General features: G+C 67.5%; 54 protein-coding genes and 1 pseudogene (1 of these 55 cut by a window edge). 26 read left to right on the forward strand and 29 right to left on the reverse strand.

Annotated features, from left to right (window positions below):
• The 3 genes from AC3A6P_RS10360 to AC3A6P_RS10370 form a co-directional block, all read left to right on the forward strand.
• A protein-coding gene (locus AC3A6P_RS10360; protein ID WP_487691349.1) for a GntR family transcriptional regulator crosses the window boundary here: on the forward strand, window positions 1–37 show its final stretch. The gene continues 671 nt to the left of window position 1, outside the view; only the last 37 of its 708 coding nucleotides appear in the window; its start codon lies beyond the left edge, outside the window; its stop codon occupies window positions 35–37.
• Window positions 38–112: 75 nt separating this feature from the next.
• Window positions 113–817 carry an AzlC family ABC transporter permease gene (locus AC3A6P_RS10365; protein WP_487691351.1) on the forward strand — a complete coding sequence of 235 codons (705 nt, stop codon included), beginning with the start codon at window positions 113–115 and terminating at the stop codon, window positions 815–817.
• Window positions 814–1,140, forward strand: coding sequence for an AzlD domain-containing protein (locus AC3A6P_RS10370; protein WP_487691353.1), 327 nt, complete (start codon window positions 814–816; stop codon window positions 1,138–1,140). The genes AC3A6P_RS10365 and AC3A6P_RS10370 overlap by 4 nt, the downstream gene beginning before the upstream one ends.
• On the opposite strand, the gene AC3A6P_RS10375 is transcribed toward AC3A6P_RS10370, so the two are convergent.
• Window positions 1,113–1,664, reverse strand: coding sequence for a histidine phosphatase family protein (locus AC3A6P_RS10375; protein ID WP_487691355.1), 552 nt, complete (start codon window positions 1,662–1,664; stop codon window positions 1,113–1,115). The genes AC3A6P_RS10370 and AC3A6P_RS10375 overlap by 28 nt on opposite strands.
• Before the next feature lie 6 nt (window positions 1,665–1,670).
• Window positions 1,671–2,528, reverse strand: a complete 858-nt coding sequence (locus AC3A6P_RS10380) for a 3-hydroxybutyryl-CoA dehydrogenase (protein ID WP_487691357.1) — start codon at window positions 2,526–2,528, stop codon at window positions 1,671–1,673.
• A 219-nt stretch (window positions 2,529–2,747) separates the two neighbouring features.
• On the opposite strand from AC3A6P_RS10380, the gene AC3A6P_RS10385 reads away from it, so the two are divergent.
• Window positions 2,748–4,001 (forward strand): alpha-hydroxy acid oxidase, encoded by a 1,254-nt coding sequence (locus AC3A6P_RS10385; RefSeq protein ID WP_487691358.1) that lies wholly within the window; start codon window positions 2,748–2,750, stop codon window positions 3,999–4,001.
• A gap of 4 nt (window positions 4,002–4,005) precedes the next feature.
• Here AC3A6P_RS10385 and AC3A6P_RS10390 read toward each other — a convergent pair whose 3' ends face one another.
• Window positions 4,006–4,803: an SDR family oxidoreductase gene (locus AC3A6P_RS10390; RefSeq protein ID WP_487691360.1), complete on the reverse strand. Its 798-nt coding sequence runs from the start codon at window positions 4,801–4,803 to the stop codon at window positions 4,006–4,008.
• A gap of 111 nt (window positions 4,804–4,914) precedes the next feature.
• Window positions 4,915–6,471, reverse strand: coding sequence for an L-piperidine-6-carboxylate dehydrogenase (amaB, locus tag AC3A6P_RS10395; protein WP_487691362.1), 1,557 nt, complete (start codon window positions 6,469–6,471; stop codon window positions 4,915–4,917).
• 233 nt (window positions 6,472–6,704) lie between these two features.
• On the opposite strand from amaB, the gene AC3A6P_RS10400 reads away from it, so the two are divergent.
• Both AC3A6P_RS10400 and lat read left to right on the forward strand, forming a co-directional pair.
• Window positions 6,705–7,163, forward strand: coding sequence for an Lrp/AsnC family transcriptional regulator (locus AC3A6P_RS10400; RefSeq protein WP_487691364.1), 459 nt, complete (start codon window positions 6,705–6,707; stop codon window positions 7,161–7,163).
• A gap of 173 nt (window positions 7,164–7,336) precedes the next feature.
• Window positions 7,337–8,665, forward strand: a complete 1,329-nt coding sequence (gene lat, locus AC3A6P_RS10405) for an L-lysine 6-transaminase (RefSeq protein WP_487691366.1) — start codon at window positions 7,337–7,339, stop codon at window positions 8,663–8,665.
• On the opposite strand, the gene AC3A6P_RS10410 is transcribed toward lat, so the two are convergent.
• Entirely contained in the window at window positions 8,658–9,203 is a 546-nt protein-coding gene (locus AC3A6P_RS10410) for a restriction endonuclease (RefSeq protein ID WP_487691367.1), read from the reverse strand. The genes lat and AC3A6P_RS10410 overlap by 8 nt on opposite strands.
• Window positions 9,204–9,257: 54 nt before the next feature.
• Between AC3A6P_RS10410 and AC3A6P_RS10415 the strand changes: the two genes are divergently transcribed.
• Complete coding sequence (locus AC3A6P_RS10415) at window positions 9,258–9,881, forward strand: TIGR03085 family metal-binding protein (protein WP_487691369.1); 624 nt, start codon at window positions 9,258–9,260, stop codon at window positions 9,879–9,881.
• 207 nt (window positions 9,882–10,088) lie between these two features.
• Here AC3A6P_RS10415 and AC3A6P_RS10420 read toward each other — a convergent pair whose 3' ends face one another.
• Window positions 10,089–12,818, reverse strand: coding sequence for a molybdopterin-dependent oxidoreductase (locus AC3A6P_RS10420; protein ID WP_487691370.1), 2,730 nt, complete (start codon window positions 12,816–12,818; stop codon window positions 10,089–10,091).
• The gene (locus tag AC3A6P_RS10425; protein ID WP_487691372.1) at window positions 12,815–13,648 is read right to left on the reverse strand and encodes an FAD binding domain-containing protein; all 834 of its coding nucleotides are present in this window, start codon (window positions 13,646–13,648) and stop codon (window positions 12,815–12,817) included. The genes AC3A6P_RS10420 and AC3A6P_RS10425 overlap by 4 nt, the downstream gene beginning before the upstream one ends.
• A 180-nt stretch (window positions 13,649–13,828) precedes the next feature.
• Here AC3A6P_RS10425 and AC3A6P_RS10430 point away from each other — a divergent pair, with 180 nt between their 5' ends.
• Window positions 13,829–14,236 (forward strand): hypothetical protein, encoded by a 408-nt coding sequence (locus AC3A6P_RS10430; RefSeq protein WP_487691374.1) that lies wholly within the window; start codon window positions 13,829–13,831, stop codon window positions 14,234–14,236.
• 191 nt (window positions 14,237–14,427) lie between these two features.
• Here the strand turns inward: AC3A6P_RS10430 and mbp1 are convergent, their stop codons facing one another.
• The 6 genes and pseudogenes from mbp1 to AC3A6P_RS10460 all read right to left on the reverse strand — a co-directional run bounded on the left by mbp1 (window position 14,428) and on the right by AC3A6P_RS10460 (window position 18,131).
• On the reverse strand, window positions 14,428–14,667 hold the full coding sequence (gene mbp1 / locus AC3A6P_RS10435; protein WP_487691376.1) for a microaggregate-binding protein 1: 240 nt from the start codon (window positions 14,665–14,667) through the stop codon (window positions 14,428–14,430).
• A gap of 15 nt (window positions 14,668–14,682) precedes the next feature.
• Window positions 14,683–14,940 (reverse strand): DUF7218 family protein, encoded by a 258-nt coding sequence (locus AC3A6P_RS10440; RefSeq protein WP_487691378.1) that lies wholly within the window; start codon window positions 14,938–14,940, stop codon window positions 14,683–14,685.
• A 473-nt stretch (window positions 14,941–15,413) separates the two neighbouring features.
• Window positions 15,414–16,408: pseudogene (locus AC3A6P_RS10445) on the reverse strand (NRAMP family divalent metal transporter); the annotation flags it as partial.
• Window positions 16,408–16,869: a hypothetical protein gene (locus AC3A6P_RS10450; RefSeq protein WP_487691380.1), complete on the reverse strand. Its 462-nt coding sequence runs from the start codon at window positions 16,867–16,869 to the stop codon at window positions 16,408–16,410. The gene AC3A6P_RS10450 and the pseudogene AC3A6P_RS10445, both read right to left, overlap by 1 nt.
• The gene (locus AC3A6P_RS10455; RefSeq protein ID WP_487691382.1) at window positions 16,869–17,075 is read right to left on the reverse strand and encodes a hypothetical protein; all 207 of its coding nucleotides are present in this window, start codon (window positions 17,073–17,075) and stop codon (window positions 16,869–16,871) included. The genes AC3A6P_RS10450 and AC3A6P_RS10455 overlap by 1 nt, the downstream gene beginning before the upstream one ends.
• Window positions 17,076–17,114: 39 nt before the next feature.
• Entirely contained in the window at window positions 17,115–18,131 is a 1,017-nt protein-coding gene (locus AC3A6P_RS10460) for a DNA topoisomerase IB (RefSeq protein WP_487691384.1), read from the reverse strand.
• Window positions 18,132–18,441: 310 nt separating this feature from the next.
• On the opposite strand from AC3A6P_RS10460, the gene AC3A6P_RS10465 reads away from it, so the two are divergent.
• Window positions 18,442–18,876, forward strand: coding sequence for an ATP-binding protein (locus AC3A6P_RS10465; RefSeq protein ID WP_487691386.1), 435 nt, complete (start codon window positions 18,442–18,444; stop codon window positions 18,874–18,876).
• 77 nt (window positions 18,877–18,953) lie between these two features.
• Window positions 18,954–19,676 carry an RNA polymerase sigma factor SigF gene (locus AC3A6P_RS10470; RefSeq protein WP_487691388.1) on the forward strand — a complete coding sequence of 241 codons (723 nt, stop codon included), beginning with the start codon at window positions 18,954–18,956 and terminating at the stop codon, window positions 19,674–19,676.
• Here the strand turns inward: AC3A6P_RS10470 and AC3A6P_RS10475 are convergent.
• The 5 genes from AC3A6P_RS10475 to AC3A6P_RS10495 form a co-directional block, all read right to left on the reverse strand.
• A complete protein-coding gene (locus AC3A6P_RS10475) occupies window positions 19,626–20,066 on the reverse strand; it encodes an STAS domain-containing protein (protein WP_487691390.1) in 441 nt (146 codons plus the stop codon). The two genes, AC3A6P_RS10470 and AC3A6P_RS10475, sit on opposite strands and share 51 nt — an antisense overlap.
• 206 nt (window positions 20,067–20,272) lie before the next feature.
• Window positions 20,273–21,454, reverse strand: a complete 1,182-nt coding sequence (gene hpxO / locus AC3A6P_RS10480) for an FAD-dependent urate hydroxylase HpxO (protein ID WP_487691392.1) — start codon at window positions 21,452–21,454, stop codon at window positions 20,273–20,275.
• Between the two features lie 11 nt (window positions 21,455–21,465).
• Window positions 21,466–21,789, reverse strand: coding sequence for a hydroxyisourate hydrolase (gene uraH, locus AC3A6P_RS10485; protein ID WP_487691394.1), 324 nt, complete (start codon window positions 21,787–21,789; stop codon window positions 21,466–21,468).
• 5 nt (window positions 21,790–21,794) lie between these two features.
• Window positions 21,795–22,298: a 2-oxo-4-hydroxy-4-carboxy-5-ureidoimidazoline decarboxylase gene (gene uraD, locus AC3A6P_RS10490; protein ID WP_487691395.1), complete on the reverse strand. Its 504-nt coding sequence runs from the start codon at window positions 22,296–22,298 to the stop codon at window positions 21,795–21,797.
• Entirely contained in the window at window positions 22,299–24,215 is a 1,917-nt protein-coding gene (locus AC3A6P_RS10495; protein ID WP_487691397.1) for a solute carrier family 23 protein, read from the reverse strand. It lies immediately after the preceding gene.
• Between the two features lie 33 nt (window positions 24,216–24,248).
• Here AC3A6P_RS10495 and AC3A6P_RS10500 point away from each other — a divergent pair, with 33 nt between their 5' ends.
• On the forward strand, window positions 24,249–24,791 hold the full coding sequence (locus tag AC3A6P_RS10500; RefSeq protein WP_487691399.1) for a nucleotidyltransferase family protein: 543 nt from the start codon (window positions 24,249–24,251) through the stop codon (window positions 24,789–24,791).
• 39 nt (window positions 24,792–24,830) lie between these two features.
• Here the strand turns inward: AC3A6P_RS10500 and AC3A6P_RS10505 are convergent, their stop codons facing one another.
• Window positions 24,831–25,817, reverse strand: coding sequence for a malate dehydrogenase (locus tag AC3A6P_RS10505; RefSeq protein ID WP_487691401.1), 987 nt, complete (start codon window positions 25,815–25,817; stop codon window positions 24,831–24,833).
• 223 nt (window positions 25,818–26,040) lie between these two features.
• Here AC3A6P_RS10505 and AC3A6P_RS10510 point away from each other — a divergent pair, with 223 nt between their 5' ends.
• Genes AC3A6P_RS10510 through AC3A6P_RS10560 form a run of 11 tightly spaced genes read left to right on the forward strand, consistent with a single transcriptional unit; the run spans window position 26,041 to window position 36,593 of the window.
• Window positions 26,041–27,006 (forward strand): 2OG-Fe(II) oxygenase family protein, encoded by a 966-nt coding sequence (locus AC3A6P_RS10510; protein ID WP_487691403.1) that lies wholly within the window; start codon window positions 26,041–26,043, stop codon window positions 27,004–27,006.
• A gap of 23 nt (window positions 27,007–27,029) precedes the next feature.
• Window positions 27,030–28,082, forward strand: coding sequence for an ABC transporter substrate-binding protein (locus AC3A6P_RS10515; protein WP_487691404.1), 1,053 nt, complete (start codon window positions 27,030–27,032; stop codon window positions 28,080–28,082).
• A complete protein-coding gene (locus tag AC3A6P_RS10520; RefSeq protein WP_487691405.1) occupies window positions 28,082–29,323 on the forward strand; it encodes an amidohydrolase family protein in 1,242 nt (413 codons plus the stop codon). The genes AC3A6P_RS10515 and AC3A6P_RS10520 overlap by 1 nt, the downstream gene beginning before the upstream one ends.
• On the forward strand, window positions 29,323–30,117 hold the full coding sequence (locus tag AC3A6P_RS10525) for an ABC transporter ATP-binding protein (RefSeq protein WP_487691406.1): 795 nt from the start codon (window positions 29,323–29,325) through the stop codon (window positions 30,115–30,117). Before AC3A6P_RS10520 ends, AC3A6P_RS10525 begins: the two co-directional genes overlap by 1 nt.
• On the forward strand, window positions 30,114–30,929 hold the full coding sequence (locus AC3A6P_RS10530; protein WP_487691407.1) for an ABC transporter permease: 816 nt from the start codon (window positions 30,114–30,116) through the stop codon (window positions 30,927–30,929). Before AC3A6P_RS10525 ends, AC3A6P_RS10530 begins: the two co-directional genes overlap by 4 nt.
• On the forward strand, window positions 30,926–31,711 hold the full coding sequence (locus tag AC3A6P_RS10535; RefSeq protein ID WP_487691409.1) for an ABC transporter permease: 786 nt from the start codon (window positions 30,926–30,928) through the stop codon (window positions 31,709–31,711). Before AC3A6P_RS10530 ends, AC3A6P_RS10535 begins: the two co-directional genes overlap by 4 nt.
• Window positions 31,708–33,087: an allantoinase AllB gene (gene allB, locus AC3A6P_RS10540; RefSeq protein WP_487691410.1), complete on the forward strand. Its 1,380-nt coding sequence runs from the start codon at window positions 31,708–31,710 to the stop codon at window positions 33,085–33,087. The genes AC3A6P_RS10535 and allB overlap by 4 nt, the downstream gene beginning before the upstream one ends.
• Window positions 33,084–33,938 (forward strand): shikimate dehydrogenase family protein, encoded by an 855-nt coding sequence (locus AC3A6P_RS10545; protein ID WP_487691412.1) that lies wholly within the window; start codon window positions 33,084–33,086, stop codon window positions 33,936–33,938. Before allB ends, AC3A6P_RS10545 begins: the two co-directional genes overlap by 4 nt.
• Window positions 33,935–34,612, forward strand: coding sequence for a GntR family transcriptional regulator (locus AC3A6P_RS10550; protein WP_487691414.1), 678 nt, complete (start codon window positions 33,935–33,937; stop codon window positions 34,610–34,612). The genes AC3A6P_RS10545 and AC3A6P_RS10550 overlap by 4 nt, the downstream gene beginning before the upstream one ends.
• A complete protein-coding gene (locus AC3A6P_RS10555; RefSeq protein ID WP_487691416.1) occupies window positions 34,609–35,001 on the forward strand; it encodes an allophanate hydrolase-related protein in 393 nt (130 codons plus the stop codon). The genes AC3A6P_RS10550 and AC3A6P_RS10555 overlap by 4 nt, the downstream gene beginning before the upstream one ends.
• Window positions 34,998–36,593: a gamma-glutamyltransferase family protein gene (locus AC3A6P_RS10560; RefSeq protein ID WP_487691418.1), complete on the forward strand. Its 1,596-nt coding sequence runs from the start codon at window positions 34,998–35,000 to the stop codon at window positions 36,591–36,593. The genes AC3A6P_RS10555 and AC3A6P_RS10560 overlap by 4 nt, the downstream gene beginning before the upstream one ends.
• Here the strand turns inward: AC3A6P_RS10560 and AC3A6P_RS10565 are convergent.
• The 9 genes from AC3A6P_RS10565 to AC3A6P_RS10605 form a co-directional block, all read right to left on the reverse strand.
• Window positions 36,590–36,913, reverse strand: a complete 324-nt coding sequence (locus AC3A6P_RS10565) for a hypothetical protein (protein WP_487691420.1) — start codon at window positions 36,911–36,913, stop codon at window positions 36,590–36,592. The genes AC3A6P_RS10560 and AC3A6P_RS10565 overlap by 4 nt on opposite strands.
• 6 nt (window positions 36,914–36,919) lie before the next feature.
• Entirely contained in the window at window positions 36,920–38,326 is a 1,407-nt protein-coding gene (locus AC3A6P_RS10570) for a PE-PPE domain-containing protein (RefSeq protein ID WP_487691422.1), read from the reverse strand.
• Window positions 38,327–38,501: 175 nt separating this feature from the next.
• Window positions 38,502–40,301 carry an acetyl/propionyl/methylcrotonyl-CoA carboxylase subunit alpha gene (locus AC3A6P_RS10575; protein WP_487691424.1) on the reverse strand — a complete coding sequence of 600 codons (1,800 nt, stop codon included), beginning with the start codon at window positions 40,299–40,301 and terminating at the stop codon, window positions 38,502–38,504.
• Between the two features lie 159 nt (window positions 40,302–40,460).
• Complete coding sequence (locus tag AC3A6P_RS10580; protein WP_487691426.1) at window positions 40,461–41,255, reverse strand: hypothetical protein; 795 nt, start codon at window positions 41,253–41,255, stop codon at window positions 40,461–40,463.
• 224 nt (window positions 41,256–41,479) lie between these two features.
• Window positions 41,480–41,890: a SufE family protein gene (locus tag AC3A6P_RS10585; protein WP_487691460.1), complete on the reverse strand. Its 411-nt coding sequence runs from the start codon at window positions 41,888–41,890 to the stop codon at window positions 41,480–41,482.
• A gap of 184 nt (window positions 41,891–42,074) precedes the next feature.
• Entirely contained in the window at window positions 42,075–42,971 is an 897-nt protein-coding gene (locus AC3A6P_RS10590) for a sulfurtransferase (protein ID WP_487691427.1), read from the reverse strand.
• 10 nt (window positions 42,972–42,981) lie between these two features.
• Window positions 42,982–43,623, reverse strand: a complete 642-nt coding sequence (locus tag AC3A6P_RS10595) for a Maf family protein (protein ID WP_487691429.1) — start codon at window positions 43,621–43,623, stop codon at window positions 42,982–42,984.
• A complete protein-coding gene (locus AC3A6P_RS10600; protein WP_487691430.1) occupies window positions 43,620–43,898 on the reverse strand; it encodes an acyl-CoA carboxylase subunit epsilon in 279 nt (92 codons plus the stop codon). Before AC3A6P_RS10600 ends, AC3A6P_RS10595 begins: the two co-directional genes overlap by 4 nt.
• Before the next feature lie 71 nt (window positions 43,899–43,969).
• A complete protein-coding gene (locus AC3A6P_RS10605) occupies window positions 43,970–45,610 on the reverse strand; it encodes an acyl-CoA carboxylase subunit beta (protein WP_487691431.1) in 1,641 nt (546 codons plus the stop codon).
• Window positions 45,611–46,196: 586 nt separating this feature from the next.
• Between AC3A6P_RS10605 and AC3A6P_RS10610 the strand changes: the two genes are divergently transcribed.
• Window positions 46,197–46,715, forward strand: coding sequence for a PH domain-containing protein (locus AC3A6P_RS10610; RefSeq protein WP_487691432.1), 519 nt, complete (start codon window positions 46,197–46,199; stop codon window positions 46,713–46,715).
• On the opposite strand, the gene AC3A6P_RS10615 is transcribed toward AC3A6P_RS10610, so the two are convergent.
• The gene (locus AC3A6P_RS10615) at window positions 46,670–47,347 is read right to left on the reverse strand and encodes a GtrA family protein (RefSeq protein WP_487691433.1); all 678 of its coding nucleotides are present in this window, start codon (window positions 47,345–47,347) and stop codon (window positions 46,670–46,672) included. The two genes, AC3A6P_RS10610 and AC3A6P_RS10615, sit on opposite strands and share 46 nt — an antisense overlap.
• Before the next feature lie 102 nt (window positions 47,348–47,449).
• Here AC3A6P_RS10615 and AC3A6P_RS10620 point away from each other — a divergent pair, with 102 nt between their 5' ends.
• The 3 genes from AC3A6P_RS10620 to AC3A6P_RS10630 all read left to right on the forward strand — a co-directional run.
• On the forward strand, window positions 47,450–48,649 hold the full coding sequence (locus tag AC3A6P_RS10620; RefSeq protein ID WP_487691434.1) for a 5-(carboxyamino)imidazole ribonucleotide synthase: 1,200 nt from the start codon (window positions 47,450–47,452) through the stop codon (window positions 48,647–48,649).
• On the forward strand, window positions 48,649–49,167 hold the full coding sequence (purE, locus tag AC3A6P_RS10625; protein WP_487691435.1) for a 5-(carboxyamino)imidazole ribonucleotide mutase: 519 nt from the start codon (window positions 48,649–48,651) through the stop codon (window positions 49,165–49,167). The genes AC3A6P_RS10620 and purE overlap by 1 nt, the downstream gene beginning before the upstream one ends.
• A gap of 90 nt (window positions 49,168–49,257) precedes the next feature.
• Window positions 49,258–49,532 (forward strand): acyl-CoA dehydrogenase family protein (locus AC3A6P_RS10630; RefSeq protein WP_487691436.1); only part of this gene is annotated, 275 nt, incomplete at its 3' end.

Raw genomic sequence — 49,532 nt, forward strand, 5'->3', positions numbered from 1 at the left:
GAACTCGGCGGAGAAGTTCACCGCCGAGGACGTCTAGACCGGCACCCGGAACCACCGCTCCCCGGCGTGGGGTGCGTGGTGCGACGCCGTCTCGACCCGTAGCAGGAGAACCATGACCGAAGCGAAAGACCCGCCGCGGCGGCCGCTGAGATCCGGTGCCATCGCCATGCTGCCCGTTCTCATCGGGATAGCGCCGTTCGCGGCGGTCGCCGGCCTGGCGGGCACCCACAACGGCTTCAGTGTGTTTGAGACAGCGTCATTTTCGTTGCTGGCCTATGCCGGGGCGGCCCAGGTGGCGGCGCTGGATCTGATCGGCAACGGCGCCGGGGCCGGGGTGGTGATCGCCACCGCGCTGATCATCAACGTGCGCTTCATCGTGTACTCGGCCACCCTGGCGCCGATGTTCGCCGACTCGAGCTTGCAACAACGCGCCGTCGGGTCGTACCTGTTGGTCGACCATGCCGTCCCGCTCACGGTGAACCGCACCGCCGACTGGCCGCGGCGCGACAGGGTGGCCTTCTATCTCGGTGCCTGCCTGGTCTTCTGGGTGACGTGGCAGGTGTGCTCGCTCATCGGGTCATTCCTGGGGTCGCTGCCCGATTCCGGCGTCCTGGCCTTCGCGGTGCCCATCTCGTTCCTGGCGCTGCTCGCGCCCCAGCTCACCGAGCGACCCAAAGCGCTGGCGGCCGTGGTGGCCGCGCTGGTGGCCGTCACGTGCTCGGGCCTGCCGGCCAATCTGGGCATGATGCTGGGCACCGTCGCCGGTATCGCCGCGGGCGCGGCGTTCGGATGGCGCGCGGCCGGTGGGAAAGTATGAGTACGGCATCGATCTGGCTGGTCATCGTGGCCACCGCGGTGGGCGGATTCCTGCTGCGCGCGGCGTTCATCCTGGTGCCCGTGTTGCCCCGCAACCTCCCGCCGCGGCTGAGTCTGGTGCTGCAGATGGTGCCCGCTGCTGCCTTCGCGGCACTGGTGGCGCCTGCGGTGTTCTTCGACGGCGACGGCGGCGAATTCAGGCTGCTCTCGCCGGCCACCGTGGCGGGCGCTGTTGCGCTGCTGGTGTCATGGCGGTGGAAGAACCTGGCGCTGAGCATCGTGGTGGGGCTGGCAGTCTATGCGTGCGTCGACCTGTTTCTGTGATCGATCGAAATCCGTACCACACAACCGTTTTCGGGAACCCGGTCGGTATGGTCGGCACGGGCCCACAATCCGATCGCCTCGCGGATGACGTCACCGTGCGTCACCACCACGACCGGTCCGCCATCGGCGGTCAACCATTGCGTCAGGCGACGCAACCGCCGGGCCACGTCGTTGCGTGATTCTCCCTGCGGCAGAGCCTGATCGGCGGACAGGACTTCGGCGGCGCGATGACCGTCGGCGACCGGTTTGCCCTCGAAGATGCCCCAGCAGCGTTCCCGCAGCAGCGCAGTGTGCTGCACCGGCACGCTCAGGCGCGCGCCGATGACGTGTGCCGTCTCGGCAGCTCGGTGCAGATCGGAACTGACGACGCGCGCGGGGGCGTGTGGCACGAGGGCGTCCGCGGCGGCGTGGGCCTGCCGGATACCGTCGGCTGTCAGCGGCGGCCACGCCGTCTGGCCCTGCATCAGCCCGGCCCGGTTCCACGTCGACTCACCGTGTCGTACCCACAGTGAGTCGATGCCCATGATGGCTCAAGCGTAGGTGAAGAACCCGCGGCCGCTCTTGCGGCCGAGCAGTCCGGCGTCGACCATCCGGGCCAGAAGCGGTGGGCACGCGTACTGCGTCTCCTTGAACTCCTCGAACAGGGAATCGGCGATCGCGCGCACGGTGTCCAGGCCGATCAGGTCGCTCAGCGCCAGCGGGCCCTGCGGGTGGGCGCAGCCCCGCACCAGGCCTTCGTCGATGTCCTCGGCGGTGGCAACCCCCGCCTCGACCATGCGGATCGCCGACAGCAGGAACGGAATGAGCAGTGCGTTGACCACGAAACCCGCGCGGTCCTTGCAGTCGATCGGGTGTTTCCCCAGCACGTCCTGCACGAAGGCACGCGCCCGCACTGTGGTGGTGTCGGCGGTCAGGTAACTCGGCACGAGCTCGACCAGCGACAGCACCGGAACCGGGTTGAAGAAGTGGATGCCCATGACGTTCTGCGGGCGTGCGGTCGCCACACCGAGTTTGATGATGGGGATCGAGGAGGTGTTCGAGGCCAGGATCGCCGCGGGGTCGGTCACCACCTCGTCGAGTTGACCGAAGAGCCGAGTCTTGACGGCCTCGTCCTCCATGATCGCCTCGATGACGAGCGTGCGATCGGACAGCGCCTGTAGGTCCTCGACGATCTGGATGCGGTCGAGCACGTCGGCGGCCGACGGAATCTTCCCGCGGCTCTCGGCCTTCGTCAGCGAGTTCTCGAGCCGGCGTTGCCCGGCCTGGGCCGCGGCGGTGGTGGTCTCCACGACGATGACGGATTGCCCTGCGCGCGCCACGGTTTCGGCGATTCCAGCGCCCATCAGGCCACAGCCGACAACGCCGACCTTCTCTGTCGAATCCGTCATCGGCTACCTCCACCGCTCGGGGACGCCCCACATCGGACGACCACTCTGTGGTTCTACCTTATGGATCCTGCTAGCGCTGCCGCAATAGGGCTGCCGCCTTTCACGGCCGGGTATGGGCTCGCCGCTTCGACGGGGTTACACTGATCGATTGTGTGTCGGGCGTGGTAGGACCACACCTGGCGCGCGTCGCCCTTGATCTCTCGAACGAAGGATTTGCCCATGACGCGACGTCAAGTTCCCAAGGTGCATGACCTCGCGCCGCTGCTGCAGTTCAAGAAGCCCAGCCTGGACTTCAAGCAGAACCGGCTGAACAAGGCGCAGACCGTCTACGACCTGCGCAAGATCGCCAAGCGGCGCACCCCGCGCGCGGCCTTCGACTACACCGAGGGTGCCGCCGAGGCCGAGATCTCACTGGCCCGGGCCCGTCAGGCGTTCGAGGACATCGAGTTCACCCCGTCGATCCTGCGTAACGTGGCCGACGTCTCCACGGGGTGGGACGTGCTGGGTGCACCGGTGTCACAGCCCTTCGGAATCGCACCCACCGGCTTCACTCGCATGATGCACACCGAAGGCGAGATCGCCGGAGCCCATGCCGCGGCCCGGGCCGGTATCCCGTTCTCGCTGTCCACCATGGGCACCACCGCGATCGAGGACGTTCAGGCCGCCAACCCCCACGGCCGCAACTGGTTTCAGCTCTATATGTGGAAAGACCGGGACCGGTCAATGGCGCTGGTGGAGCGCGCCGCGAAGTCCGGATTCGACACCCTGCTGGTGACCGTCGACGTGCCGGTGGCCGGTGCGCGGCTGCGGGATAAGCGCAACGGTTTCTCGCTGCCCCCGGCGCTGACCCTGAGCACCGTCGCCAATGCGATTCCGCGGCCGTGGTGGTGGTTCGACTTCCTGACCACCGAACCGCTGTCGTTCGCGTCGCTGGACCGCTGGTCGGGCACCGTCGGCGAACTGCTGGACTCGATGTTCGATCCCACCGTCGACTTCAACGATCTGCGCTGGATCCGCGACCAATTCCCGGGCAAGGTCGTGGTGAAGGGCATCCAGAGCCTCGACGATGCCAAGAAGGTCGCCGAAGTAGGCGTCGACGGTATCGTGTTGTCGAATCACGGTGGCCGCCAACTGGATCGGGCCCCAGTGCCGTTCTACCTGCTGCCGGAAGTGGCCCGTGAGGTCGGCAGCGAATACGAGATCATCCTCGACACCGGCATCATGTCCGGCGCGGATGTGGTGGCGGCCGTGGCCCTCGGGGCACGCTTCACCCTGCTCGGGCGTGCCTACCTGTACGGCCTGATGGCCGGCGGTGAGGCCGGTGTGGACAAGATGATCGAGATCGTCAGCGGCCAGATCGCCCGCACCATGCGTCTACTCGGTGTCACATCGCTGGAGGAGCTGGGACCCGAGCACGTCACGCAGCTGGTCCGGCTGGTGCCGCGCGGTTCGGCGGTGTCGCTGCTGCACTGAGGGATCAGCTACTCAGCGTGCGCTGATACCGCCGCATCCCGGAGATCCACCTGTCGTAGTCGTTGCCCTTGCCGCGGTACATGTCCAGTACCGCGGCATGCGGCAGCACCAGGAATCGGTTGTCGCGCACCGCTTCCAGCGTGGTGGCAGCGACATCCGCGGCGCTGAGCACCTGGCCCGACTGCACAATCGATTCCGCCCCGATGCGGCCGGACAGGTCCGTCGAGGCCCGGACGGCGTCGAGCAGGGGAGTGTCCACCCCGAGTGGGCACACGCAACTGACGCCGATCCCGTCGTCGCCGTAGGTGATGGCCAGCCATTCGGCGAACCCGACGGCGGCGTGTTTGGTGACGGCGTAGCCCGCGGCCCCGAGCTGCGACAGCAGCCCGGCGGCCGAGGCCACCGAGACGAAGTAGCCGCTGCCGCGCTCTTGCCAGCCCGGGATCAGCTGTTCGGCCGCGCGGATGTGCGCGCGCAGATTGACGTCCAGAATGCGGTCCCAGTCGCTGTCGCCGCCCAGGCCGGAGACCCCGATGATGCCGGCGTTGGCGACGTAGATGTCGACGGGCCCGAACTCATTGGCCGCCAAGCTGATCAGCGCCGCGATACCCGCGGCGGTGCTGGCGTCCGCGCGGCCTGCCACCGCCCCGGTGCCGATCAGTTGGGCGGTGGAGACGGCGCCGGCTTCGTCCAGATCGCCGACGACCACCCGGGCGCCCGCGTTGGCCAATCCCTCTGCCAGTGCCTTGCCGATACCCGAACCACCGCCGGTGACGATGGCGACCTTGCCCTCGATGTCCATGTCTACATGCTTACCGTGTGGCGCGAGCGCTCACTTTTGTACGCCGGAACCGGCGTGTTGGTGTGCAGACACGCGCGATCGCGCTGGGGGGGCGGGGTGGTTGGGGGGAGGTCAGCCGAACTTGACGCCTTGGGCCAGGGGCAGCTCGGAGGAGTAGTTGACCGTGTTGGTGGCCCGGCGCATGTAGGCCTTCCAGGAGTCGGAGCCGGATTCGCGGCCGCCGCCGGTCTGCTTCTCGCCGCCGAATGCACCGCCGATCTCGGCGCCGGAGGTGCCGATGTTGACATTGGCGATACCGCAGTCAGAGCCGTCGGCGGCCATGAACCGTTCGGCCTCGCGGATGTCGGTGGTGAAAATGGCCGATGAGAGGCCCTGCGGCACAGCGTTGTTCAGCGCTATCGCCTCGTCGAGGGTTTGGTAGGTCAACACGTAGAGGATGGGGGCGAAGGTCTCGTCGTGCACGATCGCGGTCTGAGCGGGCATCCGCACCACCGCCGGTGTCACGTAGAACGCACCGTCGTCCCCGACGTCGACGCGCTCACCGCCGGTGACCTCGCCACCGTCGGCGCGGGCCTGCTCGAGGGCACCCACCATGTCGCGGTAGGCGGTCTCGTGGATCAGCGGTCCCACCAGAGTGCCGTCGGTGAACGGGTCGCCCACCGGCAGGCTGCGGTACGCCCCGGCGATCCGCTCCACCAGGGTGTCGACCACTTCAGTGTGTGCGATCACCCGGCGCAGGGTGGTGCACCGCTGCCCGGCCGTGCCCGCGGCGGCGAACACGATGCCGCGGACCGCAAGGTCCAGATCTGCCGACGGGGTGACGATCGCGGCGTTGTTACCGCCGAGCTCAAGCAGGGCCTTGCCGAAGCGTTGCGCCACCCGCGGTCCGACCTGGCGGCCCATCCGCACGGACCCGGTGGCGCTCAGCAGCGCGATGCGGGGGTCGTCGACCAGGCGCTCGCCGACCTCGCGGCCACCGATGACGAGTTGACTGACCGCCGGGGGAGCACCGACATCGCGGGCCGCGCGTTCCAGCAGCGCCTGACAGGCGATGGCGGTCAGCGGGGTGAGCTCCGAGGGTTTCCACACCACGGTGTCGCCGCACACGAGTGCCACCGCAGAGTTCCACGCCCACACCGCAACCGGGAAGTTGAACGCGGTGATGACGCCGACCACGCCCAGCGGATGCCACGTCTCCATCAGCCGGTGGCCGGGCCGCTCGGAGGCGATGGTGCGCCCGTACAGCTGTCGCGACAGCCCGACGGCGAACTGGCAGATGTCGATCATCTCCTGCACCTCGCCGAGGGCTTCGGAGGTGATCTTCCCGGCCTCGATGGTGACCAGGGTGGCCAGGTCGGCCTTGTGTTCGGTCAACAGCTCACCGAGTCGGGCGACGAGCGCACCCCGCACCGGCGCCGGGGTGGTGCGCCACACCTGGAACGCGTCGGCGGCAGCGGCGACGGCGGCTTCGACATCGGAGTCAACGGCCTCGGTGATGGTGAACAGCACCGCGCCGGTGACCGGAGTGCTCGACAGCACACCATGGCCGCCGGGGGCGCCGAGCTCGGTGTCTTCGACCGGGCGTCCGAAGATGGTGGCCAATGCCTCGCGGGCGCGAGCGCGCAGGTCATCGGCCGTGGGCAGCGTCGTCGAAGCCGTTGATGTCATGACAGTCATGATGCCGCTTTCTGGTTGGGGGTGTGGTGGTCCTGCAGATCCGGGCCGGCCGTCCGAGTCCCGATCGGAGCGGAGGAGTCTCGCTGCTGAGGCCGGACAGAAGCTCTGGTACACAACGGGTTTGGGGAGGTGGCCCTCAGGGCCGTGAAATGCGTCCGGACCTGCCGGATCTCGACCTGTGGTAGCCGGTTCATGGGGTGACCGACCTGCGATAGTCTCCGCTTGTGGCCGACGCCGAGCATCTCGATGACATCGACCGGACGCTGGTGCGCGAATTGGTCGCCGACGGCCGTGCGACGTTGGCCCACCTGGCCAGCACGGCCGGGTTGTCGGTGTCAGCGGTGCAGTCACGAGTGCGTCGGCTCGAATCACGCGGTGTGGTGACCGGATACACCGCACGCATCAACCCGGAAGCGGTTGGCCACATGCTGTCGGCGTTCGTCGCCATCACCCCTCTCGATCCGTCCCAACCCGACGATGCGCCGGCCCGGTTGGAGCACATCGAAGCCATCGAGGCGTGTCACTCGGTGGCGGGTGAGGAGAGCTACGTCCTGCTGGTTCGCGTGGGGTCGGCCCGGGCTCTGGAAGACCTGTTGCAACAGATCCGCACGGCGGCCAATGTTCGCACACGAAGCACGATCATCCTACAAACTTTTTACGACGGACGGCAATCTCTCCCGTAAATCTTACGTCTATGGCGCGCTTGTGGGCCAAAATTTCCTGAGGTGTCGCAGTGGGCGGCAGCTCCGTTGCGGCTGGTCATCGGGGTTGACTCTGCTCCCGGTTCGGCGCAAGCGCAGCAACATGTCCGGAAAATGCGGTCGTAAGCCGTAAATATTCCGTTATTATGACCAGCATGACGGAACTTTTGGTACCGGTGTCCGAATCTGCCACCATCACGCCTGCGGACGTGCATCGAGTGCTCCACCGCAGCATCCTGGCCGACGGTATGGACCTGGTTCTGGACCTCGATCAGTCCAGCGGCTGCTACCTCGTCGACGCACGTACCGGCCGCCGATATCTCGACATGTTCACTTTCTTTGCCTCCTCGGCGCTGGGGATGAACCATCCCGCGCTGGCCGACGACACGGAGTTCCGCGCCGAACTCGCCGCGGCGGCGGTCAACAAGCCCAGCAACTCCGACATCTACACGGTGCCGATGGCGCGCTTCGTCGACGCGTTCGCCCGGGTGCTGGGTGACCCGGAGCTGCCGCACCTGTTCTTCGTCGACGGGGGAGCGCTGGCGGTTGAGAACGCGTTGAAGGTGGCGTTCGACTGGAAGAGCCGGCTCAACGAGGCTCGCGGCCTGGACGCTCAACTCGGCACCCGAGTGCTTCATCTGCGCGGCGCCTTCCACGGCCGCAGCGGCTACACGCTGTCGCTGACCAACACCGATCCCAACAAGGTCGCCCGATTCCCGAAGTTCGACTGGCCACGTATCGACGCGCCCTACATCCAGGCCGGCCGCGATATGCACGCCCTGGAAACGGAGTCGTTGCGGCAGGCGCGCGCGGCCTTCGAGGCGCACCCGCATGACATCGCCTGCTTCATCGCCGAACCCATCCAGGGCGAGGGCGGCGACCGCCATTTCCGGCCGCAGTTCTTCGCCGCGATGCGTGCGCTGTGCGACGAGTACGACGCGCTGCTGATCTTCGACGAGGTGCAGACCGGTTGCGGCATCACCGGCACCGCGTGGGCCTACCAACAGCTCGGCGTCACACCCGACGTGGTGGCGTTCGGCAAGAAGACCCAGGTGTGCGGCGTGATGGCCGGCCGTCGGGTCGACGAGGTACCCGACAACGTCTTCCACGTCAGTTCACGCATCAACTCCACCTGGGGCGGCAACCTGGTCGACATGGTGCGGGCGCGACGGATCCTGGAGACCATCGAAGCCGACCGGCTGTTCGACCAGGCCGCCGACACCGGGCGTTACCTGCTGCGCCGCCTCGGTGAACTCGCCGAGGAGTTCCCCGGCACGGTGCTCGACGCCCGCGGTCGCGGACTGATGTGCGCCTTCACCCTGCCGACGCCGCAACAGCGCGACGACCTGATCGCCAAGCTCTGGGAACGCGGGGTGGTGATGCTGGCCAGCGGACACAGCAGTGTCCGATTCCGGCCGGCCTTGACGGTGACCCGCACCGAGCTCGACCTCGCCGTGGCGGCGGTGCGCGCGGCGCTCAGCTGACCTGCGAGGTCAACCGCCGGATCTCGCTGCGCAACCGCGGCAGTTGCGATCCGCCGACCAGGACGCAACCGTGCTGTTCGGCGAGCCGGCGTGCCGCTGGGGTGAATTCCTGGTTGGACACCACCATGGTGCGGGTGCAGTCCTGCATCGGCGCCCCGGCCACCACCTCTTGAATGGCGCCGGGACCGACCGGGCGGCCTAGGCGCTTACATTGCACGGCAACACGATCCGGACGCCGGCCGAGGATCAGGTCCACGCCCCAGTCGCCGGACAGCGGGGTCATGATGACCGGCACGCCGGCGCTGCGCGCCACATGCGCGACGTAGTCCTCGAACTCGATACCCGACATGGCCGCGGTCGGGTGTTCGGCGGCGCGGGGGGTGACGGCCCCCCGCAGCGCACCCGCCAGGAAGCGCGGCGCCAACGCGGCCGCCGCGGCGATGAGTGCGCAGTACCACGGATCGACGCCCGACGCGTACGCGGCGAAACCCGCGCCCGCCGCGATCACCAGGAGAACTCGGACCCGAAGCACGGCCACGATCGTAGGGGCCGCCCCTGACACGAGACTCCCGGTCTGCTTACTGTGGTGACCATGACCGTTGCCAAGCGCGAACGCGCTGCACTCGTCGAGACCTTCCGCGCCGTCGGCCCCGATGCGCCCACACTGTGCGAAGGCTGGACCACCCGTGACCTCGCCGCGCATCTGGTGCTGCGGGAACGCCGGCTCGACGCCACCCCCGGCATCGCGTTCGGCCCGCTGTCGGGCTACACCGCCAAGGTTCAGGACCGGATCGCCGCCTCGACACCCTGGACGGAGCTGGTGGACAAGATCGCCGGCGGGCCGCCCCTCTACTCGCCGTTCATCGTGCTGGACCCGCTGGTGAATGTCGCCGAGATGTTCATCCACCATGAGGATGTCCGGCGCGCTCAACCTGGTTGGGAGCCAAGACAATTGGACAGCGCGATGGTGGCGGCGTTGCTTCGCCCCTTCCCGATGCTCAGCAAGGTGGCGTTGTCGAAGGTGCCCGGCAGACTGGTGTTGCGTACCGCCGACGGCCGCACACTGGCCACCGTCGGCAACGGCCCCGAGGTGGTGCTCACCGGCGCGCCGGAGGAATTGCTGCTCTACGCCTTCGGGCGCGACGCCATCCGGGTGGACTTCGCCGGTGATGACGCCGCCGTGGCGCAGGTGAAGACCGCCAAGCGCGGGCTCTGAACCCGGTCTTTCCGAGGTGGGCCGCTGAATGTTGGCGTGCCGACGGTCGAGGTTCCGCAAGCGGGGAGGCGCGCTGTTGGCGAAGGGTAGGGCCGCTGTGTTCTGGGCCCGGGTCTGTCACACCCCTGCTGTTTTGATGGGTTCACGTCTTCCGCAACATCTTTGGCCGATGCCGGGATGTTCCCCGCGCTCGAACCACAGCCACCCTCAGCCAACAACTGACTTGTCGTTGGTAGTCAGCGCCCGCCACACCCGGGCCGGCGTCATCGGCAACTGGTGCAACCGCACCCCGGTGGCGTGGCGGATGGCGTTGGCCAGCGCCGGAGCCACCGGGTTGTAGGGCGATTCACTCATCGACTTGGCGCCCATCGGGCCCATCCGGTCGAAGGTGTCGGCGAACAGCACCTCGGTCACGGGCACGTCGGCCAGTTGCGGGATGTGATAGTTCCGCAACGTTGCATTGGTCACGACGCCCTGCGGGCCGAGCAGCATCTCCTCGTAGAGTGCACCGCCGATCGCCTGGGCGGCACCGCCTTCCACTTGACCCCGGCACTGCTGGGGGTTGATCACCACACCGGCGTCGGCGGCCTGCACACTCTGCAGGATGCGCACCACACCGGTGTCGGTGTCGACCGCCACGCGGAACCCGTGCACATTGAACGCCACCGATCGCGGCGTGCCATCGTGGTGGCCGATGCCGACCAGGGGCCCCGCCTCCAGCAGTTCGGCGAAAGCGACGAAACGCTCACCGCACTGCACGCCGTTCGGGCCGAGATCGCAGGTATCGCCGGAAACCCCGGCCAGTGCCGATGCCAGCTCGATGAGCCGGGTCCGCAGGTCCGTGCAGGCATGCTGAACCGCTGTGCCCGCCACCACCGTGCCCGCCGAACCGAAGGCGCCGGTGTCATACCCGGCGGCGTCGGTATCGGCCTGCCGCAGGATAATTCGGTCGGCTGTGGTGCGCAGTTCCGTGGCGGCCACTTGTGTGTGCACCGTCGACGTCCCGTTTCCGAACTCCGCAGTGCCCACCGCCAGGGTGTACTCGCCGTCGGCTGACACCGAGACCCGGGCGTCGGCGAAGTGCCCGCGCGGCGGGATGGTCGCGATCATCGACGCCGCCATACCGACACCGACGCGCCATTGCGGGCCGGCCGGCGCATCGGCGCCCGCACCCGAATCCAGCGCGGCCTGCACCAGATCCAGGCACTGATCCAGCCCGTAACTGCCGAACGCCAGGTCATCGCGGGAGACGTGGGAGTCGACGAAGTCATCCCCGGGCACCACCACGTTGCGCCGGCGCATCTCGAACGGGTCGATCCCCAATTCCGAGGCCAGCTCGTCGATCGCCGATTCGACGGCGAAGATCATCTGCGAGAGCCCATAACCGCGGAACGCCCCCGACGGCAGGTTGTTGGTGTAGACGGCCTGCGCGTCCACCCGCTTGTTCGCGCAGCGATACAGCGCTATCGACTCCCCGCAGCCGTGGAACATCACCCCCGGTGTGTGGTTGCCGTAGGCGCCCGCATCGATGAGCACGTCGACGCCCAGCGCGGTCAAGATGCCGTCGGCGCCGGCGGCCACCGTCACGTCGATGCGGAACGGATGCCGGCATGGCGCGACGGTGAATTGGTCACTGCGGCTGAACTCGTAGCGCACCGGCGCGCCCAGCCGTAACACGGCGAGTGCCACCAGGTCCTCGGTCAGCATCTCCTGTTTTCCGCCGAATCCGCCGCCGACACGTTTGGTGAACACCTGCACCTGTTCGCGGTCCAGCCCGAACACATGGCACAGCTCGTCGCGCACCAGGAACGGCACCTGGGTGCTGCTGCGGATCACCAGCCGGCCGTCCTCATCGCGCCAGCCGGTGCAGCCGTGGGTCTCCAGGTGACTGTGCTGCACCCGCTGGGTGTGCCACCGCCCGGTGACCACGGTGCCCCCGCGGTTCCGCGCAGTCGTCAACCCGGCATCGAGATCGCCGACACCGCCGTGCAATTCGGACACGATGTTGCGCGACGGGTCGGTGATCCGGCTCTCCGGTCCCTTCCCGTCGTGCACCAGGGGAGCGCCGGGGCGACGGGCGGCTTCGGGGTCGAAGACCGCGGGCAACACCTCGTAGTCGACGACGATGGCGCGGCATGCCTTCTCCGCGGTGCCCGGATCGTCGGCGACCACGGCCGCCACCCGCTGGCCGAGGAATCGCACGGTGTCGTCGAGCACCCGGGTGTCGTCGGGATCGTCGAGGCGACTTTGATGGCGGGCGGTGGAGAACGCCACTGCGGGACTGTCGTGATGGGTCAGCACCAACCGGACACCCTCGATGGACTCGGCCACCGACGTGTCGACGGAGCGGATGCGGGCGTGTGCCACCGGACTGGCCAGCACGGCCATGTGCAGCAGCCCCGGCATGTCGAAATCCATGGTGTACTGCTCGGTTCCGGTGACCACCCCGACACCGGCGGGCGCGCCCACCGACCGCCCCACGTCAGCACCCTCGGCTGGTTTCTCGATTTGGGCGCGCCCGGCGATGGCGTCGGTGATGGCCCGGTACCCCGTGCAGCGGCACAGGTTTCCCTTCAGGCTGCTGGGCAGGTCGGCGAGCTGGGCCTCGGACAGCGCGGCGGTGGTGGTCACCATCCCCGCCGTGCAGAACCCACACTGGAAACCCGCCGCTTCGAGGAACTTCCGTTGCACCGGATGCAGATCCTGCGGGGTGCCGAGCCCGGCGACGGTGGTGACGTCGCAGTCGTCGGCCCGAAACGCCGGGTATACGCACGAATGCACCGGCTGCCCATCCACCAGGACCGAGCAGGCTCCGCAGTCACCGGCGTCGCAGCCCTTCTTGACCTCGAAATGCCCGGTGTCGCGAAGGAAGGTGCGCAGGCATTGCCCCGGCCTCGGCGCGGCCGTCGCGGGGCAGCCGTTGATACGTATGGTCACCGCAGTTCCGCACAGACCTGCTCGGCCAGCCGCAGCGTGACGCCGCGCCGCCAATCGGGATCGCCGTGTGCGTCGAGCGTCCATGCGTCGGGAGCGATGGTGGCGTGCACCGCCGCCAACTCGTCGTCGGACGGGACGGCAGAGAACCCGAACACGTACGGGCGCACCGTTGCCGCGGTGATCGACAGAACGAACCGGCCGCCGTCGGCGCCGCTGTCGCGGCGCCCGATCACCACGATGCCCGACCGGCCCAGCGGGGAGGGCGCCAGCTTGCGGAATGCCGTCGACGCGCGCAGCGCCGAAGCCGGGATGTCCACCGCGCGGATGACGTCGCCGACGGTGAGCATGTTGGTGGTGTTACCCGTGACGAATTCCGTGATCGGCATCGTGTACTCGGAGCCGTCGGCCCGCCACACGGTCACCGATCCGTCGAGTGCGGACAGCAGCGAAATCATGGCACCGGCCGGGAAGGACAGCGCCACATTGCCGCCGACGGTGGCGCTGCGCCAGATCTTGAACGACGCCAACAACGCCTCGCAGCACTGCCGCAGCAGCGGAGCGGCGGCCCAATCGGGATGGTCGACGGCCAATTCCTCACTCAGCCGGGCGACCCGGTCGATGGTGCAGGTGGCGGAAAGTTGCACCGCGTCATCGGTCATCACCACCGGCGCCCAGCCCAGTCGGGTGATGTCGACCAGACGCCGCAACCCCACCTGAGGTTCGGAGAACAACCAGGTGCCTCCGGCCAAGACGGCGTCCCGGGCGCCGAGGGGCCAGAGGTCGTCGCGCGTGGTGGGGATGTCGACGGCCTCGACGGTGTTGAGGTCCATCCCGTAACGCTAATCAAGCAAACGGCCCCTCGCAGCGCGGGCGCAGCGGTGCGACCTGCGACGTATACCAGTAACAACGTCTCATTCAGGCCCCCGACACAGGCACAATCCGATAAATTCAACCACGCACGTTTTGATTTCCGGCGGGGCGGGTAAAGGTGAGCACCGGAAAGGAACGACATGGCAGTCGCGCGCAGGTCAGAGGCGCATTTCGGCGCTGTTCCTCGCTATGACGAGGGCGGGCCGGTCGATCAGGGTGTCGGCGGCGCGGTGCGGTTCGCAGCAGCGACCGCAGCGGCTGGTCTGGTGTTCCTGGTCGTGGCGGCTCTGTGGGTGAGTACGTGCACCGAGTCCACGGATGTGGACACGGCCGCATGCGGTGTTCCGCAACGCACCATCCTCGGCCTCGGCGCCCCGATGATCCTGCTCGCAGGTGCCATCTGGGCGTTCGTCTGCACGTACCGGGCGTGGCGCGCACGCGGCGAGTTCTGGAGCTGGCAGGGCGCCGGCTGGTTCCTCTTCACGGTCATGTTGGTGACGTTGGCGATGGGTTTCCCGGCGGTTGCCGGACCCGCACTCGGAGGCTGACCGCTCCGAGTATCCACGCTCTCCGACCACCCCTTCGCGGCTGTGTGCCGCACCTGTTCATGAATCCCGCCCGCGGCGGTGGCGACGACGCCGCCGCCGCGGCCGCATTCTGGCACCCATGTGCGCGGTCCGGTGCAGGGCACAAGAAAATCCCGGCGGAACACCGCCGGGATTTTCTGTGAGATTTCAGGTCAGCGTTGGAACGCTTCTTGGCGCTTCTCGGCAGCCTTGGCGCCACCGCGCGCAGCCTCGGCTTCGGCTTCTTTCTTGGCCGCCTCGCGCTGGGCTTCGGCCTTGTCCTGCTGAGCCTTGCCCTCGTTGATCAGATCGTCGCGGCCGGTGACCGTGCCGACGACTTCCTTCGCCTTGCCCTTGACGTCCTCGACGACACCCTTGACGCCTTCTTCGGGTCCGCTGTTGTTCTCAGCCATGTTGTTTCCCTTTCCTCAATGGTTACGGAGCAGATCCACGAGCTGGTCTTTCTTCTTATCCGAATACCCGGATACACCAAGCTCTTTGGCCCTCTTCCTGAGCTCGGAGACCGTCCAACCTTCGTAAGCGCCGGACTTGCCACCCTTCTTGCCCACACTCGAACGGCCCTTGGCCGCAGCAGCATTGGAGATCCGGGCCGCTTTCTCCTTGGAGTTGCCCTGCTTGCGCAGGTCTTCGTAGAGACCCTCGTCCTTGATCGATGAATTCGGCATCTCTACCTCCTAGCTGTTGATGTGGGTGACATTCAGGTTTCTTCCCCCACGAGGTCAGGGTTCCCAAGCCGCAAAAAACTGAAACAGGTGACAGTGGGTTCTCAGGTCCGCAGCAGGGGCGAGTAACGGGTGAAGTTCGACCGCAGAGACACCCGCTCGCGGTCGATCCGGGTGATGTCGGACCACGCGCACACGAAGGTACCGCGGTGCCGCCAGCACAACAGTTTCTGCAGCAGGACAGGGTGTTTCACCCCGGTTCGTTCGTAGCCGAGATAGGAGCTCCGGGTGCGCGGGCTCACCACCAGACCCATCACGCGCGGCTGGCCGGGATCGTGGTGCAGATCACCGTCTACCACCAGTCGCACATCGATCACCGTCCCGATGCCGCGACCGGACGAGTCCTCGACGGGCAGGCCCAGGAGTTCACTCGCCAGCATGCCGGCCTCCCGGAATCCGCCCGACGATGTGTTGTGGACTGCCGCACCGGTCACCAGCACGACGATCATCAGGACGTGAAAGCGGGCGGCCTCGGCGGGCTTTCGGAACTTGCCCCAGGTCCAGCCCAGGAATTGTGCCACCGTGTACCCCGACGACAACGTCGTCTCCAGCGCAGCCCCGAACGTGGCCGCCACAATACCGATGATCGCGAACGCCAGCGCCAACTGACCGCCGGCGGCCACCACCGGCATGACGACCTGCGACAGCGACGACACCTCGATACCGCTGGGCAACAACACGATTGCCGCGCACGCGGCGATCGCGATGGACAGGATGCCGCCCAGCGGGAAACCGACCATGACGTTGAGCCGGGAGGTGCTGAGGTCTTTGACGGTCCAGCGCTCCTCCACGGCGCCGGAGGAGAAGAAGAACACCTCGTAGGGCGTCATTGCCGCGCCGAACAGCGCCACGGCGAACTACCAGTAGGTGGCTTCGGATTCGGTCTCCGGAATCTGCGGAGCCATCATCTGCCGGCCCAGCTCCGACCAGTTCGGCGACAACATCACCACCGCCACCGCGAACACCATCAACGTCAACCCCAGCAGGCCGGTGATGTTCTCCATCACCGTGAACTTCACTGCCAGATCACCACCCACACCCCGAATGCCGCGACCGGAAACCACAGGGCTGGACCCACATCGGTGGCCAGTTGCAGTGCCAGCGCCACACCGCCTATCTCGGCGGTCACGGTCATCAGGCTGATGAAGAACGACGCCAGCAGATTCGCGCCCGCGGTGCGTGGGCCCAGTCGTTCCCGGATGATCTCGAAGGTGGCCCGTCCGCTGACTGCCGCCACCTTCCCCGACCTGTGCGCGAACAGGCAGATACCGAGCACACCTACGGGAACCACCCACGCGAGCGCCAAGCCGAACCGCGATCCGACGATGGCGTTGGTGACCATGTCGCCGATGTCGATAAATCCGCCGATCGCGGTCAGGATCCCCAGGGCGACGGCGAAGAGCCGCTTCATCAGCGGTAGTCGCGCGCCAACGCCTCTGCTGCGGCGGTGAGCTCACGCTGCAGGTCCTGCGGCGGAGGCTGCGCCGCCAGAGCGCGGACCGCGGCGTTGGCGGAGTTGAGTTGCGCGGCGATATCGGTCATCGCCTGGGCCAGGTATCGCTGCCGCTGCACGTCGGCGGGGTCTTCCGCGCGCAGTTCCGAGATCCCGTCGTACGCCGAGATGACGTTGTCGCGGGCGTCGCTGAGTTGCACGGCAGTCAGATGCTGCGTCGAGCGGCCTCGGGCCCACAGGTCCAGGGCCACGGCGCCGGAGCGAGCCGCGGATTCGGTTTCCTCCTGCGCCTGTGCCAGCCGGCCCGGCATCCCGTCGCGGTTACTGGGGCACGCCGTCAGGATGAAGGCGAGCATGGCGACCATCGCGGCGATCCCCACGGCAATCCGGATCGCCGGCCGAGGTCCCCCGCGGGCCATTACCGTCTTTCTTCGTCGGGATCCACATCGTCGAGCGCCTGGTGTTGTTCCTGCCAGTCGCTCGGGTCGCTTTCGAGCGGGGTGGGGGTGTCGGCGAGGCCCTCGTCGGGAACCAGGTCTGCGGTCGGTTGCTGCTGTTCGACGGCATCGTCGACCGGGACGTCGTCCGGGAAGGGCGCACCGTCGGAGAAAGCGTCGTCATACATGACGACCGGATTACCCGCCCGGCGCCCGGGAAAACAGGTTCAGCTCTTCGCGACTTTGCGGATCATGCGTGCGGTGGCACCTTCCACGATGGCCTGTGCCTTATCGTCGTCACGTGCCTTCCCGGCCCGCCTGGCGGCGGCCGCGATGGTCAGCCCGTTCTCGTAGGCGGTGACCACCCGCGGGTCCACATACGAACTGCGGGCGACCGCCGGAGTGTTGCCGAGTTCTGCGGAGACCTCCTTCATCACGGCCGAGACGATCTTCTTGTTCGCTCGCTCCGACGACGGGGGATCGGCATCGACGAAGGCCGCCGCGGCCAGCACGGTGCCGTGCCACGTCCGCAGATCCTTGACGCTGTACTCGTCGCCGACCATCTCCTTGAAGCGGGTGTTGAGGTCGTCGGCGTGGACATCCGCCCAGCCGGACGAGGTGCGACACACCAGGAGGCGGTCACTGCGTTCCTCGCGGCGCATCAAGGCCCGGACGGTGCCCACGATGGCGGGGTCGTCCACCTCCCACTGCCGTTGGACGCCGCTCTTGGCGGGATAGTCGAAGTACACCGCGTCGCGTCTGACGGTGACGTGCTCGCAGAGCAAGGTGGCCACACCGTAGGAGTTGTTGTCCTCGGCGTAGGTTTCGCCGCCGGCCCGGAAGTAGCCGCGGTCGAGCATCCGCAGAGCCAGTGCGATCACCCGGGCCCGGGTGAGGCCCCGGCTGTCGAGGTCGTGAACGAGCTGAGTGCGCCACTGCGGCAATGCCTTCGACATTTCGAGCACGCGATCGAACTTCTCCTCGCTGCGCTCTTCCTGCCACCGCTGGTGGTACAGGTATTGACGCCGGCCCGCCACATCGGTGCCGACGGCTTGGATATGGCCACTTGGGTGGGTGCTGATCCACACCTTCTTCCAGGCGGGCGGGATGACCAACTCCTTGATGCGGGCCAGCGTCTTGTCATCGGTGATGAGTTCGTCGCCGGGTCCGTAGTAGGAGAACCCCTTGCCGCGCCGGACCCGCCTGATACCAGGGCCGGTTACTACGCTGCGCCGAAGTCGCATCGCCGGGCCCCAGTCGGACGTGGTCTCACGGGCGGCTGATACCCCGGGTCAGCGTCGTTCACACCCGGCAACGGGTTGGTCACATCAACGTTTGATTTCTCGGTGGGTGCGGGTAGAGAAGCGGTCACCATGACTTCATCGAGAACTGCACCAACGGCAGCCGGCTCCCGGCCGGCCTTCGGGCGCACCGCAGTGCCCGCAGTGCGTCGCGGCTCCCGCCTCCGACACCGCAGCGGCGAAGGGCAGCGCAATGGTTAGTTGGGCTGCACGCTGGGGTAGTCTCGGTGCGATATTGCCGGGAGGCCAGTACATGTTCGATGCCGAAAGTTCCGCTGACGCGATCGCCCGCAGCCCCAAGGCTGTCGAGCTGCGCATCAACGCGCAGCTGGAGAACCTCGCTGTGGTGCGCACCGTGATCGGAGCGATCGGGACGTTCGAGGATCTGGATCTCGACGCGGTGGCCGATCTGCGGTTGGCGGTCGACGAGGCCTGCACCCGGCTGATCAAGTCAGCCGCCAAAGACGGCACGTTGGTGTTGGTCATCGACCCACGGCCCAACGAACTGGTGGTCGATGTGTCCACCACCTCGGCAGCCGAGGACATCCTGACACCGGGCAGCTTCAGCTGGCACGTACTCACCTCGCTCACCGATGACGTGAGCACGTTCCGCAACGGAGCAGATGCCGGGCTGGACCCCGTGTTCGGCATCTCGCTGACGACGAGACGAGTGAGTCCGGCACGGTGACGTCCCCAGGTTCGCAAGGGTCGGCCTCGCGCACCGGAGCTTCGCGATCGAGTTCTGAATATGCCGACGTACCGGAGATGTTCCGGAAGTTGGCGGAACTGAGCGAAGGCTCCGCGGCATTTCAGCGTCAGCGGGACCGCATCGTCGAACGGTGCCTACCGCTGGCCGACCACATCGCCCGCCGTTTCGACGGGCGTGGGGAGCCGCGCGATGACCTGGTGCAGGTCGCGCGAGTGGGTTTGGTGAACGCCGTGATCCGGTTCGATGTCAACGCCGGGTCCGATTTCGTCTCCTTCGCCGTGCCCACGATCATGGGCGAGGTCCGGCGCCACTTCCGTGACAACAGCTGGTCGGTGAAGGTGCCGCGCCGGCTCAAGGAACTGCATCTGCGGCTGGGCAGCGCCACTGCCGAACTCTCGCAGCGGCTGGGCCGTGCACCGACGCCCACCGAGCTGGCCGCCGAACTCGGCATGGACCGTGACGAAGTGGTCGAGGGCCTGGTGGCGGGCAGCTCGTACAACACCTTGTCCATCGACAGCGGCGGCAGCGGCAACGAAGATGCCCCGGCCATCGCCGACACCCTCGGGGATGTCGACCTTTCCCTGGATCAGATCGAGAACCGCGAGGCGCTGCGGCCGCTGTTGGAATCGCTGCCCGAGCGTGAGCGCACCGTGGTGGTGCTCAGGTTCTTCGAGTCGCTGACGCAGACGCAGATCGCCGAGCGCATCGGGGTTTCGCAGATGCACGTGTCACGGCTGCTCGCCCGCGCGCTGACCCGGCTCCGGGATCAACTCGAGTAACTCGACGTCGCCGCCGATCAGCCGCTTCGCGGACGCCATGGTGGTGACGACGGGAAGGACTCCCTCGGGATCGCAGATCCGCAGGATCCGGGCCACCGCGCCGCCTGCCGCGACCGCCCACCGCGCCTTGTTGTCGGCGCACCTGGTGTTCATGGTGTGCAGCGTCGAAACCCCGGCTGTGGCAAGGAATTTGAGCCGTGTCAGATCCACCACCAACGGGGTGGGGCCGTCCAGGTGGGGCAGCACGTAGGTGACGAACGCGTCCGCGTTGGACGCGTCGATCTCGCCGTCGGCGGTGACGATCACATAACCGTCGACATGGCAGACAGCAGCACCTGCCGTCCGGCGAAGTGAGTCGGTGAATGATTGTGTGGTTGCTGCAGTGGACATCATGACCCCATCAGTTGCTGGCGCGGGTCGCGTCAAATGCTCACGTTCTCGAAGCCCTCACGGATAGGTGCTACCCACCTCGCCGGTTTGACGTCTCCGGTTTCGGCTGTGAACTCAACCTGGTGCCGACCTTACGCCTGAGCCATGGCTCCGACAACGATCTCGGCGTCTTCACCACACCCTCACAGTTTTGCTGTTTCGACATCTCAGCGGACAGGTGTGACGGGACCGCCCATGATGTTGCCGACGATTCCGCGGATGATGTTGGTGCCGTCCTCGTTGCGCAGCTCGTCGTACCACTGCGCGGTGACCTCGGGATCCTTTGCGTGAGTTACATCGCAGCGCTTACGGGCGCGCAGCACCAGGTCGCCGGCCCGTTCGGCCCGTGCCTGCTGGTAGGCGGTCAAGGCCGCGTGCACGTCGCCGGGATGGTCTTTGAACGCCCACTGCAGGGCCACCGCGTCCTCCATCGCCGAGCATCCGCCCTGGCCGATGTCGGGGGTGGTGTTGTGGGCGGCGTCGCCCAGCACCGCGACCCTGCCCTTGACCCAGGTGTGGAACGGATCGAGGTCCAGGATCTCGACGCGGTTGGTGGTCATCGGATCGAGCTTGTCGATGAGCAGCTGCACACCCGGAGCCCAGCCGGCGAAGTGGCTGCGCAGCACCTCACGGGCGCTACCCCGCTCGTACTGTGCGCCTTGCGGTTCCACCACGTCGAAGAAGAAGTAGAACCGGCCGCCGGCATTACCGTTGCCCCCGACGGGCATCACCGAAACCCGTTTGCCGTCACCGACATAGGTGGTCCACTCGGTGGCAGGGCCGATGCCGTCGTCGGTGTCCACCAGGCCGTTGAAGTTCACGTACCCGGCGTAACGACGCGACACCGGACCGCCCAGCACGTACTCGCGGGTGATCGAGCCGGCGCCGTCGGCGCCGATGATGAAGTCGGCCGAGGCGGTCGTACCGTCGGCGAACGTCGCCGACGCGGCGTCGGGACCGTCTTCGATGGAGACCATCCTCATCCCGAAGCGGATGTCGTCGAGACCGTAGGCTTCCATCAACATCAGCTGCAGTTCGGCGCGGGCGATCGGGTAGGGCCGCTGGCCCACCTCGTCGATCAGCGGCTGCATCGAGAATCGGCACATCGTCTCACCGGTGTGCCCGTCGAGGTAGCTCATCGAGTTCACGATCCCGCCGAGCGCGGCCGTCTGGTGCTCGAGCCCCAGGTAGTTGAGGCACTTGACGCCGTTGGACCACACCGAGATCGCGGCGCCGACAGGTTTGTTCTCGGTGACCCGTTCGTATACCTCGGTGTCGATTCCGATCTGGCGCAACGCGATTGCTGCGCTCATCCCGCCCATACCCGCGCCGATGACGATCGCTTTCACGTGGTCCTTCCTCAACTTCCCCGGTAGGTGGAATAGGCGTACGGCGACAGCAGCAAGGGAACGTGATACCTGCCTGCGGAGTCGGTGACCTCGAAGGAGATGGTGACCTCCGGGTAGAACCCGACGACCGCCTGGGCGGCGAAATAGCTTGCGGTGTCGAACGTGAGCCGGTAGATGCCGGTCAGTTCGGCGTCGGTGAGACTGGTGACGCGGCCGTCATCGTCGGTGAGGGCATGGGCCAGCAGCACTCCCGCCGAATCGGTCAGGGTGACGGCCACGCCGGCGCCGGGCCGGCCGGTCACAGCGTTGAGGACGTGGGTGCTCACATGAGTCATGGGCGTCATCCTGCCTGGGTCTCCGGCTCGTTGAACAGCCGCTCCAACCTCAGCCGGTTGATCTTCGCCAGTTCACTGCGCATCACCCGCCGTTCGGTGTCGGGATCGTTGTCGAGGCGTTCGGTGAGAATGTCGAGCAGTTCCTCGGCGGACCGACCGCTGGCGCACACCAGGTACACGTACCCGAACTTCTGGTCGTATTCCTGATTCTTCACTGCCAGTTCGGCTTTCACCGCGTCGGCGGCGGTGGCCACGGCAGCCTGCTCGCGCGCCGAGGAGGGATTGTCGGGGCGCGCTCCGATGCGGGGATGGCCGTCGAGTGCGGCGTCGATCTCGGCATCGGGTAATTCGGCCAGCACCCGGTCCGCGCGGTCCAGCAGGGCGTCGACATCGCGAAACGGTGTGCCGGCGAGTACCCGGCGCGCCCAGATGGTCGAGGAACAGACACCGAACAGCAGATGCATCCGCTGCCGCTCGGTCATGGCATTGAAGGCGTCGAGACTCGGCATCTACTGGAGTTCGTTCAACCGGCTGAACCGGGCGGCCGCAATGGGATTGGCATCGGCCACCAGGTCCTGGAACCGGTAATTGGCGATCTTCTCGACCTCGATGAGGGCGAAAGCCCGCTCGGCGGCAGGTGAGTTGTCCATCCGCGACCACCCGTTCTTGAGCACCCGATCGAAGTGCTCGGTCTCCCGCGCGCAGATGATCAGCGGGAACCCGAAGTGTTCGCGGTACGCCGACGCCAGTTGCACCACGTCGTTGTGATCGTCGTCGTCGAGGTTGGACAACGCCACGTGGTCGACGGTGAGGGACTGCCCGGTCTCGTCCTCGGCGCCCAGATCGTGAAACGCGTTCAGCAGTTCGGTCTGCTGCTCGGGTGAGCCGGTCAGCACCGCGTCCTGGAACGCCTCGCGCAGCGCCTTGGTGTCGGCGAACGGCCGCTGCTCGAAGGCCCGCTCGACCGCCCACGGAACACCTTGGACCACATGCCCGAACACCTCGGTGAAGCGGTCTCTGGTCATGGCGTTGACCTCGTCGAGGGTGATGGAGCCGCCGCCGGCCACCCGTGCACCGTGGCCACCGGTGTGGAAGAACACGATGTTGAGCAGGATCGCGCTCACCGCGCCGATGCTGATACCGCTGCCGAAGATCAGGTCGAGACCGGGCGGCATGCCCTGGGCGATATCGGGATACGACGTCACCCACAACGCCAGCGCCAGGCTGGTGGTGACGATGATCAGGTTGCGGTGGTCGGTGAAGTCCACCTTGCCCAGCGTCTGGATACCCACCACGGCCACGGTGGCGAACAACGTCAGCGCCGCACCACCCAGCACCGGGTTCGGGATGGACGCCACCACGGCCGCGACCTTCGGCAAGAAGCCCAGCAGGATCATGAACACACCGGCGGCGGCCACCACCCAGCGGCTCTTGACCCCGGTCAGGCGCACCAGCCCGACGTTCTCCGAGAATGCGGTGTAGGGGAAAGAGTTGAAGACGCCGCCGATCGCGGTGGCCAGACCGTCGGCGCGCAGCACGTTGCCGATATCGGAGGCCTTGACACGCTTGCCGACGATCTCGCCGGTGGCGATGGTGGAACCGGTGGACTCCACCGCGGTGATCATCAGCACGATGATCATCGTCAGGCACGCCACGAAGTCGAATTTGGGCATGCCGAACAGGAACGGCGGGGTGAAGCCCACCGCCGAGGCTTCACCTACCCGGTCGAAGTTCATGTCGCCCAACGCATATGCCACCGCACAGCCGATGACCAGCCCCAGCAGGACCGCGATGGTGGCCAGGAAGCCACGGAACAGCCGCTGGATCGCGACGATGATCGCGATGGTGCCCAGCGCGTAGAGGAACCACCGGATGTTCGCGGGATCGGGCTCGTGGGTGTGCGGGTTGGTCACCGCGTCCATGGCGCCCACCGGCACCAGGCACAGGCCGATGATGGTGATCAGCGTGCCGGTGACCACCGGTGGGAAGAATTTCAGCAGCTTGATGAACACCGGCGCGATCAGGAAGGTGAAGATGCCCGCGACGATCACCGCGCCGTAGACGTAGACCATGCTCGCCGAGCCGCCGCCGTTGGCCAGGCCGATGGCGATGATGGGAGAGACCCCGGCGAAAGTGACGCCTTGCAGCAGCGGCAGGCGGACACCGATCTTCCAGAACCCGACGGCCTGGATGATCGAGGCGATACCGCAGGTGAACAGGTCAGCGGTGATCAGCATGACCAGCTCTTCCTGGGACAACCCCACCGCGCCGGCGATGATGATGGGCACCAGGACCGCGCCGGCATAGAACGCCACCACATGCTGGAAGCCGTAGGTGGCCAGCTTCGGGATCGGCAGCATGTCGTCGACAGGGTGCACACGCTTACCGGTGGTGGGCATCGGCGGGAGTGGAGCCGGGGCTGACATCGTCCAAGAATCGGGCAGGTTGACAATGTTCGCATGTCGAGAACGCAGCGCGTGGCCGGGGTGTTGCTTGCCGCCGGCGCCGGAAGTCGCTTCGGGAAACCGAAAGTGCTTGCGGCAGAAGGGCTGTGGCTGAAGAACGCGGTGGCGGCGCTCGCCGACGGCGGATGTGACGATGTAGTGGTGGTGCTGGGGGCCGCGGTGGTCGACGTGCCCGCGCCGGCACGGAGTGTGATCGCCGCGGACTGGGCCGACGGGATGAGCGTTTCGCTGCGGGCCGGGCTGGACGCCGCAGCCGACGCCGACCGCGTGGTGCTCCAGCTGGTGGACACCCCGGACGTCGGTGCCGATGTGGTGCGACGGGTGCTGGCCTCGGGTGCCGAACTGGCCCGGGCGGTGTACCACGGGCGGCCGGGGCATCCGGTGGTGATTCCCGCCCCGCTCGTGCCGGAGTTGCGGGCCGGCTTGTCCGGGGACCAGGGTGCGCGAGCGTTCCTGGCCCACCGCGCCGATGTCGTCGCGGTCGAATGCGGTGACCTGGCGACCGGCGTGGACATCGATGTGCCGGTGGAGGGATAGCGGGGCCGGAGGGCGACAGTGCAGGCGTGTGGCGCCGACTCAGAGCAGTCCGAGCGCCTTCACCGCATCGCGTTCCTCGCGCAGCTCAGCCACCGAGGCGTTGATGCGGGTGCGAGAGAAGGCGTTGATGTCCAGGCCCTCGACGATCTGCCACCGCCCGTCCACCGCGCGGCAGGGGAACGAGCACACCAGACCCTCGTCCACGCCGTAGACCCCGGGCGACGGCAAGGCCACCGATGTCCAGTCATCGGCGGGGGTGCCGTGCACCCAGTCGTCGAGGTGGTCGATGGCGCCGTTGGCCGCCGACGCCGCCGAACTGGCGCCGCGCGCCTCGATGATCGCGGTGCCGCGGCGGGCCACCGTCGGAATGAAATCGTCTGTCAGCCAGTGGGTGTCAGCGGCGTAGTCAGCCCCGGAGCGGCCACCGACCTTCGCGTGGAACAGATCCGGGTACTGCGTGGGGGAGTGGTTGCCCCAGATCGTCATCTGCGAGATCTCGGTGACAGGCACGCCGGCATGGCGCGAGATGGCCGCGACGGCGCGGTTGTGGTCCAAGCGGGTCAACGCGGTGAACCGCTCGGCGGGGATGTCCGGGGCGTGGGCGGCGGCCACCAGAGCGTTGGTGTTGGCGGGATTGCCGACCACCAACACCCGCACATCATCGCCCGCGCCGTTGTTCAACGCCTTCCCGGCGGTGGCGAAGATCTCGGCGTTGGCCGACAGCAGATCGGCGCGCTCCATGCCTTTGGTGCGGGGCCGGGAGCCGATCAGCAAGGCCACGTCCACCCCGTCGAACGCCCGCACCGGGTCGTCATGGATCTCGGTGCCCGCCAACAGTGGGAAGGCACCGTCGTCGAGTTCCATCACCACGCCCTCGGCGGCACGCACCGCGCTGGGCAGTTCGACCAGACGCAGGATCACCGGGGTGTTGCGGCCGAGCATCGCGCCGGCGGCGATCCGGAACAAGGCCGCATAGCCGATACTGCCTGCGGCGCCGGTGACGGCGACTACCTGGGGGCGGGTCATCGTTGACTCCTGTCGGCTGGGCTCCGCCCGCCAGTCTGGCAGGCCGGCCCGCTGCTCAGTGGCGGTCGAGATCGAGCTCACAGCAGTGGGCAACACACTCGGAACCTGGCTTTACCTGCCGTGGACGGAGGCGAAACACCACGGCAACAGTTTGGATCCAGTCTTGGATCCAAAGCAGATGACAGCGATACCAACCCCTGTCCCGCACGAAACCGGAGACCTCATGATTCGGCATTTCGACCTGTCCGACCTGGTTGGCGCCGCCCGCGACGGTGACCACCCAGGCGTTCTGCGCGAGTTCGACACCGTGTGCCGCGAAGCCGGTGCCTTCGCGCTGACCGGACTGCCGATCTCTGAGTCGGTGCTCGCCGACGTCTACCAGCGCACTCTGGAGTTCTTCCACCTGCCGCAGGAGGATAAGGAAGCCTTGCGGGATCCCGGCGGCAATCCCTACATCGGCTGGGACGGGCCGGCAGGAGACGGTGAGCACGACTCCGCGAAACGCAAGCAGATGTTCCACATCGGCCCCCGCATCTCGGCGAGCCTGCCCACGCCCGGTCCAGACGGTGCCTTCGGTCACGCCGACCCTGCCTCGGCCCAGGGACTCTGGCCGCAGCGGCTGCCGGAGTTCACCACCGCATGGCACGCCTACTACCGCCAGATGCAGGACTCGGCGCAGCTGCTCGGCGAAGTGATGGCCACCATTCTTGGTGTGCCCCTGGCAGATTGGCGGGCGCTCACGGCGGGCAACTTCGCCGACCTGGCCGCCAACTACTATCCCGCCGCCCGCGACGGGGACACCGGTGCGCGTAACGCCGTACACAGCGATGACACCCTGTTCACCATCCTGTATCAGGATGACGGTGGGGGTGGCGGTCTGCGCATGCAGTGCCGTGACGGCCGCTGGCTCGACGTTCCACCGGTGGCTGACACCTACCTGGTCAACATCGGCGCACTGATGCAGTTCCTCACCGGCGATCGGTGGTGGGCGGTACCCCACGAGGTCACCGCATCACCACTGGACCACCCCTCGTCCCGCACCGCGCGAGTGTCGATCCCGTTCTTCTTCCGCCCCAACGACGATCGCGCCCTCGTCCCGTTCTCCACCGACACGCCCCCCACCGACAGCGCCGAATCGGTTCGGATGAGCGAGTGGCTACTCGGTCGTCGTGCCGCCGCGGCCAGGTGACCCCCTACATCCCAGGAGACCTCATGAACCATTTCCCGGCGCGACCCCTCGACCGCCGCACCGTGATGCGCGGGCTGTTCGGCGCGGCCACCCTGGCCGTGGCCGGGCCCGTGCTGGCCGCATGCTCGTCGGCCGCGGAGCCATCGGAGGTGCCTGGACTCACCACGGTCACCGCACAACTCGGCTGGAAGAAACTGACCCAGTTCGGCGGGCACTTCGCGGCCTTGAAGAACAAGTACTTCGAGGAAGAAGGCATCAACGCCGTATTCCTGTCCGGCGGGCCCAACATCGACCCGGTCAAGGTGGTGACCACCGGACAGGCTGATATCGGAGACGCCAACGGATCCGACATCATCATCGCCAGCAGCCAGGGCATCCCCGTGCAGGCGTTCGCGACGATCTACCAGGAAACGCCGAACGCGCTGATGTCGCTGAAGTCCAACCCGGTGACCACCCTGGCGCAGATGAGCGGCAAGACCATCGGCCTGCCCACCGGGGAGCAGGCGCTACTGACGGCGATGCTGACCAAGGCCGGAGTCGACCCCGCCAGCGTCACCATGGTCCCGGTAGGGACCGACCCGTCCATCCTGAGCTCCAAGCAGGTGGACGGCTACATCGGATACGGCACCCAGCAGGGACTCTCACTGCAACAGCAGGGCGTCGACGTCGACATCATCTACTTCGCCGAACTCGGCAACCCCGACTACGGCAACGCGCTGTTCGCCACCAGCGACACCGTGTCCGGCAAGGCCGATCTGCTGGCCAAGTGGCTGCGCGCGGACAGGCGGGGATGGGAGTACTTCGTCGCCAACCCGGAGGAGATCGCGCAGTACACCTGGGACCAGTACCACCAGGAGACGGGTGCGGTGCTGGCCGACGAAAAGCTCTCCGCCGCAGCGGCGGTGCCGCTGATCACCTCGGGAGCCGCCCAGCAGAACGGGTTGATGTGGATCGAGCCGGCGACGTTCACCACGATCGCGCAGCTGTACTCCGACGCCGGCGATCTCGCAGCACCCGTCGATACCGATGCCGTCATGACGCAGTCGATTCTGTCGGCGGCCGCCGAGGACACCTGATGGCGCGCCATGACGTCGTGGCGGTACTCGGACCCGACGGACGGTCGGCGTCCGGGCCGACGGCCATCACCGTCACCGGCGAACGGATCGCCGCCATGGCCGCGCTCGAGTCGACCGGATCGACTCTGGTGGCGATGTCACCCCTGGTGAACAGCCATGATCACGGCCGCGGCTACGGTCTGTCTGTCGCCGGGATCGCGGACGGACCCCTGGAGAGCTGGATCCCCCGGCTGGCCGACGACAGCCGCGACCAGACGAATCTGGTGGGCAACGCAGCGCGACAGCTGCTCGGCCACGGAGTGGGCGCAGCGGTGTTCTGTGTCAACCCCGGCACTCCCGACATCGGCGTAGAACTCGAAGAGGCTTACCACGCAGCGGTTTCCGCTGGGATCAGAGCAGCGGTGGTGGTGCCCTACGCCGATACCGGCGGCCGGATGCGAGGCCGCGACGACCGCGGTGACACCGCCGACCTGACCGCCCGGCTGCAGCTGTTCGCCCGGCTGCCCGCCCGTCTCCCCGCCGTCGACTGGCAGCTCGGACCAGTGGGTCCGCAATGGGTCACCGAACGGGCAACGAGCGCGCTCAACGAGTTCGCGCTCGAGCACGGTGTGCGGCTGCACATGCACCTGCTGGAATCGCCCGCGCAGCGGGTCTGGGCCGACGAGGTGTACCCCGAAGGTCTCGTCCACCGGCTCGATCAGTTGGGCGTTCTCGGCCCGCACATCTGGTTCGCACACGGCACTCAGCTGCGTCCCGACGAGATCGCCCTGCTCACCGAACGTGGCTGCGGACTGGCGGTCAACGCGAGCTCCAACCTGCGACTGTGCTCCGGTGTACCGCCGGTGGCGGAGCTGCTGCACAGCGGCATGAAACCCGGAATGGGGCTGGACGGGCTGACCCTCAACGACGACGGCGACCCGTGGACCGAACTGCGGCTGCTGCGTGGACTGGTGCAGGCACACATGCATGAGAGTGCCTGTGCCGCTGACATTCTCGCCATGGGTTTCCAGGCCGGCGCGGTGGGGCCACAGCGACCCGTGGCGATCGCCGAAGGTGCGGTGGCCGACCTGCTGATCGCCGACATCGGCCCGCGGGCGCGGCTGATCGGCCGCCCGGGGTGGTCGGTTGCCGACGCCGTGTTGGCCGCTCCGCTGAGCGTCGCCGCCTTGTGGGTCGACGGCCGCGCCGTGCACTCCGCCGGCGCGCATGCCCCGGTTCCACTGACCATCGGAGAACTGTGATGACCGATTTGACGGTCGACCCCAGCGCGCAGCGCACGTCGCTGGGGCTCGACATCACCAATGTCTCCTACGAGTACCGCAGCGGGCGCACCCGCACACCGGCAGTACGTGAGGTGTCTCTGAACCTGGAACCCGGACGGGTCGGAGTGCTGCTCGGGCCGTCGGGCTGTGGCAAGTCGACGCTGCTGCGGATGGCGGCGGGACTCGTCGATCCCACCGACGGGAAGATCTCGTACACCGGAACCTCGGCGCACCAGCTGCGGGCGGCCCGGCGGATCGGCTTCGCCTTCCAGGACCCGTCGCTGCTGTCATGGCGGTCGGTCCGCAAGAACATCGAGTTGCCGTTCGACCTGGCCGGCCTACCGAAAGACAGCGCCTGGGTCGACCACCTGCTGGCCATCACCTCGCTGACCGAGTGGGCCGGGCACCGCCCGCGCCAGCTGTCGGGCGGTATGCGGCAACGGGTTTCGGTCGCCCGCGCGCTGGCCACAAAGCCGTCGGCGCTGCTCCTCGACGAACCCTTCGGCGCACTCGACGAGATCACCCGTAGCCAGCTCAACCTCGAACTCCTGGCCATCCTCGACGACACCGGCACCACCTGCCTCATGGTCACCCACTCGGTGGAGGAGGCGGTGCTGCTGGGTGACCGGGTGGTGGTGCTCTCACCACGGCCCTGCACGCCGCGGGCCGTCCACGATGTCGACGTCGCCCGTTCCGACCGCCGGGCGTTCCGGGACACCGCACAGTTCGCCGCGCTGTGTGCCGAGATCCGCGCCAGCCTGGAGGTGTCATGACCGCCGCCGCCGTGACGACGCCGACGATGACCCGTCCGGTGATAACCCCCCGCGCACCGGTCCCACGGCTGGCACGCGAAGCACTGTGGCTCGCCGGTGGCACAACGGTCTTGCTGGCGGCCTGGTGGGCGGTCGCCGCCGCCGGGGCGCTCGGACCCAGTTTCATCGGCCCGGACGTGGCCGTCGGCACGCTCGTCGATCAGTGGGGAATCATCTGGTACAACGCAGAGCCCACGCTGGCCGCCGCCGTGACCGGTGCAGTGCTGCTGCTGGCGATCACCGCGGCCGGCCTGGTCGTGGTGGGCATGGCGCCGTGGTTGTCCCCGTGGCTGGTCAGCGTCAGCGTCGTCGTGGGCAGCCTGCCGCTGATCAGTGCCACCCCGGTGTTGTCGATCCTGATCCCGCGCGGAAGCTCACTGATCACCGTCGTCACCGTGCTCAGCGGGCTGGTTCCCGTCGCCGCCATGCTGGGCGCCGCCGCCCACGCCACTCAGATCGGGCGTTCCGACCTCGGAGACCTGTACTCGGCCAGCTCCTTTCGATGGTGGCGTCACGTCGGCCTCGGCCGGACCGTCCCGATCGTCGACATCGGGCTGCGCGCCATGCTGCCGGCCTGCTTCGTCGGCGCCATCGTGGCCGAATGGTCCGGCGCCGCAGGCGAACGCGGCCTCGGCGGCCTGATGGCCAATGCCCTGTACAGCTATCAGGCCCCGCTGTTGTGGGCGGCGATGGTCCTCGCCGCGGCCGTCGCTGTCGCCCTGCTCGCCACCGTCGCCCTGATCATGCTGCCGATCCGGAAGGCCCTCACATGACCCGCGCCAATACCCGGGTGGTCGGGGGAGTGCTGCTCACCGTAGCGGCATTGATCGCCGGCTGGCAGCTGGCTATCTGGACCCACGAGATCCCCGCCTACAGCCTGCCCACGCCGGTGGCGACCCTGACCCACATCGGCGCCAACTCAGGCACCCTCGCCGGCAGCGCCGCAGCCACCCTCACCGCGGCCGCGGTCGGCATCGCCGTGGCAGGCGCGCTGGCCTTGCTGCTCGCACTGGCGGTGGTGCGCTGGCCCGTCCTGCACCGGCCGGTGACGGGGTACGCCCTGGTACTGCGCACGATTCCGATCGTCGGCGTGGCGCCCCTGATCACCCTGGTGGTCGGCCGCGGGTTGTGGACGTCGGTGCTGTGCGTGGTGATTGTCGCGACCTTCACGCTCTTCGTGTCGGCGGCGGCGAGTGTCCACGCCGCGCCTGCCGCCCTCGACGATCTGGCGGAGCTGTACCGGGCCGGGTTCCTCCGCCGGGCCCGCACCATGTACCTGCCGTCCGCGTGGGCCGGGCTGCTGGTGGGCCTGCGGATCACGGTGCCGCTGTCGGTGATGGCGGTCATCCTGTCGGAATGGCTGTCCGGCCGTCCCGGGCTGGGCAGCCTGATGGCCCTGTCGCAGGCCAATCGTGAAACACCGATGTTGTGGGCGGCCACCGTCGTCGCCGCCGGGCTGGGCCTGCTGTCCTACGCGCTGCCGGATCTGATCACCCACTTCGCCGAACGCCGCGGTTACACCACCGCGGTGGGCATCCAGGAGGCACACCGATGACCACACCCGTATACGACCTGGTGGTGCGCGGCGGCACCATCGTCACCCCGCACCGGCTGATCCGCGCCGACCTCGCCGTCAACGACGGCACCGTGTGTGCCATCGGGACCGGATTCGGCAAGGGCCGCAAGGAGGTCGATGCCGCCGAGCGGTATGTGATGCCCGGTGTCGTCGATGCTCATGTGCACTTCCGGGAGCCCGGGATGGCCTACAAGGAGGACTTCGGCACTGGCAGCAGGGCCGCCGCAGTCGGCGGTGTCACCACGGTCTTCGACATGCCCAACACGGTACCGCCGGTGGCGACCCTGGACATTTTCGCCCACAAACAGGAGTCGGTGGCCGACAAGGCCTTTGTCGACTACGGCCTCTACGGGATGCTCGGCCAGGACAACGCCGACGAGATCCCCAAGCTCGCCGGAGCAGGCGCCGTCGGCCTCAAACTCTTCATGGGCCAGACCACCGGCGACAATCCGTGTCCCGACGACGGCGCCATCTACCGCGGCCTGCTCGCGGCCAGAGAATCCGGTCTGGTGGTCGGGGTGCACGCCGAGAACAACCCGCTATTGCAACAACTCGCCAAAGAGCTTCGCGCACAGGGCCGAACCGACGTGCGGGCGCACCTGGAGAGCAGACCACCGCTGGTCGAGGTGGAAGCCGTCACGCGGATCGTGACCCTGGCCGGCGCCACCGGGACCACCCTGCACATCCACCACCTGTCCACCCGGGAGGGCCTGCAGCGGGTCCGGATGCTGCGCGGCCTCGGACACCGGGTGACCGTCGAGGCGCTCGTCGGGCACCTGCTCCTCGACGACTCCTCCTACGATGAGTTCGGCAACCTGGTCAAACTGAACCCGCCGGTACGGCCCGCCGAGCACGGCGAGGCACTATGGGACGGCATCGGCAGCGGTGACGTCGACATCATCGCCACCGACCACGCTCCGCACTCCGCCGAGGAACAGGCCGAGCCGGACGTGTGGTGCGCCCACGGCGGGTGGATCGGCGTCGAGACCAGTGTCCCGCTGATGCTGACCCAGGTTGCCAAGGGCCGCTTGAGTATTCACGACTTCGTGCGGCTGTGTTCGGCCAATCCGGCCCGGATCTGGGGCATCGATGACCGCAAAGGGCACCTCGACGTGGGCGCCGACGCCGACTTCATCCTCGTCGACCCCACCGCGGTGGGCACTATCAGGGGAACCCACCTGCACTCCAAACACCCCGTGACGCCCTATGAGGGTTGGTCGACCACCGGCGCTGTCGAAGCGACCTACCTGCGCGGTGAACTCATCGCCGAGCGCGGCGAGGTGGTGGGTGCACCCCGCGGTCGGCAGGTCGCACCCCGCGACACCACCGCCAGCACCTGGGGAGTGGCACTGTGACCGGCACGCTGAGCCAACCGCTGACCGCAGCGGTCGGGGAGTTCCTCGTCGCCGAACTGAGCGCACCTCCGACCGCCGAGTCGCGGCGGCGGGAAGTATCGGTGGCGGCCATCGGCACCACCGCCGACAAACCGCTGCGCTCACCGCAGCTGCGGCGCGCTCTCGACGAAGTGCAGCTGCCGGTAGCCCGGACCATGGCGTTTGCCGGTGCCGACGAGTTGCTGGCCGACGACGGCTGGGACATCGGGATCGTGCTGAGTCCCCACAAACTCGTCACCGCCGAACTCGTCACCCACCTGTCGCCGTCGGCGCAGCGCACCGGGGTGGTGGACACCGTACTGACCCGAGACGGGTACACCTACGGAGTGAACACCAACACCTGGGCGGTGCTGGCGGTACTGCGGAGGCTGATCGGCACCACCGCCCCGCGGCAGGTTCTTGTGCTGGGCTCCGGCGGCTCCACCCGGTCGGTGCTGCTGGCGATCGAACGGGCCTGGCCCGAGGTCGCAGCGGTGGTCAGCGCTCGTGACGCCGCCAAGGCAGCCCCGCTGGTCGAACGGTTCGGTGTCCGGGTCGCTCCGCCCGGCGAGATCGGCAGTGTCGAGGCCGATGTCGTGATCAACACCACCACGTGGGGAGAGACCCCTGAATCAGAGCAGACACCGTTCGCCTTCGATATCGACGCCGTATTGCGGCCGGGCAGCGCGTATTTCGACCTCAACAATCGGCGCTCCACCCTGGTCGAACGAGCATTGGACGCGGGCGCAGTGGCCATGTCGGGCATCTACATGCAGCAGGTCACCCACCGCTGCCGGGCGGCCGGCCTACGCCGATGGACGGATATCCGATGAGCGACGAAACAGTTTCCACGGCAACACTTTCGGCACGTGAGCGCACCTACACCTATCTGCGTCAGGCCATTGTCTCGGGTGAGCTGCCCAGCGGGCGACGGCTGGTCGAGGAGCAGATCGCCAGCGATCTCGGCGTCAGCCGCACCCCGGTGCGCGAGGCGCTACAACGGCTGGCCACCGAGGGCCTGATCGTGCGGCTGCGGCGCGGGCACCTGGAGGTGGTCAGTATCAGTCCCCGGGAACGGGAAGAGCTGCACCTGCTGCGCGTGGCGGTCGACCAGGTGGTGGCCACACTGCTCACCCAGAAGGTCACCGAGGTCGCCTGGCCCGAACTGTACGCGCTGCTGCAGCCGTTGGAGAGCGCCTACCGCGAACACGGCATCCACTCACCGGTGTACGCAATCGCGCACCTGGACCTGCACGCCGCCATCAACACGGCCGCATTCTCCGGCGCGGCGCGCACGCTGGCGGTGGGGACCTACATGTACCCCAGTGACGACTACGTACAGCAGGAAGGATACGAGCCGGTGGCCCAACATCGGGAACTGCTCGACGCGCTCGCCAGCGGAGACCAGGAGATTGCCCTCGCGGAGATGCGAGCACACGCCCGCCGCGGGCATCGAGAACAGGTGATGAACGAGCACCTGGCCGCCATCCGGTCGGAGCGGCCATGACGCCCCAGGTGCACTTCTTCGTCAACGGTCAGGCGATGACGGGCGGCTCGCTCAACGGCCCGCTGCACCGTAGCGGCGTCGCCCTCGGCCCCGCCAGCACCGCGCCGCGGTACCGCTTCTTCGCCTGCCGCGATCAGTTCCCCGCCCTGGTGCCCGCCGACACCGGCTGGGCGGTGCCCGGCGAGCTCTACCGTGTCAGCTACGCGGTACTACGGGACGAGGTGCTGCCTCTCGAACCAGCCGAGCTGGAGTTGTCGGTGATCGAACTTGCTGACGGGGGCGGCGCGCTGAGCATGGTGCTGCGCGCCGGGGTTTCGACGTCAGATCCCTGGATGACCGAGATCGAAGCGGGCAGCGGCTGGCGCGATTACCTGCTCAGCACCCGGTGAGTGCACTGGTGGCCGGCGCGCACGGCTGCGTGTCCACCCCGCATCGATTGTCCAGTGAGGCGGCACTGGAGGTTTTGAAGGCGGGCGGCAATGCAGTCGACGCTGCCGTGGTGGCCGCGACGGTGGCGGCGGTGGTGCAGCCGTTCTCCAGTGGCGTGGGCGGAGGTGGTTGGGCCACAGTGCATTCCGGCGCAACCGGCCACACCGAGGTGCTGGAGTTCCACGGCCGGGTGCCGCGGAACACCGGGCCTGAGATGTTCACTGCGGACGCAGAAGGACTGATCGACGGGCCGGCCCTGGAAGCCTCAGGGGCTGGGCTGCTGGGCAGTCTGGTGCCCGGCGCGCCCGCGGGTTGGGAGCAGCTGCTGGCCACCGCGGGAACCTGGTCGCTGGCGGCCGCGCTGCAGCCGGCCATCGGGTACGCCGAATTCGGGTTCGCTGTCTCCGAGCTGTTGCACGACACCATCGCCGGCGCCTGCCCCAAGCTGCGGGCGTGGCCGTCGAGTGCCGCGGTGTTCCTGCGCGACGGCGATCCGCTGCCCGCGGGCGCGACGCTGCGCCAGCCCGATCTGGCGGCCACGTTGCGCACGCTGGCCGACGGCGGGGCACAAGCCGCCTACACCGGGGAACTGGCGCAGCGGATCACCGGCTTCTACCAGTCGCACGGCGGGACACTGTCGATGTCGGATCTGGCCGACTACCGGCCGCGGTGGGCGGCACCCGGCGTCGGCATGTTCCGCGGCCACCGGGTGGTCGGTGCACCCGCCCCGCTGGGCGACCTCACCTTCGTGCAGGGCCTCCATCTGCTGGACCGGCTGCCCCGAGCGGCGTCACCGATCGACCCCGACTACGTGCATGCCAGCCTCGAGACCGCGAAGTTGATGCGCCGCGACCGCACCCGTTATCTTGGCGAATCAGAGTCGCCGGCCACCGCATTCGACTGGCTGGTGGAGCCAGACCACATCGCCGGCATGCTCGCTGAGGTCGGTCCGTACGCCAACACCACCCTGGTCGACACCGCGGGGCCGTCACACACCATCACTCTGGTGACCGTCGACGGTGCCGGCAACGCGGTACACCTGATGCAGACCGTCGGCGCGCCCTTCGGGGCCGGCGCGGTGGTGGCCGACACCGGCGTCGTCGCCAACAGCTCGCTGTACTTCGCGCACGTGGACCCGGCCCGGCCCAACTCAGTTGCCGGAGGCCGCCGACTCGAGCAAAATCCATGTACGGCAATGGTTTTCGATGAGGACGGAGCGATCCGGGTGATCGTCGGCTCACCCGGTGGCAAGACGCGGGTGGAAACCGTGCGCCAGATGCTGGCCAACGTCGTCGACTTCGGTATGGACATCCAGCGTGCGGTGGACCACCCGCGCTTCCTCAGCCATCCCGACGGCCGCACGGCGCTGCTGGAACCGGACTTCGCGTCGTGGGCTCCTCACCTGGCCGCCGAGCTGACCGCGCGCGGGCACGCCGTCGAATTCTGTGCCGACGGTTTCGGTACGGGGCAGGGGGTGGCCCGGGATCCCGGCACCGGCCTGCTCACCGGGGGCGCGGATCACCGGATGGAGTCTGTGGCCCTCGCCTTCTAGGGCAGGCCCAGGGCACCCTGGGCGAAACGGCGCACCGCCTCCTCGGCGGTGCGGGCCGCGTCATCGTGGCCGTCTCTGACCCGGGAGTGGACAGTGCCGTCGGTGGGGTTCAGGGCGGTCTCGGCGAGCATCTCGCCGGTGGTCGGCTCAGAAACCGCCCAGGTGTAACGGACGTCGTCGAGCCAGTCGCGGGTGCACCGATCGACGTAGGCGGGGTCGGCTTCGCCCAGATCGGCCAGCGCGGGCCGGTCATCGACACGCTCATCGGCTCGCAGCGCACGCAGGTACCAACTGCCCGCGTTGATTTCGACGGGTTCCATATCGGGTCAGGCGGCGTCGGCCGACTGCCGCCTGTTCGGGCTTCTCACGGAGTCCATCTTGGCGGTACTCGCCCTTTCGGTGGTGGTAGCCCGGCCCGGTCGCGTGTCGGTGGTGGCATCTTTGCGCCGGCCTGGCTGCTCTGCGTTGTCGGCGGCGCCGTCGGAAACACTGGCCGTGGTGTGCGGTCGGCCGGAGCGCTCACGCGCTGACGCCTCGTCGGGATCCGCGAGCTCACCACGCTTTACGGCCTTGCTCCGGGAGGTCTTGCCAGGCTGGGTCTGCACGCTGTCACCTGTGCCGGCGGGTTGCGCTGCGGTGTCGGGACCCGGGGCCTCGACGGCGGTGGCGTGCGGCGCGAGCGGGGCCACCGGGGTGGTGGGAGGGGAGCCCGGGGCCGGTGAACCGGTGATGCTCGCGACCGCGTCGTTGACGCCGGCAACCACCGAATGTGCAAGATCTGCAACCAGTTTCGCGAGATCGATCCTCGGGAACAGTCCTGCCGGAACCGGCTCGCCGACTGGGACGTCGCGGCGGTAGCCGAGGTCGACGAGCACTTTCAGTGCCGGTTCGACCAGTTTGAGAACCGGTTCGACGAAAAGCCGGAGCACAGGAACATCGTCGATCATCCGATAGAGCGGCATCAGAATCGGCAGGTGCGGCGCCGCGATGGTGACGTAGCTGATGCCGCGGGTCTGGTCGTAGTAGGTCATGTTGGGGTCGTCGAGCGCGTTGTCCGGGTCGGATTCCGGACCGACATAGTTGACGTGCAGCTCCTGAAAACCCATCACGGCATTGATCAGCGTCAGCGGCATCAGGGGATAGGCCGGGAAATCCGACACCGGGTCGTATTCGTAGCCGATGTCGGTGAGCTCGTACCGGGTGTCGGGGTTGGGGCCGGCGAAAACCACGTCGCCGATCGCCAAGCCCGGGAACCGGGCGTAAATGCCCCCGTTCGGGCGGTGCGGACTTCCGAACACGTAGAACTCGACCTGCTCGGGTGACAACGCCTCCGTCGCGTCCAGCTGCTTCATCTCCTCGATCACCACCACGGCGCCCGAGGAGTAACCGACGATCACCATCCGGTCGACGTCGTCGCCATCCTCGATGTCGCGGTAGAGCGTCACCGCGGTGTGGAGCCGGTTCAGGCCGTCGGCCTGCGACACCGCATACCCGGGGTCGAAGTCGAAAGAATCCGACAGCCACGGCACCTTCACCGTGTCGTAGCCGGGGAACGCGAAATTCGGGCCCTTGTGGTCGAAGTGCCCGTTGAGTTTCGCCTCGATTCCCGCGCCGTCGGGGTCGTTGTTGCCAGGAACCATCAGGACCGTCTTGGCCGACAACCACGCAGCTATCCCCGGCGACGGCCAGAACGCCCCGCCCACCACGATCATGGTCACGAAAACAGTGGTCACCACCGGCCGTGTGATACCGCGAATGCGCACGTTGACTCCCCGAAGTCAGCCTCGCTGAATTCGGGCAACGTTAACCGAGCTGTTTGCCAAATGTGGCGATACAGGAGAATTTCCTGAAGTCAGCGGTCCTCACCAGGTGGATCGGACCGCTGACTCGGCGCGCGGACGGAAGAGGTCAGTCCTTCAGTTCGGCGAGGACGGTGCCCTGGGTGACGGCCGCACCGGCCTCCACCGACAGGCCCGTGACCGTGCCGTCCTTGTGCGCGGTGACGGGGTTCTCCATCTTCATGGCTTCCAGCACCACGATCAGATCACCGGCGGAGACCTGCTGGCCCTCTTCGACGGCCACCTTGACCACGGTGCCCTGCATCGGGGCGGTCACCGCATCACCGGAGGCTGCCGCGCCGCCGCCACCGCCACGCTTGCGCGGCTTCGGCTTCTTGCGGATGACGCCGCTGCCACCGGCCGGGGCGCCGCCACCGAGGGCGAGATCCCCGGGCAGTGACACCTCGACCCGACGGCCGCCCACCTCGACGATGACGGTCTGACGGGGTGTCGCTTCCTCTTCGTCGACGGCTCCGCCGCCGGTGAAGGGTTCGATGGTGTTGTCCCATTCGGTCTCGATCCAGCGGGTGTGGACCGTGAAACCGTTCTCGTCGCCGATGAAGGCGGGGTCGGAGACCACGGCGCGGTGGAACGGGATGACGGTGGCCAGGCCTTCGACGGTGAATTCGGCCAGGGCGCGGCGGGAGCGTTCCAGGGCCTCTTCGCGGGTGGCGCCGGAGACGATCAGTTTGGCCAACATGGAGTCGAACTGGCCGCCGATCACGGAGCCGGTTTCCACGCCGGAGTCCAGGCGCACACCGGGGCCGGTGGGCGGGACGAAGTTGGTCACCGGGCCCGGGGCGGGCAGGAAGCCGCGGCCGGCGTCTTCGCCGTTGATCCGGAATTCGAAGGAGTGCCCGCGCGGGGTGGGGTCTTCGGTGATGTCGAGGGCTTCGCCGTTGGCGATGCGGAACTGCTGGCGCACCAGGTCGATGCCGGCGGTTTCCTCGGTGACCGGGTGTTCGACCTGCAGGCGGGTGTTGACCTCCAGGAAGGAGATCAGGCCGTCCTGGCCGACCAGGTATTCCACGGTGCCGGCGCCGTAGTAACCGGCTTCCTTGCAGATGCGTTTGGCGGACTCGTGGATCTCTTTGCGCTGCGCCTCGGTGAGGAAGGGCGCGGGGGCTTCTTCGACCAGTTTCTGGAAGCGGCGCTGCAGCGAGCAGTCGCGGGTGCCTGCCACCACCACGTTGCCGTGGGTGTCCGCGATGACCTGTGCCTCGACGTGGCGGGGCTTGTCCAGGTAGCGCTCGACGAAGCACTCACCGCGCCCGAAGGCGGCCACAGCCTCACGGGTGGCGGACTCGAACAGTTCGGGGATCTCTTCGAGGGTGCGGGCGACCTTCATGCCGCGGCCGCCGCCGCCGAACGCGGCCTTGATCGCGACGGGCACGCCGTACTCCTTGGCGAAGGCGACCACCTCGTCGGCGTCCTTGACCGGGTCAGGGGTGCCGGGCACCAGGGGGGCTTTGGCGCGGGCGGCGATGTGGCGGGCGGTGACCTTGTCGCCGAGGTCACGAATGGATTGAGGGCTGGGGCCGATCCAGATCAGGCCGGCGTCCAGGACGGCCTGGGCGAAATCGGCGTTCTCGGAGAGGAAGCCGTAGCCCGGGTGGATGGCGTTGGCGCCGGACTTGGCAGCGGCGTCGAGGATCTTGTCGAACACCAGGTACGACTCGGCCGAGGTCTGGCCGCCGAGGGCGAAGGCCTCATCGGCCAGGCGCACGTGGGGGGCGTCGGCGTCGGGTTCGGCGTAGACGGCCACGCTGGCCAGGCCGGCATCTTTGGCCGCACGGATCACCCGGACCGCGATCTCGCCGCGATTGGCGACGAGAACCTTGGAGATGCTCGAGCTGGCGTGACTAGGCACTGCGCCTCCTACTGAGTTAAGTCTGTTGGCCGAGGGCGGCCGTGTCTAAGAAACGTCTTTAAGAATCTATCGGGCAGTTTAAGCGCCCCGCCTGAAGCCGGCGTGAGGCGGTGCCGGTTACTGCAAAGTAAGTTGCATCGAGCGTTGTCAGGGTTGTGGTCAGTGCACCGGATTCTGGTGCACGCCGTCGCCGGTGCGTCGATTCCTGATGTGGGCGCGCCGCGCCCGCACGGCCCGCACAAGCGAGCCCTCTGGTCCGTACGGATGGCCGTACTGGAGGATGAGCGTCACCCGCAGCGTGTCCGACGGCCACGGCAGGGTGGCGTGGAGCGCGCGATAACCGCGGAACAGGTACACATCGCCGGGCGTGAGTCGCAGTGTGAACGCCCCCGGGTCGTCGTCGTAGCGCCGCCGCAGCCGGCGGCCATAGGCCTTGTTGTGCACCACGAGCCGCTCCGCCGCACTCAGCATCGCCCAGCGCCGGTGTGGGCGATGGTCGGGGAACATCGCGACGTGACCGGATCCGTCCTGGGGAATGACGAGGGGAACCAGCATCGTCACCGCGTTGGCGTCGTAGTGCCAGTCAAAGGGTGGCGAATCAACCGCTGAGCCGTCCAGGATGCGCAGCACTCGCTGGCGATAGCCGGCATAACCGGCGTCGGTGGACAGCGATGTGAGGCCGTGAAGGAAGGCTTCGACACGCTCGTCCTCCGCGAACTCCGAGATGGTGGGGCACTCCCAGTCGTCGGTGTCGACGAGGCTGTGTTCACCCGACCCGTGCCGAGCGATGTAACCGTCGATGTCCGCACGCGCGGCGGTCAGCCAGTCGGCGGAGATGACGCCCGCAAGGTGGACCAGCCCGTCGCGGTCGAGATCCTGCCGGGTATGGCTGACGTGCCCGGCGAGCTGAGCTGCGATGACGTCGCTGCGACGCCCGCTACGCGTCTCGGTCATTTGCTCGATCATAGTGGCAGTGTTCCCACCACAGGTTATTGCTGAACCTTCGTTCGCTAAGTGGCTCCTGCCCGGGTAACTGCAGGCCTGTCTGGCGCACTTGCCGGACAGGCCGGAACGCAGCGCTCAACAGCAGATGACGAGTCGCTGTGACGGCACAGCAAATCAGCGGAGCTGTACTGAGGGGCCGTCTCGACCCGCGCGCCGTGGATGGCCCCGGGCGCCTACCCGTCGCGCAGTCGGCGCTTGATGCGCGCCAGCATCGCCGACATGCCACGCAACCGCAGCGGGCTGATCAACGCCGCCAGCCCGAGTTCGGAGTAGAAGTCGTCGGGTACGGCGAGAATGTCGTCTTTGCTCTGCCCGTCCAGCCCGGTGGCGAGGATCGAGGCGAACCCCCGGGTGGTGGGTGCTTCAGCGGGCGCACTGAAAAAGAGCCGCACCCGCGCCGGGTCGGCGGCGTCGACGTGCAGGAACAGCGGCGACTGGCACTCCGGGACCGGCTCCATGGCCGCCTCTTCGAGATCGCCGGGCAGTTCGGGCAGGTCCTGCGCGAATTCGAGCAGCAGCTGGAGCTTGTCCTGACCCTGCATCTCGGCGAAGTCGGACACCACCTCAGCCAGAGGTGCGGGCATGCTCACGGGGCCCTCCTGTTCGCTTCGTTCCCGTCTCTCGGTGGCGCTCGTTCCGCTCACTCAGCTCACGGGTTTGATTGTTCGCTTCGTTCCCGTCTCTCGCTGGCGCTCGTTCCGCTCACTCAGCTCACGGGTTTGATTGTTCGCTTCGTTCCCGTCTCTCGCTGGCGCTCGTTCCGCTCACTCAGCTCACGGGCGCGTCTCCCGGCGCCTCACCCGCCACGATCGGGACCCGCACGGTGTTACCCCATTCGGTCCAGGAGCCGTCGTAGTTGCGGACGTTCTCCACGCCCAGCAGGTGGGTGAGCACGAACCAGGTGTGGCTGGAACGTTCACCGATGCGGCAATAGGCGATCACCGGTTTGCCGGCCTCGCCGACAAAGCTGTAGATCTCGTCGAGTTCGGCACGGCTGCGGAACCGGGAGTGGTCGTCAGCGGCCTTGGCCCAGGGGACGGAGACCGCGGTGGGGATGTGGCCGCCGCGCAGCGCGCCCTCTTCCGGGTAGTCCGGCATGTGGGTGCGCTCGCCGGTGTACTCCTGCGGGGAGCGCACATCGATGAGTGTCTCGGTGCCCAGCGTCGCGAGAACGTCGTCCTTGAAGGCGCGGATCGGTGCGTCATTACGCTCGACCACCGGGTAGCCGGTGGTGGTTCTGGTCGGCACGTCGAGCGTGGTGTCGCGGCCGTCGGAGATCCACAGATCGCGCCCACCGTTGAGCAGCCGGACGTCCTCGTGACCGAACAATGTGAACACCCACAGTGCGTAGGCCGCCCACCAGTTGCTCTTGTCGCCGTAGATCACCACGGTGTCGTCGCGCGAAATGCCTTTGCGGTCCATCAGTTCCGCGAACTGCTCGCCGGTGATGTAGTCGCGGACGTTCGGGTCGTTGAGGTCGGTGTGCCAGTCGATCTTCACCGCGCCGGGAATGTGGCCGATGTCGTAGAGCAGGACGTCTTCGTCGGACTCGACGATCACCAGACCCTTACTGCCCAGGTGTGCCGACAACCAGTCGGCGGTGACCAGGCGCTCGGGGTGGGCGTAGTCCTTGAGCTTGGGGCTGGGATCTGCAGGTAGCGGCACGATGACGAGCCTACCGGGGCGCGGCGGGGTTGGAGGCCCACAGCCGGGCCACCGACACGTCCAGGTCGGCCAGCAGCCGGCGAATCAACGGCAAGCTGATGCCGATCACATTCGACGGATCACCTTCGATGCGGTCGATGAACCAGCCGCCGAGGCCGTCGAGGGTGAAGGCCCCGGCGACGAACAACGGCTCACCCGAGGCTACGTAGGCATCGAGATCGGGTGGGGTGGGATCGCCGAAATGCACTGTGGTGCTCCCCGATTCGGCGCGCTGCTGGCTTTCCGAATTGTTGATCCTGAGCACGCAGTGGCCGGTGAACAGCTGTCCGCTGCGGCCGGCCATGGACTGCCATTGCGCACGCGCGGCCTCCGGCGTGCCGGGTTTGCCGCGCAACCGGCCGTCCAACAGGAGCATCGAATCACAGCCGATCACAACACAATCGCGTGTGATGTCCGCAGGCAGACCGGCGGCGACATCACGCGCTTTCGCGGTGGCCAGGGCCGTCACCACCTCGGCCGGGGGTGCGTCCGGGTGTGCCGCGATGACGGCGTCCTCGTCGACCCCGGAGACCATCACATGGGGATCGACACCGGCCTGGCGCAGAACCTTCAACCGCCCCGAAGAGGCTGACGCGAGAACCAGCCGCGTCATCGCCGCATATGTGTCCGCTCCAGCAGAGTGACGCGCTGCCAGCTGGTCAGGCCGTAGCGCAGCTTGTCGACGGGATGGCCCCAGGGGTTGAGCTCCTGCGGGCCCGGGTCGCCGGTGCCGCCCCCGGTCGCCGCGAACACGGCGACCAGCGCGGCGATCTCCTCATCGGTGGGCTCGCCGCTGACGATCTTGATCTCGGTGGGTGCCGGGGCAGGATCGTCGATGGTCATATCGCGCGGGTCGCTGACCTCGGTGATGTCGACGTGCTGAGACATGTGTGTTCCCTTCAGGGATTTCGGCGCGCTGGTAACCGCTCAGCGGTTACGGGCGCGCCGAAATCGCGGGGTCAGAGGGGGATGTTGCCGTGCTTCTTCGGCGGCAGCTGCGAGATCTTGCGCTCCAGCAGCCGCAGCGACGTGCCGATGTAGCCGCGGGTGTAGGACGGCGGGATCACCGCATCGACGTAGCCACGCTCGGCGGCGACGTACGGGTTCACCAGGGTGTCCTCGTAGTCCTGCTGCAGCTCCAGGCGCAGGGCATCAACGTCTTCGCCGTCCTGGGCCGCTTTCTTGAGCTGCTGGCGGTAGACGAAACCGACCGCCCCGGAGGCGCCCATCACGGCGATCTGTGCCGTCGGCCAGGCCACCACGACATCGGCGCCCATGTCCTTGGAGCCCATCACGCAGTAGGCGCCGCCGTAGGACTTGCGGGTGATGACGGTGATCTTGGCGACGGTGGCCTCACCGTAGGCGTAGAGCAGCTTGGCGCCGCGCCGGATGATGCCGTTGTACTCCTGATCGGTCCCGGGCAGGAACCCGGGCACGTCGACCAGCAGCACGATCGGGATGTTGAAGCAGTCGCAGGTCCGGATGAACCGGGCGGCCTTCTCCGAGGCATTGATGTCCAGGCAGCCGGCGAACTGGGTGGGCTGGTTGGCCACGATGCCGACCGGGCGGCCGTCGACCCGGCCGAAGCCGACCACGATGTTGCCCGCGTACCCGGCCTGGACCTCGAGGAACTCGTCGTCGTCGAGGATCCGGGTGATCACCTCGTGCATGTCGTACGGCTGGTTCGGCGAATCCGGGATCAGCGTGTCGAGTTCGAGATCTTCGTCGGTCAGGTTGTCCTCGACCGCGCCGGGATGCGGGGGCGCCGGGTAGCGCGGCGGCTCGGCGTAGTTGTTGGGAGGCAGGTAGGACAGCAGATCCCGCACGTAGTCGAAGGCGTCCTGCTCGCCGGAGGCGACGTAGTGCGCGGTACCCGACTTGGCCATGTGGGTGTGGGCGCCACCGAGTTCTTCCATGGTGACGTCCTCGCCGGTGACGGTCTTGATGACGTCCGGGCCGGTGATGAACATCTGGCTGGTCTGGTCGACCATGATGACGAAGTCGGTCAGCGCGGGGGAGTAGACGTGCCCACCGGCGGCGGCACCCATGATCAGCGAGATCTGCGGGATCACGCCGGAGGCCTTGATGTTGTTGTGGAAGATGCGGCTGTAGAGGCCCAGGGACACCACGCCTTCCTGGATGCGGGCGCCTGCACCGTCGTTGATGCCGATCAGCGGGCGGCCGGTCTTGATGGCCAGCTCCTGGACCTTGACGATCTTCTCGCCGTAGACCTCGCCGAGGCTGCCGCCGAACACCGTGGCGTCCTGGCTGAAGATGCAGACCTCGCGGCCGTCGATGGTGCCGTAGCCGGTCACCACGCCGTCACCGACCGGGCGGTTCTTGTCCAGCCCGAAGTTGGTGCTGCGGTGGCGTGCCAGCGCGTCGAGTTCGACGAAGGAGCCCTCGTCGAGCAGGGCGAAGATGCGCTCCCGGGCGGTCAGCTTGCCCTTGGCGTGCACCCGCTCCACGGCGGCTTCGCCGACGGGATGCTGCGCTTCTTCGACCCGCTTTCGCAGGTCGGCCAGCTTGCCTGCAGTGGTGTGGATATCGACCTTGCTCTCGGCGGGAACCCCGGCGTCAGGCTCGGTAACACTCGTCATGGCACTCGATGGTATCGGCTGCGTTCTTAGAGTTCCGTTAGGGATGGAGATCCGGGCGTCGGCGTGGCCCTCGAGAACACGGAAAACGAAGTCGGGCAACCTTGAGCGTTCGTTGGTTGACTTTGCAAGCATCTCCGCCTGATAGTTTGCTAACGTTTAATCCAACGGGCCTGGAAAATGCGCCCTAGCAGTAGTAACAATGTGTGTTTAACTCGTGACTAAGGGTTGCTGTTCTCGCGCCGGGAAGTAATCTGAGCTCGCCGGCAGCCGTCATCCCGCCGCGGTGGCGCACGCCGTGTCCCTGCGCCGCCGCGAGGTGGTCCGATGCCTTGGTGACGCGCCACATCGCGACGAACCCACGGAGATCGCCGATATCGGCTCAGGCGCGCCGACGTGATCGCACTCGCGGTGTCAGTCGGCGAGGGTGTCGAGGAGTACCGCAGGATTCTGACGGCCATTGCGTCGGGCGGTTCCTGGCGCGTCGGGCGTTCATCGGTGTCCGGAGTGCGCGTCGTGAACTCCTGTGACACGTACTGACCAGCCCGGATCGAGCCGCGGCGGCGGATTCCCTGGGTAAGGTGCCAGCGTGGGCTACCCGGATAACGTTCTTGCCAGAGACGAACAGGTGGTGTTGCACCGGCACCCGCACTGGAAGCGGCTCGTCGGCCCCATCTTCATCCTGGTGCTCGTCACCGCCCTGGCGGCCTTCGGCGCCGCGGTGGTGAACAACACCGACTGGGAGGCGACGGCCAAGACCGTGGTCTCGGTGGTGATCGCGGCGCTGTGGCTGATCATCGTCGGATGGCTGACGGTGTGGCCGTTCCTCAACTGGTGGACCACCCACTTCGTGATCACCGACCGGCGGGTGATGTTCCGGCACGGCTTGATCACCCGCAGCGGTATCGACATCCCGTTGGCCCGGGTCAACAGTGTCGAATTCCGCCACGGCCTACTCGACCGAATCCTTCGGACCGGAACGCTGATCATCGAATCGGCGTCGCAGGACCCACTGGAGTTCTACGACATCCCGCGAGTGGAGCAGGTCCACTCGCTGCTGTATCACGAGGTCTTCGACACCCTCGGCTCAGAGGAGTCGCCCAGCTGATCGGGCGGCCGCCGGCGCAACGGGGTGACGGTGCCGTCGCCCACCGAGTCCTCGGCGAGGCCGTGGCGCAGTTCGTATTCGTCCTCGAGCGCCTCGGCGATACCGCCGCCGGTCAGCGTCGACTCCAGCGCCTTCTCCGGATTGCGCGCGAACTCATCGGGGAACACGAACCGGCGGAACGCCCAGAACCGGAACGCCATCTGGAGCAGGTTGCCGATGATGTAGGCCGAGATGAAGTCTGCGATGTTCTCGATGGTCAGCGACACCACCGGCACCCGCAACATCAGCATGTAGCTGGAGATCCACAGCGGGATCATCGACAGCAGCACCCCGACGGCACTCACGCCGAAGAACAACAGTGCCTCGTGGTGCCGTTCGCGTCCGCCCCGGTCCCGGAAGCTCCATTCCCGGTTCAGGATGTAGGACGCGATGACCGCGACGATGCCCGCGATGATCTTCGCGGTCACCGGCTTGGGTTCGAGGATGGTCAGCTTGAGGGTGAAGAAGATCGCCGAATCGATGACGAACGTCGTGGCGCCGACGATGGCGAATTTGATGAGTTCGTGATGCCGTTCGGCGAACGGGCGGACCGGGCGAGGCAACCGCGCGATCGTGGCATCAGCGAAGGACATAGATAGGCAGTGTACGTAGCGCCCCTGTGGCCGCGTAATCGTCGAACATCGCCGCTGTTCACCGGCTTAACCCGGCCGCGACCGTCATGACACCATGTTGGCGTGCCGAGATCTTCCAAAGACGCCCCTGTCGTCGCCATGATCGGTGGCGGCCAGTTGGCCCGAATGACCCATCAAGCCGCCATTGCGCTGGGCCAGACGCTGCGTGTCCTGGCCGTCGATTCCGGTGATCCCGCCGCCCAGGTGAGCCCGGACGTGGTGATCGGCTCCCACACCGACTTCGACGCGCTGCACCGGGCCGCCACCGGCGCCACGGTGCTGACGTTCGACCACGAGCACGTGCCCACCGAACTGCTCGACAAGCTGGTGGCCGAGGGCGTCAACGTCGCTCCGCCGCCGCAGGCCCTGGTGCACGCACAGGACAAACTGCTCATGCGGCAGCGCCTGAGCGCACTCGGCGCGCCGGTGCCGCGATTCGCCGCGGTCGAGACCGCCGACGACGCGGCCGCGTTCACCGAAAAGATCGGCGGCCCCACGGTGCTCAAGACCGTGCGCGGCGGCTACGACGGGCGCGGGGTGTTGATGGCCGACGACGCCGCCGCCGCGCGGGCGATCGCCGAGCGGTATCTCGCCGACGGTGTGCCGGTGATGATCGAAGAGCGGGTGGCGATGCGCCGGGAGCTGGCAGCCCTGGTGGCGCGTTCGCCGTTCGGGCAGGGCGCGGCCTGGCCGGTGGTGGAAACCGTGCAACGCGACGGCATCTGCGTCGAGGTCATCGCCCCGGCCCAGGAGTTACCCGACGGATTGGGTGCGGCGGCGCAGGAACTCGGGCTGCGACTGGCGAACGAACTCGGTGTGGTGGGGGTGCTGGCGGTCGAACTGTTCGAGACCGAGGACGGCTCGCTGCTGGTCAACGAGCTGGCGATGCGGCCGCACAACTCCGGGCACTGGACCATGGACGGTTCGGTCACCAGCCAGTTCGAGCAGCATCTGCGCGCGGTGCTCGACTATCCACTGGGCGATACCGCTGCCCGCGCCGAGGTGACGGTGATGGCCAATGTGCTTGGGGCTCCCGAGATTCCGACCATGAGCGTCGACGAGCGGGTTCATCACCTGTTCGGCCGGATGCCCGAGGCCAAAGTGCATCTCTACGGAAAGGGCGAGCGGCCCGGGCGCAAGCTCGGCCATGTCAACATCGTCGGAGTGCCCGGCCAGGGCGTCGCGGAGATCAGAGAACGCGCCAACCGCGCGGCACACTGGCTGTCGCACGCCGAATGGACCGACGGATGGGACGGACACTGATGACTGGCACGGGCCCCCGGGTTGGGCTGATCATGGGCAGCGACAGCGACTGGACAGTGATGTCCGACGCCGCCGACGCGCTGGCCGAGTTCGAGATCCCGTTCGAGGTGGGTGTCGTCTCCGCCCACCGCACACCAAGCCGGATGCTCGACTACGCCCAGCGTGCCGCCGACCGTGGCATCGAAGTCATCATTGCCGGCGCCGGTGGTGCCGCGCACCTGCCGGGCATGGTGGCCTCGGCCACCCCGCTGCCGGTCATCGGGGTGCCGGTACCGCTGGCACGCCTCGACGGCCTGGACTCGCTGCTGTCGATCGTCCAGATGCCGGCGGGCGTGCCTGTGGCCACCGTCTCGATCGGTGGGGCGCGTAATGCGGGCCTGCTGGCGGTGCGGATCCTGGGCGCTTCCGACGCCGGTCTGCGGGCGCGAATGGTGGCCTTCCAGGCTGATCTCGAAGCGATGGTGCTGAAGAAGGATGCCGCGCTGCGGGATCGACTACTCGGAGACGCATCAGGCTAGTAAAGTTACTGACGAGTAGCTAGCCCGGTCGCCGATGCGGCGACGAAGGAGCCGGGGAGGCGGGGCCGGGCTGAATGTGCAGGAGGCACGATGGCTGGTTGGGCCGGTAATTCGTCATTTGATTTGTTTGCGTTGCCGGAGGAGCACGACGAGTTGCGTGCGGCGATCCGGGCGCTCGCGGAGAAGGAGATCGCTCCGTATGCCGCGGATGTGGATGAGAATTCGCGGTTTCCGCAGGAGGCCCTCGACGCGTTGAACGCCTCGGGGTTCAATGCCGTGCACATCCCAGAGGAGTTCGGCGGCCAGGGCGCGGATTCGGTGGCGGCGTGCATCGTCATCGAAGAGGTGGCTCGCGTGGATGCCTC

The organism is Mycobacterium sp. Soil_C_30 (genome assembly GCF_057656995.1).

Coding starts and splice junctions, on each gene's coding strand:
- uraH (WP_487691394.1), bottom strand. CDS start 21,789: ATGACTCATGTGAGCACCCACGTCCTCAACGCTGTGACCGGCCGGCCC.
- uraD (WP_487691395.1), bottom strand. CDS start 22,298: ATGCCGAGTCTCGACGCCTTCAATGCCATGACCGAGCGGCAGCGGATG.
- AC3A6P_RS10615 (WP_487691433.1), bottom strand. CDS start 47,347: ATGTCCTTCGCTGATGCCACGATCGCGCGGTTGCCTCGCCCGGTCCGC.
- AC3A6P_RS10595 (WP_487691429.1), bottom strand. CDS start 43,623: ATGACGCGGCTGGTTCTCGCGTCAGCCTCTTCGGGGCGGTTGAAGGTT.
- AC3A6P_RS10425 (WP_487691372.1), bottom strand. CDS start 13,648: ATGGACCTCAACACCGTCGAGGCCGTCGACATCCCCACCACGCGCGAC.
- mbp1 (WP_487691376.1), bottom strand. CDS start 14,667: ATGGCTGAGAACAACAGCGGACCCGAAGAAGGCGTCAAGGGTGTCGTC.
- AC3A6P_RS10500 (WP_487691399.1), top strand. CDS start 24,249: ATGTCGAGAACGCAGCGCGTGGCCGGGGTGTTGCTTGCCGCCGGCGCC.
- AC3A6P_RS10580 (WP_487691426.1), bottom strand. CDS start 41,255: ATGACCGAGACGCGTAGCGGGCGTCGCAGCGACGTCATCGCAGCTCAG.
- AC3A6P_RS10535 (WP_487691409.1), top strand. CDS start 30,926: ATGACCCGCGCCAATACCCGGGTGGTCGGGGGAGTGCTGCTCACCGTA.
- AC3A6P_RS10385 (WP_487691358.1), top strand. CDS start 2,748: ATGACGCGACGTCAAGTTCCCAAGGTGCATGACCTCGCGCCGCTGCTG.
- AC3A6P_RS10375 (WP_487691355.1), bottom strand. CDS start 1,664: ATGGGCATCGACTCACTGTGGGTACGACACGGTGAGTCGACGTGGAAC.
- AC3A6P_RS10440 (WP_487691378.1), bottom strand. CDS start 14,940: ATGCCGAATTCATCGATCAAGGACGAGGGTCTCTACGAAGACCTGCGC.
- AC3A6P_RS10455 (WP_487691382.1), bottom strand. CDS start 17,075: ATGTATGACGACGCTTTCTCCGACGGTGCGCCCTTCCCGGACGACGTC.
- AC3A6P_RS10525 (WP_487691406.1), top strand. CDS start 29,323: ATGACCGATTTGACGGTCGACCCCAGCGCGCAGCGCACGTCGCTGGGG.
- AC3A6P_RS10505 (WP_487691401.1), bottom strand. CDS start 25,817: ATGACCCGCCCCCAGGTAGTCGCCGTCACCGGCGCCGCAGGCAGTATC.
- AC3A6P_RS10365 (WP_487691351.1), top strand. CDS start 113: ATGACCGAAGCGAAAGACCCGCCGCGGCGGCCGCTGAGATCCGGTGCC.
- allB (WP_487691410.1), top strand. CDS start 31,708: ATGACCACACCCGTATACGACCTGGTGGTGCGCGGCGGCACCATCGTC.
- AC3A6P_RS10460 (WP_487691384.1), bottom strand. CDS start 18,131: ATGCGACTTCGGCGCAGCGTAGTAACCGGCCCTGGTATCAGGCGGGTC.
- AC3A6P_RS10475 (WP_487691390.1), bottom strand. CDS start 20,066: ATGTCCACTGCAGCAACCACACAATCATTCACCGACTCACTTCGCCGG.
- AC3A6P_RS10430 (WP_487691374.1), top strand. CDS start 13,829: ATGGCAGTCGCGCGCAGGTCAGAGGCGCATTTCGGCGCTGTTCCTCGC.
- AC3A6P_RS10465 (WP_487691386.1), top strand. CDS start 18,442: ATGTTCGATGCCGAAAGTTCCGCTGACGCGATCGCCCGCAGCCCCAAG.
- AC3A6P_RS10470 (WP_487691388.1), top strand. CDS start 18,954: ATGTTCCGGAAGTTGGCGGAACTGAGCGAAGGCTCCGCGGCATTTCAG.
- lat (WP_487691366.1), top strand. CDS start 7,337: ATGACGGAACTTTTGGTACCGGTGTCCGAATCTGCCACCATCACGCCT.
- AC3A6P_RS10530 (WP_487691407.1), top strand. CDS start 30,114: ATGACCGCCGCCGCCGTGACGACGCCGACGATGACCCGTCCGGTGATA.
- purE (WP_487691435.1), top strand. CDS start 48,649: ATGACTGGCACGGGCCCCCGGGTTGGGCTGATCATGGGCAGCGACAGC.
- AC3A6P_RS10415 (WP_487691369.1), top strand. CDS start 9,258: ATGACCGTTGCCAAGCGCGAACGCGCTGCACTCGTCGAGACCTTCCGC.
- AC3A6P_RS10380 (WP_487691357.1), bottom strand. CDS start 2,528: ATGACGGATTCGACAGAGAAGGTCGGCGTTGTCGGCTGTGGCCTGATG.
- AC3A6P_RS10555 (WP_487691416.1), top strand. CDS start 34,609: ATGACGCCCCAGGTGCACTTCTTCGTCAACGGTCAGGCGATGACGGGC.
- AC3A6P_RS10390 (WP_487691360.1), bottom strand. CDS start 4,803: ATGGACATCGAGGGCAAGGTCGCCATCGTCACCGGCGGTGGTTCGGGT.
- AC3A6P_RS10565 (WP_487691420.1), bottom strand. CDS start 36,913: ATGGAACCCGTCGAAATCAACGCGGGCAGTTGGTACCTGCGTGCGCTG.
- AC3A6P_RS10495 (WP_487691397.1), bottom strand. CDS start 24,215: ATGTCAGCCCCGGCTCCACTCCCGCCGATGCCCACCACCGGTAAGCGT.
- AC3A6P_RS10370 (WP_487691353.1), top strand. CDS start 814: ATGAGTACGGCATCGATCTGGCTGGTCATCGTGGCCACCGCGGTGGGC.
- AC3A6P_RS10585 (WP_487691460.1), bottom strand. CDS start 41,890: ATGCCCGCACCTCTGGCTGAGGTGGTGTCCGACTTCGCCGAGATGCAG.
- AC3A6P_RS10515 (WP_487691404.1), top strand. CDS start 27,030: ATGAACCATTTCCCGGCGCGACCCCTCGACCGCCGCACCGTGATGCGC.
- AC3A6P_RS10550 (WP_487691414.1), top strand. CDS start 33,935: ATGAGCGACGAAACAGTTTCCACGGCAACACTTTCGGCACGTGAGCGC.
- amaB (WP_487691362.1), bottom strand. CDS start 6,471: ATGACATCAACGGCTTCGACGACGCTGCCCACGGCCGATGACCTGCGC.
- AC3A6P_RS10450 (WP_487691380.1), bottom strand. CDS start 16,869: ATGGCCCGCGGGGGACCTCGGCCGGCGATCCGGATTGCCGTGGGGATC.
- AC3A6P_RS10600 (WP_487691430.1), bottom strand. CDS start 43,898: ATGTCTCAGCACGTCGACATCACCGAGGTCAGCGACCCGCGCGATATG.
- AC3A6P_RS10510 (WP_487691403.1), top strand. CDS start 26,041: ATGATTCGGCATTTCGACCTGTCCGACCTGGTTGGCGCCGCCCGCGAC.
- AC3A6P_RS10605 (WP_487691431.1), bottom strand. CDS start 45,610: ATGACGAGTGTTACCGAGCCTGACGCCGGGGTTCCCGCCGAGAGCAAG.
- AC3A6P_RS10520 (WP_487691405.1), top strand. CDS start 28,082: ATGGCGCGCCATGACGTCGTGGCGGTACTCGGACCCGACGGACGGTCG.